Genomic DNA, 56899 nt, shown 5'->3' on the forward strand with positions numbered 1-56899 from the left:
CGACATCTTCGGAACCCAGTTCGTGGGCGCCATCCACGGACGGCTGCTGACCGCCTGGTCGGTGGCGGGCATCGTCGGCCCCATCCTGGTCGGCTACATCCGCGAGGCAGAGCTGGCGCTGAAGGTGCCGAAGGATCACGTCTACGACGTCACCTTCTACGTCCTGGCCGTGTTCCTGATCATCGGCCTGTTGTGCAACCTGGCCATCAAGCAACTGGCGTCCCGGTGGTTCATGAGCGACGCCCAGGTCGCGGCCCTGCAGGCCAAGACGGCGACCGCCAACGCCGCCGGTGGTTCGTTCGGCATCGGCCGGGGCGGCCTGAACGGCCCGGCCATGCTGGCTTGGCTGGCGGTGGGCCTGCCCATCCTGTGGGGCGTGTGGACCACCCTGCAGAAGGCGGCGCCGCTGTTCAACTGATGCGCTGAAAAGTGAAGGGGCGGCACCGTTAGGCACCGCCCCTTTTCTTTACCCGCCCTTTTTGTCCCTAGCCCGCGACTGCGGGCGCCGGAGCTTTCCGGGGAGCGGAGCGGACTGGAAAGCGAGGATGGCAAGGGCCCGGATGGGCCCGCCCGCAGGGCATCCCAAAAATTACTGCGCCGTCCAGCCGCCATCCATGGGCAGGGGCACGCCGGTCATCTGGGCGGCGGCGTCGGTGCAGAGGAAGGCGGCCAGCTCGCCCAGCTCTTCCGGCGTGGTGAACTTCTTGGACGGCTGCTTTTCCGACAGCAGCTTCAGCTCGGCATCCTTCTCGCTGATGCCGTCCTTGGCCGCCATGTCCTTGATCTGCTTTTCCACCAGCGGCGTCAGCACCCAGCCGGGGCAGATGGCGTTGGCGGTGATGTCGATCTCGGCCGTTTCCAGGGCCGCCACTTTGGTCAGGCCGACGACGCCGTGCTTGGCCGCGACATAGGCCGCCTTGTGCGGGCTGGCCACCAGGCCGTGGGCGGAGGCGATGTTGATCAGCCGGCCCCAGCCCTGCTTCTTCATGTAGGGCAGGGCGTAGTGCATGCCCCAGAACACGCCGGACAGGTTGATGGCGATGATGGCGTTCCACTTGTCCTCGGGGAAATCCTCGATGGCCGCCGTGTACTGGATGCCGGCGTTGCTGACCAGCACGTCGATGGACCCGAAGGTTTCCACCGTGGTGTCGATCATCTCCTTGATGGAGGACGGCTTGGAGATGTCGGCGGCGTTGTAGGCGGCGCGCACGCCGAACTCGCTTTCCAGGCCGCTGCGGATCTTCTCGATCTCCGCCGCGTCGCCGAAGCCGTTCAGCATGATGTTGGCGCCCTTGGAGGCCAGGACGCGGGCGATGCCCAGGCCGATCCCGCTGGTGGAACCGGTGACGACGGCGGATTTACCCTTCAGCATGACTACCCCTATAAGTTGAGGATGTTCGGTGAATCTCGATTCCGTTGGCATCGCGCGGCCGACCATGGCGGCCGCACCATGTGCCTGGTATGCCGCCTTGATATAAGGCCATGTGTGCGCCGCCGAAAGCCCCGCCCACGGCCTAAGCCGTTGTCATAGGCCGATTGCCGCCGGAATCTACAAATCAGGGCATCCGGTTCTGGTGCACCGGCGTCCTGGCATGCGGCGCCCGCGCATCACCGGTTGCCGGGTCATCACATAACTGTCACCGTCTAGGGATATTACTGAAGAACACACTCTTTATTGCGGCCTGAAGGTCCGATCCCTCCTTGATCTTGATGCCTGAAGAGCGAGAGACCGGCATCCCCCGGCAGGGAACCCAGGGGCGCCCGACCGCCGGATCCTCAGCGCCGCCCCCTGCCGCCCTGCCGGCGGAGGGGGGCGCCATCGCCTTGCCGGCCCGCTGGCGCGACGTTGTGGCGCACCTGCATCCTGTCTTCCAACCCATCGTGCAGATGCGCACGGCCCGCGTGCATGGGCATGAGGCCCTGCTGCGCGGGTGGGAGGCCGCCGGCTTCGCCAGTCTGGCGGCCCTGTTCCAGGCGGCCGTTGACGAGGGCGCGCTGCCGGCCTTGGAAGCCTACATCCAGGCTGCCGCCGTGGCCGCCTTCCTGGCGGCGGGCGGCACGGCCGAGGTGCGCCTGTTCCTGAACATCCATCCCCTGGCCCAGGGTCAGGTGCCGCCCCCGCCGCAGGGCGAGCAGGTGCACCTGGTCTATGAGACCACGGGCACGGGGCCCATTCCCACCCGTGCCGGCCGTGACGGTGGCGACCGGCGGGGCCGTGTCGACATCGCCTTCGATCGCTTCGGCGTGGGCGTGGCGGATTTCCAGCGCCTGCTGGCCAGCCCGCCCAGCTATGTGAAGATCGACCGCGCCTTCATCAGCGGCGTGGACGGCGACCAGGCCAAGCGCGCCCTGCTGGGCCAGCTGATCGGCAGCGCACACGCCCTGGGCCTGGCCACCATCGCCGTGGGCGTGGAGACCTCGCGCGAATTCTATGTCTGCCGGGATCTGGGCTGCGATCATGCCCAGGGCTTCCTGTTGGGCCGCCCCGGCGGCGGCCTGCTGGCCGAGGCCAGCGAGATCGCCGAGTCCCTGACCCGCAGCGACCGCCGCCGCCCGTCCGACGCCCGCCAGCGCCTGTTCGAGCTGATCGAACGCATCGCGCCCCTGCCGCTGGAGGCGCCCAAGGCCAAGCTGCTGGAGTATTTCGGCAACCTTGCCGCCCCGCCGGTGGTGCCGGTGGTGGATCGGGCGGGGGTGCCGCGCGGCCTGATTCGCGAACGCCACCTGAAGCCTTTCGTCTATTCGCGGTACGGCACGGAAATCCTGCGCAACCGCGCCTTCGGCAACACGCTGAAGGATTTCGTCATCCCCTGCCCGGTCTGCGACATCGGGACGCCCCTGGAACGCGTGATCGAGCTGTTCGCCGAGGCGGCGGACAGCGACGGCGTCATCATCGTCGAGGGCGGCGAGTATGTCGGCTTCCTCAGCAGCCAGTCGCTGGTGCGCCTGCTGCACGAACACCGCCTGGCCACGGCGGTGGACCAGAACCCACTGACCCGCCTGCCCGGCAACAACGCCATCACCGCCCAGGTGGAGGCGCTGGTGACGGATGGCGAGCGGGACCATGTGCTGGTCTACCTGGACTTTGACAACTTCAAGCCGTTCAACGACTATTTCGGCTTCCGCCAGGGCGATCGCGCCATCCTGATGTTCAGTGAGCAGTTGAAGGTCCAGGCCTCCGCCCTCGGCGGGTTCGCCGGCCACATCGGCGGTGATGACTTCTTCCTCTCGTGCAGCGGCCTGACCGCCGACCGGATGCGCGAACGGCTGGTGGCCTTCCTGGGCCGCTTCCGCTCCGACGCCGAAAGCCTTTACGACGTGGAAACACGCGAACGCGGGTGGTTCGAGGCCAAGGACCGCGAGGGGCGCGTGCGGCGCTATCCCTTGCTGCGGGTTAGCGCCGTCATGGTGCAGCTTGTGGCCGGCGCACCCCGTCCGGGGCTGGAAACACTTGTGGAACTGATCGCCGTCCATAAAACTGCGGCGAAGGCGGCGCCCGACAACCTGTTCCTGGTGGCAGGATGACGGATGCGGTCGTCAGCCGGCCGGCCCCGGATGTCTTGGGGCACCGGCCGGAACATAAGACATTTGGGGCGCTACTCTCGTTGGTCAGGTACTCTTTCCACCACTCGGCGGGTGATCCGGCCGGTCCCGGCGCGGCTGCGGCGGGCATGGGCGGCGCTCCGACGGACGGCGCCGACACCCCTGACGATTCGCTGGCGGGTGTTTTCCCCGGCCGCGCGCCGGGCGGTGGCGACGACGATCCCCGCGTGACCGGCTCCCGCTTCCATTGGTCGTTCTGGTCCTCCCTGTCGTTCAAGGAAGGCGTGCGCGGCGCCCTGGCCGCCCTGCTGATCGGCTTCGCCTTTTCCGCGGTGGAGATCGGCTGGGCCGCCAGCCGTGAGCGCGAAAAGGTCCTGACCATCATCGATGACATCGCCGCCCAGGTCGAGGGCAGCGCCGCCATCGCCGCGTGGAACCTGGATGCCCAGCTGGCCAACCAGGTCATCATGGACAATTTGAAGCTCCATGCCGTCTCCGGCGTGGAAATCCTGCTGAAGGATAACGAGCGGCTGGCCGGCGTGCGGCGCAAGCCGGCGCAGGACGGCTGGCTGACGGGGCCGCTGTCGCGCCTGGTGTTCGGCGACCTGTCCACCATCCGCCGCCCCTTGCGCCAACCCAACAGCCCCAATGGCGAGGTCATCGGCGAACTACGCCTGGACCTGGACCCGGTGGTGTTGGCCCGCGACCTGCTGATCCTGGCGGGCACCGGCCTGGTCAGCGGCGTGCTGCGCAACCTGCTGCTGGGCCTGGCCCTGGTGGCGGTGCTGCACCGCTACGTGACCCGGCCGCTGTTCAGCCTGGGCCGGTCCATTTCCCGCATCAATCCCGACCGTCCCATGGAAACGGCCCTGCCGTTGCCTTCGGGGCATGAGCGGGATGAGCTGGGCTACATCGCCGCGCGCACCAACGAACTGTTGGCCCGCCTGGCCGCCAGCCAGGAGGCGCAGCGCCGCATGGCCACGCGCGACCTGCTGACCGGGCTGCCCAACCGCGTGCTGCTGACGGAGGAGCTGGGCCGCTCCCTGCCCAAGGCGGAGCGCGCGGGCTATCACGTTGCCGTGTTCCACCTGGATCTGGATCGGTTCAAGACCGTCAACGAAAGCTATGGCCTGGATGTGGGCGACCGCGTGCTGCGCGAGGTGGGGGCCCGCCTGACCAGCGTGCTGCGCGCCGGCGACAGCGTGGCCCGCCTGGGCGCCGACGAATTCGCCGTGGTGGCCGAAGACATCGCCCAGCCGGAGATGGCGGCCCGCCTGGCGGAACGCATCCTGGACACCCTGGCCGCCCCCTATGCCATCGACGGCCATTCCGTGGCGCTGACCGCCAGCGTGGGCATGGCGCTGTTCCCCGGCGATGGGCGCGACCCCGAGCCGCTGCTGCGCGGCGCCGATGTCGCCATGTGCACGGCCAAGGCGGCCGGCGGGGGGCGCTACCGCTTCTTCGCGCGGGAGATGATGGACCGGGCCGTGGCCCGCCTGCACAACGAGACGGCGCTGCGCCGCGCCATTGAGGAAAACCAGTTCGTCCTCTACTACCAGCCCAAGCTGGAGACGCTGACCCGCAAGCTCAGCGGGGTGGAGGCGCTGCTGCGCTGGCAGAAGCCGGACCGGCTGGTCATGCCGGGCGACTTCATTCCGCTTGCGGAAGAAACCGGGTTGATCGTGCCCATCGGCGCCTGGGTGCTGCGCACGGCCTGCGAACAGGCGGCGCGCTGGCTGGCGGCGGGGCACGCCGTGCCCGTCTCCGTCAACGTCTCCGCCCGCCAGTTGCAGGAGGCGGGACTGGTCGACCTGGTGGCGGACTGCCTGGCCAAGTCCTATCTGCCGCCCGAGTTGCTGAACATCGAGATCACCGAGACCAGCATGATGCGCGACCTGGACCACAGCGAGGCGCTGCTGGCGCGCCTGCGCGACCTGGGCGTGGGCATCAGCGTCGACGATTTCGGCACGGGTTATTCGTCGCTGGCCTACCTGCGCCGCCTGCCGGTGACGGCGCTGAAGCTGGATCGCTCCTTCGTGAACGACATCCCCGCCGAAACCGCCATCGCCACGGCGGTGCTGGACCTGTCACGCAGCTTCGGCCTCAAGACCGTGGCCGAGGGCGTGGAGACGGAGGAGCAATGGCACTGGCTGGCCCAGCAGGGCTGCGCCGAGGTTCAGGGCTTCCTGTTCGCCCGGCCCATGCCGGTGGATCTGGTGGAGCGCGACTTCCTGCAGGGCTGAGCCTCGCGCCGAAGAAATGTTAAGCGGCCATACAACCATAGGACAATACGCCGGCTTCCGCCGCGGGCGTACCTTGGCGCATCCCATAGCCTGAACCAAAGCCAGGACGACGCCATGATCAAAGTCAGCGTGCTGTACGCCAACGAACCCGGCGCCCGCTTCGACCACGATTACTACAGGGACCGCCATATGCCGCTGGTCCAGGAAAAGCTGGGCGCCGCCTGCCTGTTCTATACGGTGGACAAGGGCCTGACCGGTGCCCCGCCCAGCGAAGCGCCGGCCTATGTCGCCATGTGTCACATCTTCGCCGAGTCCGCCGACAGCTTCTGGGCCGCCTTCGGGCCCGTGGCCGAGGAGATCGTGGCCGACATCGCCAACTACACCACCCTGTCGCCGACCATCCAGGTGAGCGAGGTGGTGGTCGGCGCCGGTCGCGGCTGACATCCGGTCCGCGTCGGCTTCATCCCCGGGGCAGCGGGGCGTTCGCCAGTTCCACCACCAGGCAGCAGCCGTCCAGGCGGGTGTGGTCGTAATAGGCGCGTCCGTCGTGCAGTTCCGCGATGCGCCGCACCAGATAGAGGCCGACGCCGATGCCGGGCACGCGCTCGGCCGATGACAGGCGCACGAACTTGCCGAAGATGCGCTCCCGGTCGGCAGGCGGCACGCCGGCGCCGGCGTCGATCACCCGCACGGTGCTACGCGTGGCCGTCTGGGCCAATTCCACCCGGATGGGTTGGCCGGGCGGGCCGTACTTGGCGGCATTTTCCAACAGGTTGAGGATGGATGTCTTGAGGAGGGCCGGGTCGCCCTGAATCTCGTTCGGCACCACGCCTTCCAACCGCACCGCCTGCTCGGGGTGCGATGCGCGCAGGGACCGGACGGCTTCGGCCACCACCTCTTCCAGGATCAGCGACTGGGTTTCCAGGTGCAAGCCGGGCGAGCGGTCGGTCTCGCGACGCAGGCCGACCTCGATGATCTCCACCAGGCGGTCCACGGCCCGGCCCATGCGCTTCAGCAGGTCATGGCCCTTGGCGCCCTCCGCCAAGGCGGCGGAGCCCTTGATCTGCAGGATGTCGATGCCGGTGCGGATGATGGACACCGGCGTGCGGTATTCGTGCGACACCATGTCGATGAACTGGATCTGCTCGCGCACCGCCTGGCGCTCGGCGGCCAGGGCCTCCTCAAGGCTTTCCTTGGCGGCCGACAGCTCGCGGGTGCGCAGCGCCACCATGTCCAGGGCCCGCTGCTCGGCATGGACGGAGGCCGACAGGGCGGCGGCCTGCGCCTCCTTCCGCTCCTTTTCCGACCGGCGCACGCGCGACGCGATGGCGATGTTCATCAGGATCATGTGCACCAGAGACGCCGCCTGTGACGCCGCCTCGGTCAGGCTGATCTCGGGGATCACGCCCAGGGTGCGCATGAAGCCCATCAGGGCCGCCATGCAGGCGGCGCCGAAGGCCAGGCTGTACATCAAGGCGCCGGGGTGTCCCCGCCGCGCCAGCCGGATGGCGCTGCCGATATAGATGAACATATAGGCTGACGTGACCGTGGCCAGCGTGGCGCCGGCCATCGTGTAATAGCCGGCGACGGTGGCGACGATGCCCAGGGCGCCCAGGATGATGGGGATGCGGTTCAGCAGGCTGATCAGCGGCAGGGTGCGCCGCAGGTTCAGGAATTCCTCCGTCAGCAGGGCGCCGGCCAGGATGCCGCCGCAGACGCTGGTGCCGGTGATAAGGTTGGCCAGCTTGGGCGCGGGCCCGGGGAGGATCTGCGCCAGCGCGCCGAAAGATCCGAACGCCAGTCCGATCAGGCTGATCAGATATAGGGCGTAGTAGAAGTAAACCCGCTCCTGCAGCCAATAACTATGGATGAGGTTGGAGATCAGCACCGCCACAGCCATGCCCAGCACGAAGCCCAACCAGATGGACTGCACGCTGACATGGTTCATCAGCGGGATCAGGCGGTAGATTTGGCCGCTGAGGATGGTGGCGCTGGTGGTGTGGACATGGACATAGATCCAGGCCTGGCCGGCGCCATGGAACACCAGCGGCTGGGTGAAGCTGCGAAAGCGCAGCATGCGGTTGGCCGTGGGCTCGCTGTCGCCCTGCACCGTCCTGGCATAGGCTTCGGCCGGTGGCGGTGGCGCGTCGGCCGCCGTGTAGGCGACGTCGGTTTCCACCGTGTCGAGGAAGCTGGGCAGAAGCTCCAGGTACCAGGTGTCGTCGCTGTCCGGGGGCCGCGCGATGCGCATCCTGACCCAGGTATCGGTCAGGGTGAAGCCGCGGTTGAGGTTGCCGGCCAGGGGTTGGAAGCGGCGGCTGGCCTCACCGGCCGTCACGTCGGCCAGGGTCAGCGACCCATCAGGGTCGACCAGGAATTCGAGGTGGCCGGCAATGGGCAGCGTCCGTGTTTCGGTTCCCAGGCGTAGCGGCGGCGCCGTCCAGCCGTCGGGGCCCGCTCCCGCCCGCGCGGGCGGGGCGCACAGCAGCGCCAAGGCGACAATAATGCACAGCCATAGCCACCCGCCCCGTGGCCACCCGCCCCGAGACCATCCGCTGGGTCGTCGCCAAGCGGGCGCTGCGGGGGACGGGGCGGTGGCGGTCATGGTGCGGTGGGGGACTACAGCTGCTTGATGGGGGCGGAGAACAGGTAACCCTTGGCATGGACGGTCTGGATAGGGAAGGCCTCACCCACCGCGGCCTCGATTTTCCGCCGCAGACGGCTGACCAGGGCATCCAGGCCCCGGCTGCCTTGCACCGTGTTGGCGTAGTCCAGCATTTCCAGCAGGGCGGTGCGGTCCACCGCCCGGCCCGGGTCCTGGGTCAGGGCCACCACCAGGTCGAATTCCTTGGCGGTCAGGCGCACGGGCAGGCCGCGCGGCGACAGCACGGACCAGCGCGCATTGTCCAGGACCCAGGGTTCGCTGGAGGACGAGGCCTGCAGGCTGGGAAGATCGTTGACGTCCGGCCCGGCGGCCAGGCGGCGCGCCAGGTTGGTGGCGGCGATGGCCAGCTCCCGGCAATCCACCGGCTTCACGAAGTACAGATCGGCGCCGCTGGTGAAGCCTTTCAGCCTATCGTCCACCCGCGACCGGGCCGTCAGGATGATCAGGCCCATGTTCGTGTTGGCGCGCAGGAAGCTGGCGATGGCGTAGCCATCCTGGTCGGGCAGGCCGATATCCAGGATGACGATGTCCGCCGGCTCCTTGGCGATCTGCTGGTACAACTCCAGGCCCGAGCCCGCCGTGGTGACCGCCAGACCTTGGCTGCTCAGGCAGTGGGCCAGTAATTCCCGAAGGTCAACATCGTCTTCCACCAAAACCACGCGCGGGGCGACGACTCCAACGCTCGCATCCAGGTCTGCCATAGAAAATCTTTTCTATTAAAAGGTTTTAGCGATGGTTCGGTTACAAATTTTTTGGGCCATGTCCCTAGATCGGCCCTGCCGCTGGAACTATTCTCAGGCGCATTCTAATTTTTCATTAATTTTATAGCAATACGATGCGTGCCGCCTCGATTCCTGGCGGGTATGTGCGCCATCATGGATGGATTTCAGCTCCCGGTGGCATGAAGGGCGTTGCCGCAGACGGCCCGGTTGTTTACGCTCACCTCTTCACGAAAAAGGTCGCCGGCCTGGACGGGACGGCGCCAAAAGAACCAGTCCGCCGGCCACGCCGGTGCCAAGGCTGGGGCATCGGGGTGCCATCAATGGGTCAGGCGAAGCAATGGACGCTGCTGCGCGCCGCCGAGCAATGCTATCGCGTTGCCGCCAGCGTGCCCTCGGGTCCTGAGCGGGACCTGTGGATCCGCCGGGGCGGCATGCTGGAGGCGGACAGCGTGGCCGCCCTGCTGACCGGTCCTTGGCCCGAGCGCTGGCCGGCCCGGCCCGTGCCGGACGATCTGCCTTATGATGAGGCCACCGAGTCTCCATCGGTTTCGTCTGTGTCGGCTGACACCGCCAAGCGCAGTCTGGTCGAATAATTTCCCGGAACCATCGCCGGCGTGTTCATTCCTGACCAACCTCTTGTTACGTGCGACGCAACGGCGCCCTGCGGTCGCCAGTAATTGACACTGGCGGATGGCTGGCAGAGTGTGCCCAGCTTATACGACGCGTCATCATCTTCGAGGTTTCTTCAAGTGACCGGCCTAGTTTCTTCCGCCGCACCCTCTTCCTCGGGCCGTTACCCCTCGGGTCGTGAATTGCTGGAGGCCATGGGCCTCGCATCGCGCCAGACCGAGCAGCGCATGGAAGCGCTGCTGCCCACCCCCGCCCGCTACATCGGCCGGGTGCAGGAAGCCGCCCGCTACGCCGTATTCGCCGGCGGTAAGCGTCTGCGCCCCTTTCTGGTGAAGTCGTCGTCCGCCCTGTTCGGCGTGTCCGAGGACAATTGGCTGCAGGCCGCCGCGGCGGTGGAGATGGTGCACACCTACAGCCTGGTGCATGATGACCTGCCCTGCATGGATGACGACACCCTGCGCCGGGGCAAGCCCACCACCCATGTCCAGTTCGACGAGGCGACGGCCCTGCTGGCCGGTGACGCCCTGCTGACCCTGGCGTTCGAGGTGCTGTCCCAGCCGGCGGCCCACGCCGACGCGGGCATCCGCTGCGCCCTGATCGCCAAGCTGGCCCAGGCCGGCGGTACGCTGGGCATGATCGGCGGCCAGATGATGGACATGGAAGCGCCGAATTCCGACTTCGGCTACGACGAAATCCTGACCCTGCAAAAGCTGAAGACGGGCGCGCTGTTCGAATTCTGCTGTGAGGCCGGCCCCATCCTGGGTGGCGCCAGCGAAGCGGAACGCGCCCTGCTGCGCGACTACGCCGCGGATTTCGGCCTTGTCTTCCAGATCTCCGACGATCTTATTGACGCCACCGGCGACGCCGGCAAGGCGGGCAAGACCGTCGGCAAGGATGAGGCCCAGGGCAAGGCGACCCTGATCTCCCTGCTGGGCCTGGACGCCGCCCGTGCCAAGGTGGTGGAACTGGCCGAGCAAGCGGCGGCCCGTCTGGATGGTTTCGGTCCGGCGGCGGATTCGTTGCGCGGCCTGCCCTTTATGCTTATCGACCGAGAGTCGTGATTTATCACGATCTATGCAAAAGTGTTTGTCTGTCACCGGCCCGTAAGAGGTCGGTTAGAATTATTTGGGAGCCGATGAATGGCGACGAAGACCCCGTTGTTGGACCAGTGTCCGACGCCTGAGCGCTTGCGCGCGCTGCGCCCTGAGCAGCTGCGTCAGGTTGCGGACGAGCTGCGGTCCGAGACCATCGACGCGGTGTCGGTGACGGGCGGGCACCTGGGTGCGGGCCTGGGTGTGGTGGAACTGACGGTGGCGCTGCACTACGTGTTCGACACGCCGGCGGACCGCATCATCTGGGACGTTGGGCACCAGGCCTACCCGCACAAGATCCTGACGGGCCGGCGCGACCGCATCCGCACGCTGCGCCAGGGCGGGGGTCTGTCGGGCTTCACCCGCCGGTCGGAGAGCGCGTACGACCCGTTTGGTGCCGCGCACAGCTCCACCTCCATCTCGGCCGGGCTGGGCATGGCGGTGGCGCGCGACTTGGCGGGCGGGAACAACCACGTCATCGCCGTGATCGGCGACGGGTCGATCTCGGCCGGCATGGCGTACGAGGCCATGAACAACGCCGGGGCCCTGGGCTCGCGCCTGGTGGTGATCCTGAACGACAACGACATGTCGATCGCCCCGCCGGTGGGTGCGGTGTCGGGCTACCTGGCCAAGTTGGTCAGCAGCAGCCAGTACCGCAACCTGCGGGACATCGGCCGCCAAGTGGCGGAGCACCTGCCCCGGCCGCTGCAGAACGCGGCGCGGCGGGTTGAGGAATACGCCCGGGGCATGGTCATGGGCGGGACGCTGTTCGAGGAGCTGGGCTTCTACTACGTCGGCCCCATCGACGGGCACGACCTGGACCAGCTGGTGCCCATCCTGGAGAACATCCGGGACGAGCCGAACGGCCGGCCGGTGCTGATCCACGCGGTGACGCAGAAGGGCAAGGGCTACGCCCCGGCCGAGGCCTCGGCCGACAAGCTGCACGCGGTGGGCCGGTTCGACGTGGTGACGGGCGCCCAGGCGAAGGCCAAGGCGAACGCGCCTACCTACACCCGTGTCTTCGCCGACGCCCTGATGAAGGAGGCCAAGGCCGACGACAAGGTGGTGGCGATCACGGCGGCGATGCCGTCGGGCACGGGACTGGACCTGTTCGGCCAGGCCTTCCCCACGCGCACCTTCGACGTGGGCATCGCGGAGCAGCACGCGGTGACGTTCGCGGCCGGCATGGCGACGGAGGGGTACAAGCCCTTCGTGGCCATCTACTCGACCTTCCTGCAGCGCGGGTACGACCAGCTGGTGCACGACGTGTCGATCCAGAACCTGCCGGTGCGCTTCGCCATGGACCGGGCGGGCCTGGTGGGGGCGGACGGGGCGACGCACGCCGGCGCGTTCGACCTGGCCTATCTGTGCTGCCTGCCCAACATGGTGGTGATGGCGGCGGCGGATGAGGCGGAGCTGGTGCACATGGTGGCGACCAGCGTGGCCTATGACGCCGGCCCCATCGCGCTGCGCTATCCGCGCGGCGAGGGCGTGGGCGTGGAGATGCCGGAGAAGGGCGAGGTTCTGCCCATCGGCAAGGGCCGCATTGTCCGTGAGGGCAACACCGTGGCCATCCTGAGCCTGGGCACGCGCCTGGGCGAGGCGTGCAAGGCCGCCGAGGACTTGGCGGCGCGGGGCCTGTCGACGACGGTGGCGGACGCGCGCTTCGCCAAGCCGATCGACCGGGAACTGGTGCGCCGGCTGGCGGTTGGGCACGAGGTGCTGGTGACCATCGAGGAAGGCTCGGTGGGAGGCTTCGGCGCGCAGGTCATGCAGTTCCTGGCGGAGGAGGGGCTGTTCGACAGCGGCCTGAAGTTCCGCCCCATGGTGCTGCCCGACCGCTACCAGGAACACGACAACCCGGCCAAACAGTATGACGAGGCCGGCCTCAACGCCAACGGCATCGTCGACACCGTGCTCAAGGCGCTGGGGGCCAACGCTCAGGTGAGGACCGCATGACGACCAAGGTCACCGCGTTCAAGGGTAAAGCCATCGCCGCGGCCTTCGTGGCCCTGACCATGACCGGCACAGCGCTGCCGGCCCTGGCCCAGCAGGCCCCCGCGACGGCGGAAGCCGCCGATCCGGCGGTGGCCAAGGTCAAGGGCTTCTACGATACGCTGCTGAGTTGCATGAAGCAGGCGAAGCAGCTGGGCGTGAAGGGCCGCGCGGAAAAGCTGGACCCGGTGATCAAGTCGACGTTCGACTTGGCGACGATGACCCGCCTGGCCGTCGGCCCGGCGTGGGAGAAGTTCACGCCGGACCAGCAGAAGGGCGCCATCGACGCCTTCACCAAGGTGACGGTGGCGACCTACGCCAACCAGTTCGACGGCTTTAATGGCGAGGTCTTCGACGTCGATCCCACGCCCAAGGCGCGCGGGGCCGACCAGATCGTCGAGACCAAGCTGACCCCTGGCGGTCAGCCGCCGGTGCCCCTGAACTACCTGATGCGTGGCCAGGGCGACCAGACGCGCATCGTCGACGTCTATCTCAATGGCACCATCAGCCAGTTGGCCACGCGGCGTTCGGAGTTCTCGGCCGCCATTCAGCAGGGTGGCGCCGACGCCCTGATCCAGGGCCTGCAGCAGCAGGCGGAAAAACTGCTGGCGGGCGCCTAAGCCGCTCACGCTGCCGTTCGGAATCAGGCCTGGTCTTTCCGCGGGGAAGGGCCGGGCCTCTTTCTTATGTATTCGCCAGATTTAATCTGCCGGGCACCTGATACCGGCGGTATGCGCAGGGCTCCTGCCGCCGCGGCGCGACCGCGTCCGTCGGATGCCGAGCACCGCGGGGCGCGAACCGGGGAAGCAAGGGCGCGGATGCGCCCGCCTGCCATCTGAGGGCAGATTTAAGGAATCTCAGGCATGTTGTTGGTGGTCACGCCGATGGCCTCATCCAGCGCGGCCTGGCGGTTCTGCAGCCACACGCTGCGCAGCAGGGCGTAGAAGTCGATGGTGCCCTTGCGCAACTCATTCAGGGTTTCCAGGTTGCGGGCCTTGTCAAGGCCACCCACCACGCCGATGGCGTAGTTGGCGTCGCCGCCGTCGGCGTGGTCGAACACGCGGCCGGTGGGGTCCGCCCACAACTCCACGCCCAGGCCCACGCCATCACGCACGGTGGACGGCCCGAACAGAGGCAGCACGAAATAAGGACTCTGCCGCACGCCCCAGGCATAGAGGGTCTGGCCGACATCGCCCGTCTGGCGCGTCAGCCCCATGTCCGTCGCCACGTCATACATGCCCGCCAGGCCAATGGTGCTGTTGAAGACGAATCGCCAGAAGGTGGTGAAGGCGGCCTTGATGCGCGCCTGGGCCAGATCGTTGCCGAAGATCAACGGCTCGCCCAGGTTCTCGATTCCGTGACGCAGGCGCAGCTGCACATAGTCCGGCACCGCCCAGCGATAGGCCTGGGCCGCCGGGCCGATGGCGTTGTCGTTCAGCCACATATTGGCGTCGAAGGTGACTCGGTTCACATTCTCCAGCGGATCCCAGGGTTCCACCACGCCCAGCTCGTCACGGCCGCCGTTGGGCGGCGCGGCGCAGCCGGCGAGCATGAAGCCCATCAGGAGGCAGGCGGCCAGGGCCGCACGGGACTGTCTGATCATGCTGGCCATACTTTCCTGCGGAATGCGGAACCGGGGACCGCGCCGCCTGCCCGGTGGGGCCACGACGCCAGGGTGCGACACTTTGGATAACAAATGATGGTGTCGACCACCATGATTGGAAATGCACTCCCGAAGTGTAATATCGGAGCGTGCAGCGCAATATGCCGGTCGACAGATGACCGGCAAAGGCAATAACGCGTGTGACGGGAGGGGCTATGTCCGCCGTCACAGGATGCGCATTCGCGTTCGGTGTATCGCAATGCAGCGGTGATCCATGCTGCGGTGACGTCCGCTGGCGTGTGCGCCGCGCTTACGTTAAGACCACGGGCGCAGAGACATCATCGGACCGGGTCGCCGGGCCGCTTCTATTTGAGAGTTCCGCACGGCATGCCGTTTTCGTCCGCCGACGCCCTGGGCACCCTGTTGACCGACGCCCTGGGCTGGGGCTTCGGGGCGATGTCCGCGGTCGGCACGCTCTATACCCTGGCAGCGGCGGACATCGCCCGGCGTTTCTTCGCGACACGCGGGGATGGGCGGGGGGATGGGAAAGGCGAGGGCGGGGAAAGACCAGGCGGGCCCGCGCCGGCGGTGACGGTGCTGCGGCCCCTGCACGGGGCGGAGCCGGGGCTGGCGGCCCGCCTTCGGGCGCTGACCATCCAGGAATATGCGGGACCGGTGCAGGTGGTGTGTGGCGTCCAGGCCCACGACGATCCCGCCATCGCCATCGTGAAAGACCTGATCGCCGAGCTTGAGGCGGCGGGCAGCCCGGTGCGCCTGGATCTGGTGGTCGACACCACCCGCCATGGCGCCAATGCCAAGATTTCCAACGTCATCAACCTGATGGCGGTCGCCCGGCATGAGGTGCTGGTGCTGGCCGACAGCGACATCGCCGTGGGTTCCGATTACCTGGCGCGGGTGGTGGGCGCCTTGTCGCGCCCGGGCGTGGGCCTGGTCACCTGCCTCTACCGGGGTGATCCGGTGGATGCCGGCTCCTTCTGGCAAGACCAGGCGGCCCGCGCCGTGGACCATCATTTCCTGCCCAATGTGCTGGTGGGGCTGCGCCTCGGGCTGGCCAAGCCTTGTTTCGGCTCCACCATCGCCCTGACGGATGAGACGCTGGAGCGCATCGGCGGTTTCGCAGCGTTCCGCGACATCCTGGCGGACGACCATGCCATGGGCATGGCGGTGCGCGCGATGGGCCTGGCCGTGGCGGTGCCGCCCTTCGTGGTGGGGCACCTGGCGCCCGAGTCCAGTCTGGGCGCCGTGCTGGCTCATGAGTTGCGCTGGGCCCGCACCATCCGGGGCCTGGACCCCGGGGGCTACGCCGGCTCCATCGTCACCCATCCGGTGCCCCTGGCGCTCATCGGCGCAATTTTCGCGGGCTGGCATGCGTGGTCCCTGCTGCTGCTGGGGCTTGCGGTCGCCGCCCGTCTCGTGCTTCAGGTGACGATTGATGCACGGATCACACGGTCCCGGCCGCGATGGCCTGGATTGATTAGAGACGTCTTGTCATTTTTGGTGTTCGTTGCCAGCTTTGGCATTCGACGTGTGAGTTGGCGCGGACAGCGCTTTTCGGTCAAATCCGACGGCACAATGGTGCCGGTCGGCGAAAATGGTGGGTCATGATGCGGACGCTATTTCTTCAGGCGCCTTCTTTCGACGGTTTTGATGGCGGCGCCGGCTCGCGCTACCAGGCGCGCCGCGAGATCAAGTCTTTCTGGTATCCGACGTGGCTGGCCCAGCCGGCGGCGCTGATCGAGAACAGCAAGCTGATCGACGCCCCGCCGCACAAGACCAAGCTGTCCGAAATCACCTCGCAGATCAAAGACTTCGACATGGTGGTGCTGCACACCTCCACCCCGTCGTTCAAGTCGGACGTGGCGACGATCGAGGCGCTGAAGGCCGTCAACCCCAACCTGAAGGCCGGCCTGATCGGCGCCAAGGTGGCGGTCGAGGCGGACAAGAGCCTGGCCCAGGCCCCCATCGTCGACTTCGTCGCCCGCAACGAATTCGACTTCACCATCAAGGACGTGGCCGACGGCAAGAAGTGGTCGGACATCAAGGGCCTGTCCTTCCGCAATTCCGAGGGCGTGATCGTCCATAACGAGGACCGCGAGATCCTCGAAAACATGGACAGCCTGCCCTGGGTGACCCCGGTCTATAAGCGCGACCTGGAAATCGAGAAGTACTTCATCGGTTACCTGAAGGCGCCTTACCTCAGCATCTACACCGGCCGCGGCTGCAAGTCGCGCTGCACCTTCTGCCTGTGGCCGCAGACCGTGGGCGGTCACCGCTACCGCACCCGCAGTGTCGGCCATGTGGTGGAGGAGATGGCGTGGGCGCAGAAGAACTTCCCCCAGGTGAAGGAATTCTTCTTCGACGACGATACCTTCACGGACAACCTGCCGCGCGCCGAGGCCATCGCCAAGGAACTGGGCAAGCTGGGCATCACCTGGTCGTGCAACGCCAAGGCCAACGTGCCGCGCGAGACGCTGAAGATCCTGCGCGACAACGGCCTGCGCCTGCTGCTGGTCGGCTACGAGTCCGGCAACCAGCAGATTCTGCACAACATCAAGAAGGGCATGCGCGTCGAGGTGGCTGAGAAGTTCACCAAGGACTGCCATGAGCTGGGGATCCAGATCCACGGCACCTTCATCCTGGGCCTGCCCGGCGAGACGAAGGAAACCATCCAGGAAACCATCAAGTGGGCGGCGAAGATCAACCCGCACACCATCCAGGTTTCGCTGGCCGCCCCGTACCCCGGCACCTTCCTGTACCAGCAGGCTATCGAGAATGGCTGGCTGGACGACGCGAACGCCGAGCTGGTGGATGAGCACGGCGTGCAGATCGCCCCGCTGCATTATGACCATCTGAGCCACTCCGAGATCTTCGGCTCGGTCGAGACCTTCTACAAGAAGTTCTACTTCCGCAGCGGCAAGATCGCCTCCATCGTCGGCGAGATGGTTCGTGACAAGGATATGATGAAGCGCCGCCTGCGCGAGGGCGTGGAGTTCTGGCAGTTCCTGCGTGAACGCCGCAACGCCGCCTAACGCCGGCCCTTAAGCGCCGGGCACCGGCATCGACCCCGCCGACCATTGCCGGGGATCGATGCGGCGCCCACTACCTCGGGTTCAGGACACACCTTCTCATGTCCGTATCCACGCCGGGCGCCGCCGCGACCCCCAGCAATGGGGGATCGGGGCGGCGCCTGATCGTTACGGCGGATGACTTCGGCCTGTCGGCCGCCGTCAACGCCGCGGTCATCGACGCCCACCTCAATGGCATCCTGACCGCCGCCAGCCTGATGGTGGCGGGGGCCGCCGCCGACGCGGCGGTGGCGCTGGCCCATGCCCAGCCCAGCCTGGCGGTGGGCCTGCATGTCGTGCTGGTGGACGGCAAGCCCTTCCTGCCGCCTGAACGGATCCCCGACCTGGTGGGGCCCGGCGGCCTGTTCCGCAACGATCTGGCCAAGGTCGGGGCGTCCATCTTCTTTCGCCCCAAGGTCGCCGCCCAGGTCGCGGCCGAGGTGGAGGCGCAGTTCCAGGCCTTCCGCGCCACCGGACTGAAGCTGGACCACGTCAACGCCCATAAGCACTATCATCTGCACCCCACCGTGGGCCGCATCCTGCTGGATGCCGCGCGACGCCACGGGGCCCGTGCCATGCGCGTGCCGGTGGAACCGGCCGATGTCATCCGTGCCGTGACGCCCCAGGCCGACCTGGGCCTGCACCGCGTCACCGGCCCCTGGGCCAAGCTGCTGCGGGCCAAAGTGCGCCGCGCCGGCCTGGCCGCCCCCGACCAGGTGCTGGGCCTGGCCTGGACCGGTGCCGTCACGGTGGAGAAGCTGCGCGGCGCCTTGGCCCGCCTGCCGCCTGGCATCACGGAAATCTACCTCCACCCCGCCGTCAGCGACGACGTGCCGGGCGGCGCGCCCGGTTATCGCTACCGCGATGAGCTGGCTGCCTTGCTGGATCCCGAGGTCAACGCCTTGGCCGCCGCCTTTCCCCGCGGCGGCTTCCGCGATCTGCCCATCACCCTGGAATAGGCCCCCACCCGATGGAAAAGGCAGCCCGCCTGTTCGCCCTGCTGGGGCTGGTCCTGGCCGTGGTGCTGGTCGCCCGCGAGGACACCAGCGCCCTGTGGGCCCTGCTGAAGACCGCCGGCGCGGGCTTGGTGGCGGCGGGCCTGTTCCATGCCGTGCCCATGGTGGCCAACGCCCGGGCCTGGCAGGTGCTGCTGCCCGGGGCCACGCGCCCCTCGCTGGGCGCCATGGCCCGCAACGTCTGGATCCGCGAGTCGGTCAACGGCCTGCTGCCCGTGGCGCGCATCGGGGGAGAGATCGTGTCCTTCCGCATCCTGCGCCTGGATGGGGTGCGCGTCGCGCCCGCCGCCGCCAGCCTGGTGGTGGACATGGCCATTTCCATCCTCAGCCAACTGGGCTTCTCCCTGCTGGCGGTGGGCCTGCTGGTGGCGCTGAAGGGCCCCGTGGGCATCGCCGGCCAGGTGACCCTGGGGCTTTTGGCCATGGTGCCGCTGGTGGCGCTGTTCATCCTGGTGCAGCGCGCCGGCCTGTTCGCCAAGGTCACCGGCCTGTTGGACAAGGCGGCGTCCGGGCGGCTGGCCGGCATCATGGCGCACAGTGCCCGCATCGATCGCGCGTCCAAGGCCATGTACCGCCGCACCGGCGCCGTCACCGGCTGCTTCCTGTGGCAGCTGCTGGGCTGGGCCCTGGGGGCGGGTGAGATCTGGCTGGCGCTGTGGGCGCTGGGCCATCCCATGGGCCTGGTCGAGGCGCTGGTGATCGAGGGCCTGATCCAGGCCGTCAGCAGCGCCGCCTTCGTCGTGCCCGGCGCCCTGGGGGTGCAGGAGGGCGCCTTCCTGCTGCTGGGCGGCGCGCTGGGCCTGGACGCGCCCGCCGCGCTGGCCCTGGCGGCCGCCCGCCGCCTGCGCGACCTGGTGGTCTTCCTGCCGGGCCTGGTCGCCTGGACCACCATCCGCAAAGTCAAGGCGACGTGATGATCATGATCAAGGCCACGCGCGCCGCCTTGCGCCATCTTCCGGCGCCGTTGTGCGCTGCCAACGGCTAACGCACCGGAGCCTGAATCCATGGCGCACCTTGAGGTCCTTCAGCCGTCACTGGACGAATCCCCCCTGACGCCCCTGCCTGCCGTATCTGGCGGGGTGGCGGCACGGCTGGGGACGGTGGCGCTGCTGGCGGTGCTGGCCCTGGGTTTGGGCTATGTGGCGGTCAATGTGGCGGCCGACCTGCGCGGGACGGGCACGGCGTCCGCCCTGCCTTTCGTGCTGCTGGGCGTGGCGCTGCTGATCGCCTTGGGCTTCGAATTCGTGAATGGTTTTCACGATACCGCCAATGCCGTGGCCACGGTGATCTACACCCACTCCCTGCCGGCCCATGCCGCCGTGGTGCTGTCGGGCCTGTGCAACTTCGCCGGCGTGCTGCTGTCCACCGGGGCCGTGGCCTATGGCATCGTATCCCTGCTGCCGGTGGAACTGATCCTGCGGGTGGGCAGCGAGGCCGGCTTCGCCATGGTCTTCGCCCTGCTGATTTCCGCCGTGCTGTGGAACCTGGGCACCTGGGCCCTTGGCTTGCCGTCCTCCAGCTCCCACACCCTGATCGGGTCCATCATCGGCGTCGGCCTCATGAACCAGCTGATGGCCGCCCCCGGTGCCGCGGCCAGCGGCGTGGACTGGGGGCAGGCCCTGAAGATCATTCAGACGCTGCTGATCTCCCCCATCGTGGGCTTCGTCTGCGCCGCGGCGCTGCTGATGCTGATGCGGGGCCTGATCAAGGACAAGGCGCTGTTCCAGGCGCCCAAGGGCCGGAAGCCGCCGCCCGCCTGGATACGCGCCCTGCTGGTTCTCACCTGCTCCGGCGTCAGTTTCGCGCATGGTTCCAATGACGGGCAGAAGGGCATGGGCCTGATCATGCTGATTCTGATCGGCACCATGCCGGCCGCCTATGGCCTGAACCGGGGCATCACCGCCGCGGACACGCCCGCCTATGTCGCCACCTTCGACCGGGCCGGCGATGTGCTGGGCCGTCATGCCCAACGCATGCCGGCCGACCCCCGCGCGGTGGTGGAGGATTACGTCCGCAGCGGCACCTTGACCAGCGCCACCCTGGGCGGGCTGCATGAGTTGACGGCCAGCATCGCCGACCAGCTGCGCTTCTCCGGCGCCCTGTCCGGCGTGGCGCAGGGCCAGATGCGCAACGACATGTACCTGTCGGCCGAAGCGCTGCGTCGCCTGCAGAAGCAGGGCTTCCCCCTGCTTGACGATGACGACCGCGCGGTGATGAAGGAATTGCTGGGCCGTTACGATCACGCCACCCGCTACATCCCCACCTGGGTGAAGGTGGGCGTCGCCATCGCCCTGGGCCTGGGCACCATGGTCGGCTGGAAACGCACCGTGGTGACCGTGGGTGAGAAGATCGGCAAGGAGCATCTGACCTACGGCCAGGGCGCTTCCGCCCAGCTGGTGGCCATGGGGACCATCGGCGCCGCCGACGTCTTCGGCTTGCCGGTCAGCACCACCCACGTGCTGTCGTCCGGTGTGGCCGGCACCATGGCGGCCAATGGCTCCGGCCTGCAATGGTCCACGGTGCGCAACATGGCCACGGCCTGGGTGCTGACCCTGCCGGCCTCCATAGTCCTGGCCGGCGGCCTGTTCTGGCTGTTCCGCCACCTGTTCTGACCCGGTTCGCCGCCGCGTCGGCGGGGGAGCGTCGCCGTATGATCCGGACCATCATCTTCGACCTGGACAACTGCCTGGCCCCGGCCGATGGCATAGGCGTGGCGCTTATGCGGCCGGTGTTCGACGCCATCACGGCGGCCAACGGCGGCACCCTGGCCCCGGACGCCCTGGATGTCGCCTTCGCCGACATCTGGCGCCATCCCCTGGATTGGGTCAGCCGGACGCACGGCTTCAGCCCCGTCATGCACCAGGCCGCCTGGGCGGCGACGGCAGGGCTGGAGGTGACGGGCGCCATGGCCGACTACGGCGACCTGCCCTTGTTGGCCGAGTTGGGCCTGCCGCTTTATCTCGTCACGTCCGGCTTCCGCCGTTTGCAGGAAAGCAAGGTGCGGGCGCTGGGCCTTGCCCGTCATATGAAGGGCATCCACATCGATGCTATCGATGAGGCGGGGCACCCGGGCAAGGCCGCGCTGTTCCGGATGCTGCTGGACCAGTCCGGCGTGCCGGCGGCCCAGGCCCTGGTGGTCGGCGACAATCCGGAGTCGGAAATCGCCGCCGGCAACAGCCTGGGCATGCCCACGGTCCAGAGTCTCCGTTCCGGCGTCGTTTGGGATGGCCGGGCGCGCTTTCATATTCGTGATTTGCGGGATCTCCGCCGCCTTTTGGACGCGCAAAGCGATTAAAGGATTTTTATGGCGTGGCTTGCTAAGGCCTTGGCTCAGAAGCTGTTTGGCGTGTCCTGCCAGCAAACCCACATCTTTATGGTTAAGGCAAATCGGCCATTTATTAACCAAATGGTGGGGCCTACGACATAAAGTTGTCATGACTCGCGCCTTAGGGTGCCGGACCTGCTTTTTCAAGAAGGACTGGCGCCATGGCGCATACGGAAGCCGTGCATTCCCCCGTCGCAACCTCCGGCGGCCCGGCCGCGCGCTATGGAACCCTGCTGTTCCTGGCCCTGATGGCCGTGGGCCTGGGCTACATGGCGGTCAACCTGATCGGTGACCTCAGCGGGGTTGACACCCGCTCCGTCCTGCCCTTCGTGCTGCTGGGCGTGGCGCTGCTGATCGCCTTGGGCTTCGAATTCGTGAACGGCTTCCACGACACGGCCAACGCCGTGGCCACGGTGATCTACACCCACTCCCTGCCCGCCAACGTGGCGGTGGTGTGGTCCGGCCTGTGCAACTTCGCCGGCGTGCTGTTCTCCACCGGTGCCGTCGCCTTCGGCATCGTCTCGCTGCTGCCGGTCGAACTGATCCTGCAGGTGGGCAGCGACGCCGGCTTCGCCATGGTGTTCTCGCTGCTGATCGCGGCCATCATCTGGAACCTGGGCACCTGGTACCTGGGCCTGCCGTCCTCCAGCTCCCACACCCTGATCGGGTCCATCATCGGCGTCGGCCTGATGAACCAGCTGATGGCCACCTCCGGCACTGTCACCAGCGGCGTCGACTGGGGCCAAGCCACCAAGATCGGCTGGTCGCTGATCCTGTCGCCGCTGGTGGGCTTCCTCTGCTCCGCTGCCCTGCTGGTCATCATGCGCACGCTGATCAAGGACAAGAAGCTGTTCACGGCGCCCGAGGGCAACAAGGCCCCGCCGTCCTGGATCCGTGGCCTGCTGGTGCTCACTTGCTCCGGCGTCAGCTTCGCCCACGGTTCCAACGACGGGCAGAAGGGCATGGGCCTGATCATGCTGATCCTGATCGGCACGGTGCCCACCGCCTACGCCCTGAACCGGGCCGTCACCATCCACGACACGCCGGCCTACATCGCCACCTTCGACCGCGCCAGCGACGTGCTGAGCCACTATGTCAAGGAAACCCCGGCCGATCCCCGCGCCGCGGTTGAGGATTTCGTCCGCACCCGCCAGGTGACCGACGGCACCATGGGCGGCATCCACGACCTGACGGCCAGCGTCGCCGACCAGATCCGCGCCTATGGCTCGGTCGACCAGGTGCCGCAGGAGAAGGTGCGCAACGTCCGCAATGACATCTACCTGTCGGCCGAGGCCCTGCGCATCATCCAGAAGTCGGGCGCGCCGGCCATCGATGCCGCCGACCAGCCGGTGCTGAAGGAGCTATTGGGCCGCTATGATCACGCCACCCGCTTCATTCCCACCTGGGTCAAGGTGGGCGTGGCCATCGCGCTCGGCCTGGGCACCATGGTGGGCTGGAAGCGCATCGTGGTGACGGTGGGCGAGAAGATCGGCAAGGAACACCTGACCTACGGCCAGGGAGCTTCGGCCGAGCTGGTGGCCATGGCCACCATCGGCGCCGCCGACGCCTTCGGCCTGCCGGTCAGCACCACCCACGTCCTGTCGTCCGGCGTGGCCGGCACCATGGCGGCCAACGGCTCCGGCCTGCAATGGTCCACCGTGCGCAACATGGCCATGGCCTGGGTGCTGACGCTGCCGGCCTCCATCGTCCTGGCCGGCGGCCTGTTCTGGCTGTTCCGCCACTTGTTCTGAGGGAGCACGCATCCGCGTCCTCGTCCTCGATTTCCAGTTCGCCTTTGGCTTCCCGGAAATCTCCGGCGCCCGCGGTCGCGGGCTACAGCGGCACGAAACGCACTTTCGTGCCGCTGGTATAGAGACGACCCAGCCGCCAGGCGCCGGGGCGGTCCACCAGGGCCGCCCCTTTGCTTTTGGCTCAGCCCTCGACCGCCCGGCGCAGGGCGCCGATGTCCAGCTTGATCATCTGTTGCATGGAGGCCATGGCGCGGGCCGCCGTCACAGGGTCGGGGCTGGTGACCAGCTCGATGAACCCGGACGGCACGACTTGCCAGGTGACGCCGAACTTGTCCGTCAACCAGCCGCAGGCGTGGGTTTTGCCGCCGTCGGCGGTCAGCGCCCCCCAATAGCGGTCGACCTCCGCCTGATCGGCGCAGTCGATGACGAAAGAGATGGCTTCGTTGATCTTCCAGTGGGGGCCGCCGTTCAGGGCGATGAAGGGCTTGCCGTCCAGCTCGAACGCCACGGTCATGACCAGGCCGGCGGGGCGGGGCCCCGCCTCGCCATAATGGCTGATGGTGGTGATGCGCGAATTGGGGAAGACGCTGACGTAGAAGCGGGCGGCGTCTTCCGCCTGGGTGTCGAACCACAGGAAGGGGTTGATGTTGGGCATGTCCTCGTCCTTTTTCTGGGGAAAGGCGCGAACCGACTATGCGCCTCCCCCCAAGGACGGCCAAGCGGGGTGGTGCCCGACACTACCCGACACCGCCGCTTAAATTATTCCGCCGGCGTCTTGGGCGGGCCCAGCAGGGCCGGCAGGAACAGCAGCGCCGTGGCCAGGATGCTGGCCAGCGAGAACACCAGCAGCTCGCCCATGCTGGCGGTGCCGGGGTGGTGGCTGGTCCACAGGCTGCCGAAGGCGGTGCCCGTGGTCAGGGCCGACAGGATGGTGGCGCGCGTCAGGCTGGAGGTCAGAGGGTTGGTCTGACCCTGGCGCCAGGCCATGACGTAATAGATGTTGAAGGCGGTGCCGATGCCGAACAGCAGGGGCAGGGCAATGATGTTGGCGAAATTGATGGGCTTGCCCGCCAGGATGGCGGCGGCCAGGGTCAGCAGCGACGCCAGGGCCAGGGGCGCCAGGGTCTTCAGCACGTCGCCCACGTTGCGCAGGGTGACGGCCAGCAGGATGGTCACCAGGATCACCGCCAGTATGCCCGCCTGAAGGAAGGCGTGGATGATGGTGGCGCTGCTTTCCTGGATGCTGATGGGCGTGCCGGTGGCGTCGGGGGCGATGGTCCGCACCGCCTTCACGAAGCGCTTCAGCACCCGGTTGTCGTTGCTGTCGCCCTTGGGAAAGACGGAGATGCGGGCGTGCCCGTCCGCCGCCACCCAGTCGCGCTTCAGATCCTCCGGCAGGTCCTTGAAGGTCACCGGCGTGGCCTGCAGGCTGTCGTTCACCTGGGCCAGCATGGTCTGAAGCCCGGGCTCCACCGCCTTCTGGAACAGGGGCACCACCCTTTCCGCCGGGGCGGCCAGGGCCCCCTCCAGCGCCTTCTTGAACCGCTGGGCGGAGACGCCGGCCGGGCTGGCGGCGTCGGGGTTCAGCTTGTCCAGGGCGGCAACGATGCCGGTCATGGACTGGCGTACATCCTCGATGCTGGGGGCCGGGCGCACGTCGGTGGGCGTCAGGCTGGGGCCGATCAGCGACGCGGCGTCGGAGATGGCCGCCATCTTGGCGTCCTGGTCGGTGGGGATGTAGTCGTCCAGGGTGATGGCCTGCGCCACCTCCGGCAGCTTGGACAGCTTGTCGGCCAGGGCCCGCGCCTCATCCTCCGACTTGGCCAGCACGTCGATGGTGTTGGGGGTGAACAGCGGGTCCTTCATCAGCTCCAGCACCACCGACACCGCCTCCGTCTTGGGGCTGCGCAGGTTCAGCGGGTTGAAGTCGAAGGACAGGCGCGGCAGCAGGGCGGCGCAGGCCACGGCCAGCACGGCGCCGGCGCCCAGCACCCAGCGGCGGCGGGTCAGCACCAGGCGGTCCAGGGGGGCCAACGCCTTATACCCCACTTCCACCTGCTCGCCCTTGGGCCGCAGCAGCATCAGCAGGGTCGGCAGGAAGGTGACGGACAGCAGGAAGGCCACACCCATGCCCACGCCGGCGATGATGCCCAGCTGCGACACGCCGCGGTAATCGGTGGGCAGGAAGGCCAGGAAGCCGGCGGCGGTGGCCGCCGCCGCGATGGTCAGGCCCCGGCCGACGCCGCGCCCCGCTGCGGTCAGGGCCTCGGCCAGGTCGTCATGGGCCAGCCGGTCGGCGCGATAGCGGACGGAGAACTGGATGCCGAAGTCCACGCCCAGGCCCACGAACAGCACGGTGAAGGCGATGGACAGCAGGTTGAAGGGGCCGGTGGCGATCAGGCCGAAGGCGGCGGTGGCGGCCAGGCCGATGACCACGGTCAGCAGAATGGCGCCCACCATGCGGAAGGACTTCACCGCCAGCCACAGCAGCACCAGCACGGCAATGCCCGTCAGGCTGCCGTTGAAGGCTGCCCCTTCGCCCAGGGTGCCGAACTCCTCGTCCGCCATAGGCACCTCGCCCGTCAGGCGGACGCGGATGCCGTTCTCCGGCGTCAGGCCCAAATCCTTGGCGGTGGCGCGGATGGCGTCGGACGCCATGGCGCCCGGCTGCAGGTCGTTGAAGTCCAGGACCGGCTGCACCAGGATGAAACGGCGCAGTTCCATAGGGTTGGGCGGCTGCCCGGACACCAGGCCGCGCCAGTTCAGGGGCACCATCTTGCCCTGGGTTGCCGCCTCCAGCGTGCCGGACAGCGCGTCGAAGGGGCGCTGAAGATCCTCCAGCTTGGCCTGGCCGTAGCTGACGCCCTGCAGGTAGGTGCCCAGCGTGTCCAGCAGGCCGCGCGCCGACGGATCGGCAGCCAGCGGCCCCAGCAGCGGCTGCGCCTGGATCAGCGACTGCATGGTGGACTGCACCTCTTCCGTGGGCAGCAGCATCAGGCCTTCGCGGTCGAAATAGGGGCCGCCATCGGGGCGGAAGACGTTGCGCACCACGTCGGTGCGCTTGCGCAGGGCGTCGGCCAGCATGCGGGTGGCGCGCTCCGCCAGTTCCGGCGTCACCCCGTCCACGACGATGGCGGTCTGCTGCACCTTCTGGGGATACAGCTTGTCGAAGGCGATCTCACGCTGGCGCCAGGTCAGCTGCGGCGACAGCAGCTTCACGGCGTCGGTGTCGATGGCGAAGTGGGTGGCGACATGGAAGGCGGCCGCCGCCCCCAGCACCAGGCCGGCCAGTAAGGTCAGCTGCCAGCGCCGGCAGCAGGCGGCCACCAGGGCGGCCACCCGGTCGTTAAGGCCCATCTTTCCGTCGGCGCGCGCCATGTTCGCTTCCTTGCTTCCTATGTGAAAACGGGCGCCGGTCTCCCGGCGCCCGTTCCCAGATCATCAACGCCAAGGCCTTGATATCAGGCCTCGCGGTAGGCCAGCAACAACAGGCCGACCAGGACGAAGCAGGTGGGCCAGATCCAGCCGGCCCAGCGGGCGTCGCGGCCGCTGCCCCGGATCTGCATCCAGCGGGCCGCACCCGCCGCCACGCCCAGTACCGCCAGGAACAGGTGACTGAGCTCGATCAGCAGCTGTTCCTTGATGTTGCTGATGGCGTGGTTGTGGGTCAGCAGCAGGTCGCCGCCCACGGTGGTCAGCACAGGGAAGACCAGGGCCAGGGCCTGATTCTTCCACCGCCCGGTGCGCACGCCCCATTCGAAGACGGTGAAGGCGATGATCAGCACGACGAAGGTGCGGTGCTGCACCACCTCCGGATCGCGGAAGCTGTCCCAGAAGCCGACGTTGCCCATGGGCCAGGTTTCGGGATCCGACCGCAGGAACAGGAAGCCCGCCAGGATGAGGAACAACAGCGGCCAGTGTTTGGCCCAGCGCACGCCCGCCCGCTCCAGCAGGGCGAACAGACCCACCAGCAGCACCACCAGGCCTGCCCAATGGTGGTTGTATTCCGACCAGGCGATGTCGTCGGCGTTACGGGGCGGTAGCTCGCCGGCGCCGGGCACGAAGGCCTGCGGCCGGTTGCTGGCCTGCTGGTCGCGCCATTCCTTGTCCAGCTTCTCCTGCAGGGCCGGAATGGCCAGGCTGTCGTGGCTGGGGCTTTCCAGGCGCGGCGGGATGACGGGGGTCATGCGCTCCACCACCTCGGCCCAGGTGGCGCGGTCGTCCGTCAGGTCGATGGCCGGCGGCTGCGAGGTGATGGAGCCGGCCGCCAGCAGAATGGCGATGGCGAAGGCGATCTCCACTTCCACGAAGCGGCGCACGCGGGTCAGGCTTTCGCCCTGGCCGGCGGCGAAGCGGCGGATGGTGCGGAAGTTGCCCAGGCCCAGCAGCAGCAGGATGCCCAGCATGACGCCCTTGGTCGCCGCCATGGCGCCGTAGGCCGTGCCGTAGAAGCCCTGCAGGCCGCCGATGAAGCCGATGCTGATGCCAATGGCGCCCAGCACGATCAGGATGACGCCGGTGATGGACATCAGGCTGTAGCGCTGGCCGATGGCGGCACCCTCATCGCGCGACTGGGCCTGGCCCAGCGACGACAGGAAGGCCGGCAGGCCGCCCAGCCACAGGCCGGCGCCCAGGATGTGCGAGAAGGTGGCCAGCAGCATCCACAGGCGCTCACCCGGGCGGGCGGCGGCATGGCTGGTGGCCAACGAGGCGACCAGCATCACCAGGGCCAGGGCCGTCAGCACGGCGACGCGCGGGCGGGTCATGTGGCCGCGCGCCACCACCACGATGGCGATGGCTGCCAGAACCTGGACGATGCCCGCCTCGATGAAGAAGGCGCCCGCCACCTGCAGCACCGGCATTTCCAGTGTGCCGGACAGCACCAGGGCGTTCAGCGTCAGCGATGACAGGGTGGCGATGGCCGTGGCGATGCCGCCCCAGCGGGCGTAACGCGCGCCGGCGTCGGCCACCGCATCCGCGGACAGCTTCAGCTGGGCCGCCAGCGGCAGGGCCAGGCAGGTCAGGAACAGCACGCTGCCGAAGGCCATGGTCATGGCCACCAGGTTGATGCCGTTCAGGACGACGGTCAGGTAACCGAAAATATCGACAAGGGTATCCACGTGCGGCAGGCCCCGATTACGGCTGGGTCACGGTGAACGGGATGTCGCCGCGGGTGGTATGCCCGTCCACGGCCAACACCTGCCAGCGCAGCTTGTAGCTGCCGGCGAAGGGCAGGGTGACCTGGCCCGCCAGCGTCTCGTCATCCGGGCTTTCGGACATGGTCACCGGCACCTCGGTCTTGTCGGCGGCGATGACGGTCAGCTTGGACCGTGCGCGGTCGATTCGGCTGTTGAAATGCACCTTCAGGATGTTGCCGCCCACGCCCAGCGTGTCGTTCACCTTGGGATTGCTGTCGATGACGATGGCGTGGGCCTGGGCTGCCGCTGGGACCAGCAGGGGCGCCAGCGCGGCGCCCGCCAGGGCCACCAGGCCCAGGACCAGGAAGGGGCGGCGGGTGGGGCGGGAAACGGGGGGCCGTACGGTCGACACGGGGGGTGTTCTCCTCTGGGAACCACGAAAACAGGGGCGTGCCCGGCGGTCGCCCGCGTTCGAAGGGGCGGGGCCGTCGGGCCGGGGCGGATGGGCCGCTGCCGGGGCCGATCCGCGTGCGTCAGGCGACGTTCTACGGCGTCGGTGTCGAGCGCGACAGGGTCTATGTCAATTCTTTCCGTCATCGTTCCGGCTGCGGCGACGGAGATCAAGCATCATGCATAGCGCATCTGGGTCGCATTTGGGGCTGTGGAGGTTGCGCTGCGCGTGGCGTTTTGTTGCATATGCGTTGTCGGCCCATACGCTATCACTGGGGAAAGGGCTTCATCACCCCGTATAGCTTTCCTGCCGGAAGATGTTTGCGTTTTCTGTCCACTAAAGATGCCGTTAGCTAAGGTCTAGGCCCCCCGTTGCCGCGATGTCACACGTGAAGCGCAGATCGCTCAAGCAATCGCCGCGCATTGGCACGCGTTAAATTTTGTGCAAGTCTGGCCTGACCATAGGGCGGTGGCGGATTCGATTGGCACGGGTATCTATCGCCGGTGTTCGATCGAGGCGGGGGGTCGGTTTTACCATCCGTAGCCAATATGGACCTGGCGGACCCTGTCCGGCGGGGGACAGTTGGTATCGCTAACATGTTCAAAGTGGGATGCCCCGGCGGGTCCGTTGCGGACGATGGACTTGGGGTGTCCTTCCAGGGGTTTTCCGCAATGCAGGTAGTTCTCGCCCAGCCGCGGGGCTTCTGCGCCGGAGTGATCCGCGCCATCGACATCGTCGAACGCGCGCTGGAATGCCACGGCGCACCCGTCTATGTGCGGCATGAGATCGTCCATAACCAGCACGTGGTCGAAAGGTTGCGGGCCAAGGGGGCCCGGTTCGTCGAGGATTTGTCGGAAGTGCCGGCCGGCGCCCTGACCATATTCAGCGCCCACGGCGTGTCGCGCGCCGTGGAGGCGGAGGCCGAGGCGCGTGAACTGCGCGTCATCGACGCCACCTGCCCGCTGGTGTCCAAGGTGCATGCGGAGGGCAAGCGCTACGTAGCGCTGGGCCGGACCGTCATCCTCATCGGCCACGCCGGTCACGCCGAGGTGGAAGGCACCCTTGGCCAGATACCGGGCCGGACACATCTGGTGTCCAGTGTCGATGACGTGGAGGCCTTGCCCCTGGCGGCGGAGACGCCCGTCGCCTACGTGACGCAGACGACACTCAGCGTGGATGACACGCGGTCGGTGATCGCGGCGCTGAAGCACCGATTCGTGGATATTCTGGGCCCTGAGACCAAGGATATCTGCTACGCCACGCAGAATCGGCAGGCCGCGGTGCGGGAACTGGCCAAGGTGGCGGATCTTATCCTGGTGGTTGGGTCGGCAAACAGTTCGAATTCCAATCGCCTGCGGGAAATTGGTGAGGAACTGGGCGTGCCCAGTTACCTTGTCCCTGACGAGCGCGCCATCGACCCCGCCTGGCTGGCGGGATGCGGTGTGGTGGGCGTCACAGCCGGCGCCTCGGCGCCGGAAGTACTGGTGGACGGTGTGATCGCGGCGCTGCGGCGCCTGGGTCCCATCGAATTGTCGACATTGCCGGGCATCGTGGAAGACGTTCAATTCCGCCTGCCGGAAACGCTGGCCTGACGCGCACGCCGGTTGGTGGTCTTTTGCCCGCCAATTCGGTAGACAAAATGTTTCAACCCGCGCCGCCGCGGTTAATGGCGCAGGGGTTCAAGGAGATTGAAGGCATGGGTATTCCGCTGCATCAGGTCGTCCGTATCGGCTCGTATCTTCTCAAGAAGCGGCTGACGGGCGTGAAGCGCTATCCCTTGGTCCTCATGCTGGAACCGCTGTTCCGGTGCAACCTGGCCTGTGCCGGCTGCGGCAAGATCGACTACCCGGATGAGATCCTGAACCAGCGCCTGCCGCTGGAGGATTGCCTGTCGGCGGTGGACGAGTGTGGCGCGCCCGTGGTGGTGATCGCCGGCGGTGAGCCGCTGCTGCACAAAGAAATCGACCAGATGGTCGAAGGCATCATCGCGAAGAAGAAGTACGCCATCCTCTGCACCAACGCGCTGCTGATGGAAAAGAAGCTGGACCTGTTCAAGCCCAGCCCGTACTTCACCTGGTCGGTGCATCTGGACGGTGACCGCGAGGCGCACGACAAGTCGGTCTGCCAGAAGGGCACCTACGACCGCGCCGTCGCGGCCATCAAGGCGGCGAAGGATCGCGGCTTCCGCGTCAGCATCAACTGCACCTTCTTCAACGACGCCGATCCGGAGCGCGTGGCGCGCTTCTTCGACAGCGTCATGGAGATGGGGGTGGAGGGCATCACCGTCTCGCCGGGCTACGCCTATGAGCGCGCCCCCGACCAGCAGCACTTCCTGAACCGCACGGCCACCAAGAACCTGTTCCGCGAGGTCTTCAAGCGCGGCAACGGTGGCAAGAACTGGCGGTTCAACCAGTCGACCATGTTCCTGGACTTCCTGGCCGGTAACCAGGAATACCACTGCACCCCGTGGGGCAACCCTTGCCGCACCTACTTCGGCTGGCAGCGTCCCTGCTACCTCCTGGGCGAAGGCTATGCCAAGACCTTCAAGGAGCTGATGGAGGAGACGGAGTGGGACAAATACGGCACCGGCAACTACGAGAAGTGCGCCGACTGCATGGTCCATTGCGGGTATGAGGCGACCGCCGTCACCGACACCCTGGCCAACCCGCTGAAGGCTGCCTGGGTCGGCCTGCGCGGCGTGAAGACCAGTGGCGACATGGCGCCGGAAATCAGCCTGGCCAACCAGCGCCCGGCCGAGTTCGTCTTCTCACGCCATGTCGAGAAGGCGCTGGCTGACATCCGCGCGCGCGACGCCAGCAAAGCCGCCGAGTAAGGCCTTAAACGCCGCCTCGGAATCCCGGGCCAGCCGCAGCAGTTGCGGAATCTGGCCCGGCTGACGCCACAGGGACGCCAGGATCCGCAACGGGTCCGGCGTCCCGTTGTGTTTCAGGGGAGCCGTGGCCGCTGGCGGCAGGGTCATGTGGGCCGGGTCGCACACGGCGCGCAGCACCGCCACCGGCACGCCGAAGCGGGCGCCCACCCGGGCCGCGATCTGGGATTCGGTGTCGACCACCGCCGCCCCCGTGGCTGCGTACAGGGCCTGCTTGCCCGCCACCGTGTTGATGATGCGCTCCTGCCCCGCCACCGGCGCCACCATGGCCCGGGGCAGCGCGTCGGCCAGTCCCGCCGTCCAGTCGGGATCGGGCAGGAAGTCGCCGCCGTCGGTGACGATGCGGTTGGCGACGACCAGAGTACCGGGTTCCAGCCCGGGCTGCAGGCCGCCGGCCAGGCCGAAGCTGAGGAAGCCGCAGGCGCCGGGGGCATGCGCCGTCAGTTCCCGCTCCGTCCGCTCAAGGTCGCCCGCGCTCACCAGCGGCAGCCAGCCGCGACCCTGGGCGACGGCCGCCTCCCGCTTCAGACCGGTGACGACGATGATGGGGCGCGCCATGACGCGCCGCTGAACCTGGACCATGACCATTTTCCAAACACCAAAAACAAAACGCCTGGAAGGCTGACCTTCCAGGCGTCTTTATTACCCGCAGTCGCGGCGATTTACAGTTTTAAAAAGGGCCTTTTACAGGCGTCCTTTTCGTCACAGGCCAACGCTGACCAGCTTGCTGTTGCTGTTGGACAGGTTGCGGTAGCGCGCCATGGCCCATAGCGGGAAATACTTCGAATAGCCGTGGTAGCGCAGGTAGAAGATGCGGGGGAAGCCGCCGCCGCTGTAGTACTCTTCCTTCCACAGGCCATCCTCGCCCTGGTTCCGCGTCAGCCAGTCGATGCCGCGCGCCACGGCCGGATGCTCCACGGCACCGGCCGCCATCAGGCCCAGCAGGGCCCACGCGGTCTGCGAGGCGGTGGAGGGGAAGGGCTGGTAGCCGCTGTAATCCAGGGCGTAGCTCTCGCAATCCTCGCCCCAGCCGCCATCGGGGTTCTGGATCTGCACCAGCCAGTCCACCGCCCGCTTCATGGCGGGGTGGTCGGGCGACAGGCCGGCGGCGTTCAGGCCGTTCAGAGCGGACCAGGTGCCATAGATGTAATTGACGCCCCAGCGGCCGAACCAGCTGCCGTCCTTCTCCTGCTCCTTCAGCAGGTAATCGACGCCTTCCCGCATGGCCTTGCCGTCCTTGTCGGCACCCAGCTGGGCCATCATGCCCAGGCAGCGGCCGGTAACGTCGGAGGTGGGCGGATCCAGCAGGGCGCCATGGTCGGAGAAGGGGATGTAGTTCAGGTAGTAATGGGTGTTGTCGGCGTCGAACGCCCCCCAGCCGCCATTGCGGCTCTGCAGGCCTTCCACCCATTCGGCGCCGCGCGCCACCGTCATGTCGTAGTCGGCGGGCAGGCCGGCCGCGGCCAGCTGCGGCTGGGCACGGTTGAAGGCCATAACCACCACGGCGGTGTCGTCCAGGTCGGGATAATGGTCGTTGCCGTACTGGAAGGCCCAGCCACCGGGGCGGACGTTGGGGCGCTGGTCGGCCCAGTCGCCCTTCACGTCCAGCACCTGCTCACCCTTCAGCCATTCCAGGGCCTGGCCGGTGCGGGCCAGCGCCTCTTCCGTGCCGACTTCCAGCATGGCATGGCACAGCAGGCTGGTGTCCCAGACGGGGCTGACGCAGGGCTGGCAGAAGGCCTCGTCCCGCGCCTCGTCGACCACCAGCAGCTTCTCGATGGCATAACGGGCGGTCGCGACCTCGGGATGCTTGGGCGACCAGCCCAGCAGGTCGAACATCATGACGGTGTTGGCCATGGCGGGGTAGATGGCGCCCAGGCCATCCTCGCCATTCAGGCGCTCCCGCACGAAGGCCACCGCCTTCTCGACGGCCTTGTCCCGGCTCTTCTTGGGGAAGTAGGGCTGGGCCAGGCGCAGCACGCGATCGATGACGCCGAAGATTTCGCCCCACGGCTTCTTTACGTGCGGCGCCTTGGGCCAGGACTTCACCTGATCGGCCGGAACCAGGAACAGCTCATCGATGCGCAGGTTGCACGGGTTCTTGGCCTTGGATTTCAGCGCCATCAGGACCAGCAGCGGCACGATGACCGTGCGCGCCCAATAGCTGATCTTGGTCAGGTGGAAGGGGAACCACCTGGGCAGCAGCATGATTTCCACCGGCATCACTGGCACGGCGGTCCACGGCACGGCGCCGAACTGCGCCAGCATGATGCGGGTGAAGACGTTGCTGGCGGCCGCCCCGCCGTTGTCGCGGATGGCCTGGCGGGCGCGGGCCATGTGCGGCGCGTCGATGTCGTCGCCGATGGCCTTCAGCGCGAAGTAGGCCTTTACGCTGGCGCTGATGTTGAACGCGCCGTTGTGGAACAGGGGCCAGCCGCCATGGCTGCCCTGGATGCGGCGCAGGTAGTTGCCGATGCGGCGCGCGATCTCCGGATCCGGCTCCTCACCCAGGTGGTGCTTCAGCAGGATGTATTCGGCGGGAATGGTGGCGTCCGCCTCAAGGTCGAACACCCAGTGGCCGTCGGCGGCCTGGCGGTCCATCAGGACGCGGGCCGCGCGGTCGATCGACTGCTGCAGCACCCCTTCGTTGACGCGGGCCGAAGCGGCGCCGGTGCCGACGAAATCGGCTTCCATACGAACATCCATGACCAAGCGACCTCTAGAAACGCGACTTAACCTGAAGCGGGATGATTCAACAAACGCCAAGCCGGGCTGTGCGCCAGCGCACACCTCAAGCTCATGCCTGAAATGCTCAGGCGACTCACCGTGCGGTCAGGATCGCATCCGCAGCAGTGAATCCTGAACGTATGGCGCCTTCGATGGTGGATGGCAATCCGGTAGCGGTCCAATCCCCTGCCAATGCAAGGTTTTTTCCGGCGGCCGTTGCATTCGGGCGACGCTTTGCCTGTTCTGGCAGTGCGGCAAAGGTGGCCCGTTTCTCCTTCACCACCTGCCACGGGGGCAGGGGCGCGGCGGGATCGAGGTTGGCCAGCGCCGCGATCTCCGCCCAAATGGTGCGCGAGGTCTCTTCCCGGTCCGACTCCATCAGGCGGTCGGCGCCGCTGACGGTGACGGACACATGGTCGTCATAGGCGAAGGCCCATTCGCCCACGGTGTTGATCATGCCCGTCATGCGGGGCATGCCCGCCGGCCGGTCCAGGCGGAAATGAACGTTCAGGATGGAGCGGTGTTCCGTCGGCGTCGTCAGGCCGGGCAACAGATCGGCCGCCACCCAGGCCGGCACCGCCAGCACCACCCGGTCCTCCGGCTTCAGCTCAATCGTTTCGGTACCGAAATCAAGAGCCGTGACCAGCTGGTCCACACGGGTGAGGGCGCGCAGGCGGCGGCGCCACACGATCTCCGCCCCCTGCGCCACCAGCCACTCCAATGCCGGGTCGACGAAGACGGGCGACAGGCCGCCGCTGGCCAGCAAGGGCTGATAGGCCGCACCGCCCTGGGCCAGGGTCTCACGGATGATGGCGCCAGCCAGGCCCGCGGCCGACTGCTCCGGCTCGGTATTGAGCGCCGCCAGCAGAACCGGGCGGAAGAAGGTGTCCCAGGCGGGGCCGGAACAGGCCAGCACCTCGCCGATGGGGGCCAGCGGGTTGGCCCGCATCAGCTTCCACCCGGCCAGGTAGTCGCTGGCCTTGGTGCCCGGCACGCGGCGCGAGGGCACCAAGGCCCACCAAGGCAGCTTGCCGTCGTTGGGCCGCACCTGCCAGCGCCGGCCGGTGGCGCCGTCCCAGAACCGGTACTCCACCTTCTCCAGCGCCGGTTCCCGGCCGGGGCCATGCGTGGCGCGCAAATAGGTCATGGCGGCATGATTGCCGCTGACCATCAGGTGGCTGCCATTGTCGATGCGGATGCCCAGGTTGGGCTCATCGTACGAGCGGCAGCGGCCGCCGGCTTGGGCCGCGGCCTCATACAGGCGCACGCGCCGCCCGGCCTGGGTCAGGCGCACGGCGGCAGCCAGGCCGGCCAGGCCGGCGCCGACGATGTGCACGGTGGGCCCGGGGAAGGAAGCCCCGGGGGAAGGAAGGGGGGTAGTCATCAGAACAGGAAGGCCTTCAGCACGATCCACAGCAGGTGGGGCTTGGCGATGCGGACCTTGGGGCGGGGCCCGGCCCAGCCGCGCACCAGCAGGCGGTCCAAATAGACCTTATAGACGTCCCGCATCAGGCGCGGGGCCCGGGCGGCGCGGCGGGGGGCGGCCGCCAGCAGGCGGTCGGCCTCGCGAAAATGCTCGGCGGCCCGCACCGCCAGGTCGCGCGCCACGCCGTCGATGCGCGGATCGGCCACCACGGTGTTGGGGTCGGTGGCGGTGATGCCGTGCTTGCGCAGCAGCTCGGCCGGCAGGTACAGCCGGTTGATCGCCGCATCCTCATCCACGTCGCGCAGCACGTTGGTCAGCTGCAGGGCGCGGCCCAGATGGTGGGACAGGGCGATGCCGCTGTCCTCCGGCATGCCGAAGACGCGGACGGACAGGCGGCCCACGGCGCTGGCCACCCGGTCGCAGTACAGATCCAGGGTCGCCATGTCCGGCGCCTGGATGTCGGCGTCCAGGTCCATCTGCATGCCGTCGATGACGGCGATGAAATCGTCATGGCGCAGGCCGAAGCGCAGGGTGGCGGCCTGCAGGCCGGCCAGGCTGGTGGGCCCCTTGCCCTCGCACATGGCGGCGATGTCCCGTCGCCACGTGTCCAGCGCCTCGTGCCGCGCCGCCTTGGTGGCGGCGATGGTCGGGTCGTCGCCGTCGGCGATGTCGTCCACCGCCCGGCAGAAGGCGTAGATGTGGAACATGGCGTCGCGTTCCGCCGGGGGCAGGACGCGCATGGCGGTGTAGAACGAGCTGCCGCTGGCCGACTTGGCCGCGGTCTCGTTCTGGCCCGGGATATTGGGATTGGTCTCGGTCATATCGGCGGCCAGGCTCATGGCTTTTTCCCCGCCGGCACGGCGCGGGTGCCGCCGCCGGTCATGCGCTGCCACAGAGTCGACAGGGCGGCGCCGGCGGCGGTGCACAGCGTTTCGATCTTGGTCAGGTGCACCCGGTCGGACAGCGGGTCGCGGATCAGCAACAGGCGCACCAGGCGGCGGGCCAGGCGCTGGATGATGGCGACCTCGATGGCCAGCCGCAGATCCTTCACCTGGGCGGCCAGCGGCTCCGCCTGGTCCAGCAGGGCGTCAGTGCGCTTGGCCAGATGATGGATGATGTCCAGCAAGGCCGGCGGCGCCGCCGGCTCCAGCAGCACGTCGGGGATCAGGTCACCCGCGATCAACAGGGGCAGGGGGATGTAGACGCGGTCCAGCGCCCGCTTGTCCTTGCCGCAGTCCTGCAGGTGGTTGATGACCTGCAGGGCGGCGCACAAGGCGTCCGACGCCGGCCAGGTGTCGCGGCTCTCCCCATGCACGTCCAAGACGTAGCGGCCCACCGGCATGGCGGAGTACCGGCAATAGTCCATCAGGTCGTCCCAGTCGGTGTAGCGCAGCTGGGTGACGTCGCGGCGGAAGGCGGTCAGCAGGTCGTGGGCGTGCTGGTCAGACAGGCCGCGTTCCCGCAGGACTTCCCGCAGGGCCACGGCCTCCGGCTCGTTCTCGCGCTCGCCGCGCAGGCTGGCGCCCATGGCATCCAGCAGCTTCAGCTTCATGTCCGGCGCCAGGATTGGGCTGTCCGACACGTCGTCGGCCACGCGGGCGAAGGCGTAATAGGCCATCACCGGCGCCCGGGCGTCCCGGCGGATGATCAGCGAGGCGACGGGGAAGTTCTCGTCCTTATGGCCTTTGCCGGTGCGGTGGTTGGCTGCCGTCATGGGGTAGGGGTTCCGTTCTGGCCCGGCTGCTGACCCGTCACCGCTTGGCCTTGGCTGACCTGGACAGGATGCACATGCTGGGCTTGGGCGCGCCCTTTCCACATGCCGCCACGGCCCATCCAATGCTGGATCGCGCTGTCCACGGTCCACACGGTATAGACGATGCCGATCAGCGGCAAGGTGACGGCCCGCATAGGCGACAGGCGATAGAACACCTGGATGGGGGCGAAGCTGGCCAGCATGAGGCCGACGGCGAGCGCGCCGAAGATGCCCGCCGCCTCCCGGTTGAACAGGGCCAGCAGCACGGGCGCCACATAGGTCAGCAGCATGCCCAGCACGGTGCCCGCCAGCAATGCCGGGGAATAGTTCAGCTGCGCGTAGGCGCTGCGGATGACCATGCGGCGGATGTCGTCCACCTTGTCATAGGCGCGCAGGCTGACGGCGCGGTCGCTGAGGCCCAGCCAGATGGACCCTTGCGTCTTCAGGCGGCGCCCCAGGGCGCAGTCGTCGATCAGGGCGTCGCGGATGCTGTCGATGCCGCCGGCGCGCGCCAGCGCCTGGCGGTCCACCAGCATGCAGCCGCCGGCCGCCGCCGCCACGGTGGATCCGCTGTCGTTCACTCGGCCGAAGGGGTACAGCATCTGGAAGAAATAGATGAAGGCCGGGATGAAGGCCCGCTCCGCCCAGCTCTGGCAGCGCAGCTTGGCCATCAGGCTGACCAGCACGCGCTTCTCCGTCTGGGCGCGGGTCACCAAGCGGGTCAGCGTGTCGGGGGCGTAGGCAATGTCGGCGTCGGTCAGCCACAGGTAGTCGGGCGGAAAGTCGCCCTCCTGCGCGTGCGCGATGCCCTGGCGCACGGCCCACAGCTTGCCCGTCCAGCCCGGCGCCAGTTCCGCCCCCGTCAGCACCGTCAGCGCGGCGGTGGAGCCTGAGGACTCGGCGGCGTGGCGGGCCAGGTCGGCCGTGCCGTCGTCGCTGCCGTCGTCGACCAGCACGATGTTCAGGGCGCCGGGGTAATCCTGCGCGCCCAGGGACGCGATCACCTGGGCGATGCCGTCAGCCTCGTTGCGGGCGGGGATGATGGCGGTGACGGAAGGCCAGCCACCCTCCAGCCCGCCATGGCCATGAGCTGGGCCGCTGGGCAGGTCCCCCGGCCTGTTGGCCGGCACCACCGCCATGTCGTCCCGTTCCAGCCCCAGCCAGAACAGGCTGCGGGCGAAGACCAGGACCACCCAGACCGCCAGGCTGATGAGGCCAATGAGGAAGATCAGGCTCATGCAAGGTACCTCGCGGTCTTGAACCAGGTGAGGGCGTCGGCCAGGGCCTGGCCGTAGGGCCGGGCGGTATAGCCCAGCTCGGCCTCGGCCTTGGCCGAGGAAAAGAACATGCGGTATTTGGACATGCGCAGGCCGTCCACGGTCACGAACGGCTCGCGCTTCGTCACCTTGGCCACCGCTTCCGCCACCACGGCGATGGGCAGGATCAGGCCGCGCGGCACCGCCACCGTGGGCGGCTTGCGGCCCACCAGCCGGGCGATGTCGGCCAGCATCTGCTGCAAGGAGACATCCTGGCCGCCCAGGATGTAGCGTTCGCCCACCCGGCCTTTCTCGAAGGCCAGCAGATGGCCCTCGGCCACGTCGTCCACATGCACCAGGTTCAGGCCGGTATCGACGAACGCCGGCATCTTGCCGGTCGCAGCCTCGACGATGATGCGGCCGGTGGGGGTGGGGCGCAGGTCGCGGGGGCCGATGGGGGTGGACGGATTGACGATGACGGCCGGCAGGCCATCCCTGGCCACCATATCCAGCACCGCCTGTTCCGCCAGGATCTTGCTGCGCTTGTAGGCGCCGATGGCGGCGTCCGGGGCCATCACCGCGCGCTCGTCAACCGCGACACCATCGGTGCGGGGTGCCAGCACGGCCACGCTGCTGGTGTAGACCACGCGCTTCAGGCGGTGGCGCACCGCCAGTTCCATGATGGCGCGGGTGCCGCGCAGGTTGTTCTGGACGATCTCTTCCGGGTTGGGCGCCCACAGGCGGTAGTCGGCCGCCACATGCAGCAGGGCGTCCGCCCCGTCCATGCCGCGCGCCAGGCTGTCCGGGTCGTTCAGGTCGCCTTCCACCACCCGCACGTCCAGGCCGGCCAGGTTGGTCGGTGGCGTCGCCGCGCGCTTCAGCACGGTGACGTCGTGGCCCCGCGCCAAGGCCACACGGGCCACGGCCGCGCCGACGAATCCCGTCGCCCCGGTGATGAACAGTCGCTGCTTATCGGCCATCGGCCTTACGGTCCCCATCAATACTTTGGTCGGCACCCATCGGTCGGCGCGGACCATATCACTTCCCTGGTGCGGAGGGGAAAGGGTTGGGCACCGGCGCCCGGCGGATGGCTGGCCTGCTGCGGCGCCGATGCCACAGGTGCACCGTCGCTGCCAGGGTCGCCGTACGCTGGCGGACAGCCAAGTATTTAACGGTATGTTAACTACTGTCGGGCACGCTGATGATGCAGGGTTTCCTGTAAATGTTGCAGCGCAAACGGGCGTCTTCCCCTACTCGCGATCCTGCGTCATCTACAAAATCATCTGACCATTCGGTTATGTGCGGCCAATACTGATTGACCAGCCGGTCAGGATGCATTGTGCTCATGGTTGTAGGAGGGGCTGGTGGAATCAAGGTGATGCCATCAGTCGGATTTCCAGCAAGCGAGGTGGGTTGTCCCGAGGCGTCGCGCCTGCGGGACCTTGAAACGATCCGGGGGATTTGAGAGATGCGCGTGAAGGTCCAGTTTTTGTTGCCTGTCATTGGTGTTGCCGCCTTGGGCGGCGTGCTGGTGGCCGCTGGCCAGGTGGGCCAGGACCGGGCGGCGCGGGTTGCCCAGTCGCTGGACCAGGCGCGGACCACGCTGGTGCAGGCCACGGATGTGCGGGCCATCAGCCGCGCCGTGCAGCGCGACGCGCTGAACACCCTGCTGGAACCGGCCGCCGATCGCGGCACCTTTGTCGAGCGCGCGTCCATGCGGCTGACGGAGATGGGGCTGCTGGTCGCCGGCCTGCGCGACCGGGCCACCGACGCGGCCTTCCTGGCGCCGCAGGCCCAGGCCCTGACGGAAATGACGGCCATGGTGACGGCCGTGCGCGGCGGTGACGAGGCCGGCGCCCTGACCCGCCTGCGCACCACCGTCGGCCCGCTGGACGCCCAGGCCGCCGGCCTGGCCCAGGCCTTCATCGACACCCAGGGCCAGGTCCTGGACAGCTTGGCGGCCGACGCCGGCCGCCTGCAGGCGCGCACCAGCCGCCTGACGGCCTGGGGTGGCGTGCTGGGCACGGCCGCGGCCATGATGATGAGCGCCCTGTTCCTGCTGGCGCTGCTGCGCCGCCCCTTGGCCCGCTGGGTTGGGGCCGGCAACGACGATCTGCGCGCGGTCATGGCCGCCGCTGCCCGGGGGGATGAACTGGGCGACTGGGCCCGCGCCCTGATGGCTTTGCGCGACCAGGCGAAGCAACGGGGCCGCCGCCCGGTCCCTGTCATGCGGAGCAAGCCCACGGTGCTGGCCGCCTGAGGCCGGCCAGGTTCCAAAGACCCAAGTTCCGACAGATATGGATAAGGCCCGGGAGTCCCCCGACTCCCGGGCCCTTTTCCTATTTGGCCGCCTGGCCGCATAGCGGCCGGGGCAGAGCACCTTCCAGCAGCTGATTGATGTGGCGGTCCATCCAGCCTGGCTCGTCCAGCGGGCTGAAACGGATCAGCAGGCGGGTGTAGAGGGCGCCGTACATCGCCTCCACCAGGGTTTCCACGTGCAGGTCGGGGCGGAACTCGCCATTGCGCTTGCCCCGCTCGATGATGTCGCGCAGGCGCTGGCGCCGCGGTTCCACCACCTTCTCATGATAGACCTTCAGCGTGGGCGGGTCGTTCTGTCCCGCCAGCACGATGCTGGCCACCACCCGGCCGGTGGCGCCGGCGAAGCTGCGGGCGATGCCGTCCAGCACGGTGCGCAGGTCGGACACGGCCGACGCCGTGTAGGGAATCGGCACCGTCAGTTCCGCATGCGCCAGCAGCGCTTCCATGGCCAGGGCCCCCTTGCCCGGCCACCAGCGGTAAATGGTTGTCTTCGCCGTGCCCGAACGGGCGGCCACTCCCTCGATGGTGAAGCGTTCCAGGCCGTTCTCCTCCAGCAACTGGAATGCGGCGTCCAGGATGGCGTCCCGGGCCTGGTCTGATCGGGGCCGTCCAGGCCCCCGCATGGCTTTATCCGTCACCCTCTCTCCTCGCTCAAAATGAAGCCCCGGTTATTAAGCCGGCCCCTGGTTGACCGGGGCCGGTCTGTGATGCGCGTCGCATGGCCATGGATATGAAACGCTACACAGCGTTTCGTTTGTCGCAGTGCTCCTCACATCGGTTTCACACTACCTTACCGTTACGAAACGGACCATAGCGAAATGGTCCTTCCCGCCGACCTCCGGTTCCATTCCCGGCCCATCCTTCCTTGGGCCGGAACGCCCCCGGTCGTCCCTGCGGGCATCAGATGCAAGGAGAGTAGCGGTGAGCGGGGTTGTAAAGAAGTCTTCCGTTAAAGTATTGGCCGGCGCCGTCGCGGCCATAGCGCTTTTGGGTGGCGCTGCGGTTGGCGGGAATTACTATTGGAAGACGGGGCGCTTCCTCGAATCGACCGACGACGCCTACGTCCAGGCCGATTACACGACGGTGGCGCCGAAGGTGTCGGGCTATATCGCGGAAGTGCTGGTGGAGGACAACCAGCCGGTGAAGGCCGGCCAGGTGTTGGCCCGCATCGACGACCGTGACTTCCGCACGGCGCTGGACCAGGCCAAGGCCGATGTGGCCACGGCCGAGGCCGATATCCGCAACATCCAGGCCCAGCGCAGCCAGCAGCAGGCGGTGGTGGCCCAGGCCCAGGCGGCGCTGGCCGCCGACCAGGCCAACCTGACCTTCGCCCGCCAGGACCGCGACCGCTATCGCGACCTCATGAAGACCGGATTCGGCACGGTGCAGCGCGCCCAGCAGACCGAGGCGGCGGTGACGGACAAGGCGTCGACCCTGCAGCGCGACCAGGCGGCCCTGGTGGCGGCGCAGAAGCAGGTGGACGTGCTGGCCACGGCCGAGGCCAAGGCCGCGACCGTGCTGGATCGCGCCCAGGCCATCGCCCGCCAGGCGGCGCTGAACCTGTCCTACACGACTATCGCCGCGCCCATCGACGGCACGGTGGGTGCCCGCACCCTGCGCGTGGGCCAGCTGGTCCAGGCCGGCACGCAGCTGATGGCCGTGGTGCCCCTGTCCCAGGTCTACGTGCTGGCCAATTTCAAGGAGACCCAGCTGACCGAGGTGCGTCCCGGCCAGCCGGTGCAGGTGACGGTGGACAGCTTCCCCGGCACCACGCTGAAGGGCCGGGTGGACAGCCTGTCGCCCGCCAGCGGCACCAGTTTCGCCCTGCTGCCGCCGGACAACGCCACCGGCAACTTCACCAAGATCGTGCAGCGCATCCCCATCAAGATCGTGCTGGACGAAGGCCAGCCCCTGGCGGGCCTGTTGCGCCCCGGCATGTCGGCCGAGCCGGTGATCGATACCCGGGTGCAGCCCGCCCACGCGGCCCAGGCGCCGCAGCTGGCGACGTCCACCTCAGGCCTCTACCCCATGGCCCGCTGAGGGCCGCACCGGATCGCTGAAGGCCTCAAGCCATGGCTCCCCTCGACAGCAGCACCATCCTGACCGCCGGCGGCACCCTCCCCCGCACCCTGCCGCCGGCCAGCGGCCCGGCCCCCCACGACGGGGGCCGGGCCGCGCCCTCCATCCCCGCCGCCGACCATGTGCCGTTCAAGACCTGGCTGGCCGTGCTGGGGTCGGTGCTGGGCGCGTTCATGGCGGTGCTGAACATTCAGATCGTCAACGCCTCCCTGGCCGACATCCAGGGCGGTATCGGCGCTGGCGTGGACGATGGCGGCTGGATCGCCACCGCCTACCTGATCGGCGAGATCATCGTCATCCCGCTGTCCGGCTTCATGAGCCAGGTGTTCAGCGTGCGCCGTTACCTGATCACCAACACGGTGCTGTTCCTGGTCTTTTCCGTGGCCTGCGCCTTCGCCCAGAACCTGCAGCAGATGATCGTGCTGCGTGCCATCCAGGGTTTCTGCGGCGGCGTGCTGATCCCCATGGCCTTCACCCTCATCATCACCCTGCTGCCCAAGTCGCGGCATCCGCTGGGCCTGGCCCTGTTCGCCCTGACCGCCACCTTCGCGCCGGCCATCGGTCCCACCATCGGTGGCTACCTGACCGAGACCTACGGCTGGAAATATATCTTCTACATCAACCTGGTGCCGGGCGTGTTCATGGTCGCAGCGCTGTGGGCCTCGCTGGAGCGGGCGCCCGTGCGCCTGAGCCTGCTGCGCCAGGGCGACTGGTGGGGCATCGCCACCATGGCGGTGGGCCTGGCCTGCCTGCAGACGGTGCTGGAGGAAGGCAACAAGGACGACTGGTTCGGTTCCGCCTACATCGTGCGGCTGGCGGTCATCGCCGCCGTGGCGCTGGCGGCCTTTCTGATCATTGAGCTGAAGGTGGCCAAGCCGCTGCTGAACCTGCGTCTGCTGGCGCGGCGCAATTTCGGCCTGGGCATCGTCGCCAACGTGCTGCTGGGGGTGGTGCTTTACGCCTCTTCCTACCTGCTGCCGCGCTATCTGGGTCAAATCCAGGGCTACAACGCGCAGCAGATCGGGTCCGTCATGGCCTGGGTGGGTCTGCCGCAGCTGGTGCTGATCCCGCTGGTACCCCTGCTGATGAAGCGCTTCGACGCCCGTTGGCTGGCCCTGGTGGGGGCGGCGGTCTTCGCCGGCAGCAACTTCATGAACATCCATCTGTGGCTGGGCAGCGCGTCGGACCAGCTGTTCTGGCCCAACATCGTGCGCGCCTTCGGCCAGGCCCTGGTCATGACGCCCCTGTCGGTGCTGGCCACCGGCGGCATCGAGAAGGAGAGCGCGGGCTCCGCCTCCGGCCTGTTCAACATGATGCGCAACCTGGGCGGCGCCGTCGGTATCGCGCTGACCCAGACATGGCTGACCAAGCGCGAACAGTTCCACTCCAACGTCATGACGGGCCAGGTCAGCCTGTTCGGCGAAAGCACCCGGCAGCACCTGGCCATGCTGCAGCGGAAGTTCATGGAACACGGTGTGCCCGACGCCCTCACTGCCTGGCGCCAGGCGGTGGCGGAGGTGGATTCCGGGGTCCGCACCCAGGCCTGGCTGATGGCCTACAGCGACGCCTTCTTCTTCCTGGGCAGCGCCATGGCCCTGTCGGCCATCGCCATCCTGTTCCTGAAGAAAGCCGCCTCCGGGGCGGACGCCGGCGGTGCGCACTGACCCGGCGGCGCGCACTGACAAGGTGCGGCAATTCGACAGCGCCGCCGCCGACAGGACGGCAGCTGGGACGCAGTGATAGGTCCTGACAAGGTTCCCTATCTAAAGGCTAAGTCGGCCATGTCGAAAGGCATATCAGTCAGGGATCGCGCGCCAGCGGTCCCCCCTTCCCTGAACGCCGGCACGCCGCCAGACGCGACGCTGATCACAGCCCAGGGGCCGGGCCTGCTGCCCTGGCTGATGGAGGCTTGGCGCACCCGGCGCATCGCCCTGATGCTGGCGCGGCGCAGCCTTAAGGCCCGGTACCGCCAGACCTGGCTGGGGGCGGGCTGGGCCATCCTGCAGCCCTTGCTGCTTATGCTGGTCTATTGGGGAATTTTCGGCCATCTGCTGGGTGTGCCCACGGGCGGCGACACCCCCTATCCCGTGTTCGCCTTCACCGGCCTGGTGCTGTGGCAGTTCTTCTCGCGCGCGCTGATGGACGCCAGCGCCAGCATCCTGCACCAGGCCCACTTCGTCACCAAGGTCTACTTCCCCCGCCTGCACATGCCGCTGGCCTCGCTGATGGTGGCGGCGGTGGACATGGCGGCGGGCCTGGTGTGCCTGGCGCTGCTGCTGGCCGCCTTCCGCATCTGGCCGGAGGCGCGCTGGTTGCTGCTGCTGGGGCCGCTGGCCCTGCTGCTCGTCACCGGTGCGGGTGCGGCGTTGGTGCTGTCCGCCCTGGTGCTGCGCTTCCGCGACGTGGGCCATCTGCTGCCCTTGACGACCCAGGTGCTGATGGTGGCGGCCCCGGTGATTTATCCCGCCCATCTGGTTCACGGGGTGATGGGTACGCTCTACCGCCTGAACCCCATGGTGACGGTGATCGAGGGCGCGCGGGCCGCCCTGCTGGACACCCCCGCGCCTGAACCGGTGCCGGCCCTGCTGTCGGTGGCGCTCGCCGCCGGGCTGCTGCTGCTGGGCCTGCGCATCGTTCGGCGCACGGAACCGGCCATGGCCGATCTGATTTGAAGGGCTCCCCTCATGACCTTGTGCACGTTCGATGGGGCGGTCGGCGCCAACATCCGCGAATCCCACCACCTGGCCAATGCCCTGCCACCCCCGGCGGTGGAGGTGCGGCACCTGTCCAAGCGCTATGGCGGGGCTGGGCGGGGCGGCATGATCTACGACCTGCTGGCCGGGTGCCGCGGGCGGGCGGAGCCCGCCGGCCTATGGGCGCTGGACGACCTCAGCTTCACCGTGCCCCAGGGCGGCGTGTTAGGCATCATCGGCCGCAACGGCTCGGGCAAGACCACGCTGATGCGCATCCTGTCGCGCATCACCGCGCCCACGAAGGGAGAGGCCCTGGTGCGCGGCCGGGTCGGCGCCCTGCTGGAGATCGGGTCCGGCTTCCACCCCGAACTGACGGGGCGGGAGAACATCGATTTCAGCGGCGCCATCCTGGGCATGACCCAGGCCGAGGCGCGCGAGGCGGTGGACGCCATCATCGACTTCGCGGAGATCGCCGACTTCCTGAACACCCCGGTGAAGCACTACTCCATCGGCATGTACATGCGCCTGGCCTTCGCCGTCTCATCCCACATCCGGAACGAGGTGCTGCTGCTGGATGAGATCCTGGCGGTGGGCGACGAGCGGTTCCAGGACAAGTGCCGCCGCCGCATCAAGCAGCTGTGCGGCGAGGGCCGCACCGTGCTGATCATCAGCCACACCAGCGCCCTGCTGGAAGAATCGTGCGACAGCCTGCTGGTGCTGGACAAGGGTCGTAAGGTCTTTCTGGGCGACCCCTACGCCGGCATCGACTTCTACCACCGCGACATTCTGCGCCTGGCGCCTGGCGCCCGCCTGGGCGCCGACGGCCGCCCCTACCGCGCCGCCATCAATGTCGGCCGCATCCGGGGCTGGCGGCGGGGGTGAGGCGCCGGCCCCGGTACTGACCCGCGCGCCGGGCATGCCGGGGGATCGCCCAGGCCAACGCCGGAAAGGTTGCCTCTGCGGCCAGATAGTTTTAGAAATTGGCCCCAGTCAGGTAACAATCTTTCAGGATCTGGTTCCGTGCCCCAGCTTCGTTCCCGCACCACCACCCATGGCCGCAACATGGCCGGCGCCCGCGGCCTGTGGCGCGCCACCGGTATGACGGATGCCGATTTCGGCAAGCCCATCGTGGCCATCGCCAATTCCTTCACCCAGTTCGTGCCTGGCCACGTGCACCTGAAGGATTTGGGCCAGCTGGTGGCGGGCGAGGTGGTGGCGGCCGGCGGCGTGGCCAAGGAATTCAACACCATCGCGGTGGATGACGGCATCGCCATGGGCCACGCCGGCATGCTGTACAGCCTGCCTTCGCGTGAGGTCATCGCCGACGCCGTGGAATACATGGTCAACGCGCACTGCGCCGACGCCCTGGTCTGCATTTCCAACTGCGACAAGATCACGCCCGGCATGCTGATGGCCGCCCTGCGCCTCAACATCCCCACCGTGTTCGTCTCCGGTGGCCCCATGGAGGCCGGCAAGGCTCCTGTACATGGCGAGATCCGCTCGGTCGACCTGATCGACGCCATGGTGGCGGCGGCGGACGACAACGTCAGCGATGCCGAGGTGCAGGCGCTGGAACAGAACGCCTGCCCCACTTGCGGCTCCTGCTCCGGCATGTTTACCGCCAATTCCATGAACTGCCTGGTGGAGGCGCTGGGCCTGGGCCTGCCCGGCAACGGCACCGTGCTGGCCACCCACGCCGACCGTAAGGCCCTGTTCCTGCGGGCCGGTCGCACGGCGGTGGAAATCGCCAAGCGCTGGTATGAGCAGGACGACGCCAGCGTCCTGCCCCGCTCCATCGCCACGTTCGAGGGGTTCGAGAACGCCATCGCCCTGGACATCGCCATGGGCGGGTCCACCAACACGGTGCTGCATCTGCTGGCGGCGGCCTATGAGGGCGGGGTGGACTTCACCATGGCCGACATCGACCGCATGTCGCGCCGGGTGCCTCACCTGTGCAAGGTGGCGCCGTCCTCCGCCACGGTGCATATCGAGGATGTGCACCGCGCCGGCGGCATCATGGGCATCCTGGGTGAACTGGACCGCGCCGGCCTGCTGCACCGCGATGTGCCCACGGTGCACGCCCCCACCATCGGCGCCGCCGTGGACCGCTGGGACATCACCCGCGCCAACGACGCCGACATCAGCGAGTTCTACGCGGCCGCCCCCGGCGGCGTGCGCACCACCCAGGCCTTCAGCCAGGCGTCGCGCTACACCAGCCTGGACCGGGACCGGGTGAACGGCATCATCCGCAGCAAGGAAAACGCCTTCAGCCAGGACGGCGGCTTGGCTGTGCTGTATGGCAACCTGGCGGTCGATGGCTGCATCGTGAAGACGGCGGGCGTGGACCCGGCGGCCCTGACCTTCACCGGCAAGGCCCGCGTGTTCGAAAGCCAGGACGACGCCGTCTCCGCCATTCTGGGTAACCGGGTGCAGGCGGGCGACGTGGTGCTGATCCGTTATGAGGGGCCGCGCGGCGGCCCCGGCATGCAGGAGATGCTGTACCCCACCAGCTACTTGAAGTCCAAGGGCCTGGGCAAGGTCTGCGCCCTGGTGACGGACGGTCGCTTCTCTGGCGGCAGCTCCGGCCTGTCCATCGGCCACGTCTCGCCCGAGGCGGCCGAGGGCGGCACCATCGGCCTGGTGGAGGAAGGCGACCGCATCGTCATCGACATCCCCAACCGCAGCATCCGGCTGGAGGTGGAGGACAGTGAGCTGGAACGCCGCCGCGACGCCATGAAGGCCAAGGGGGTGAAAGCCTGGAAGCCCGCCACCCGTGACCGCCAGGTCTCCGGCGCGCTCAAGGCCTACGCCTACTTCGCCACCTCCGCCTCGCGCGGTGCCGTGCGGGATACGTCGGGGATTTGATCGGGCAGCGGCATGAGGTTCCACCTCATGCCGCTACAGGCGCACGACGCATCGGGCGCTTGAATGTCTTTACCCCTCTGCCTCGCCCCACACCAGGAACAGGCCGACGTCGCCGGGGAAGCCGTTGGGGAAGTCCAGGACGCGGGCGGTCAGGCTGAAGCCCGCCGGCTGCAGCTCATGGTGCCAGCGCTGGTAGATCTCGGCGGCCTCACCGCGCAGGGTGCGGGGCCAGTCCGGTTCCGGGGCGTTGATGGCGCGGGCGCCGTCGCTGCACAATTCCGCCGGGAAGCGCAGCAGTAGGAATTCCTTCTCACCCCGCGCGGCGGCGTCGTGCGCGCCCTCCAGCAGCTTGTGCCAGCCATGGTCGGCCACATGATGGTCGATCAATTCCTGCACCTTCTCCTGCCGGCGGACCAGCGCCTCCTTGCGCTGCTCGGCCAGCTGGCGGGCGTTCTCGTCGTGGAAATTGCCCACCAGGTGGCGGAAGTCGGCGGCGCGGAACAGGGGTTCATGCGCCGGCTCACGCACCGGTGCCTGCGCGGGCGGTGCTTTCCTCTCCCACCGCTGGAACAGGCCGGGGCGGTGCGCGGGCTCAGTCTTCTCGGCGGGCTCGGCCGCCAGCACCTTCAACAGGTCGGCGCGTGACACGATGCCCACCAGCGATCCGTCCAGCACCACGGGCACGCGCTTGATGCCATGGGTCATCAGCAGGCGCGCGATGTCGGCCGTATCGGTGTTGATGTCGACGGTGATGACCGGGGCGGCCATGACGTCGCGGGCGGTGCGCTCACGATTCTGGGCGTCGGCCCAATAGGCGGGCAACTGCTCACCTTCCGCCACCAGGGCCAGCCACCAGTCGCGCCGCGCCTCATGGTCGGCGCCCGCCTCTTCGCGGTTGATCAGGTCGCCCTCGCTGACCATGCCGATGACGCCGCCATGGCCGTCCACCACCGGGGCGGCGCTGACGCCCCGGTCCAGCAACAGGGCGGCGATGCGGCTGACCGGCGTGTCGGGCGCCAGGGTCAGGACATCCTCGGTCATTACGTCATGGGCGCGCATTGGGCGGCTTTCCTGTCACGATGGGTCCGTGCGGGAAAAGATAACCCAATGAAATGGCGCAGTCTTTGCGCTGCATCATTGGCAGTGGCGGCCTTCCCCCAATGCGTCGCCGGGGGCTACCCTTTGGTAATGGGCGGCGGTCAGGGCTGTGCCGTGGCCATGAGATCGACCACCACCGCCACGTTCAGGTCCACCGTCCGGCCCTTGCTGAACAGGCCGTGTCCGCCGACGTCATAATCGGTACGGACCAGGTCCAGCCGACCCACGGCGTGGGCCTTGCCATCGGTGACGTCCAGGGTGAAGGGCAGGACGACATCCTTCCTGATGCCGCGGATGGTCAGGGTGCCCACCGCGTCGTACTGGTTGCCGCCCTTGGCGCGGAAGGCCGTGGCCTCGAACACCGCGTCGGGGAAGGCCTGGACGTTGAACCAATCCTCGCCGGGCAAGGCCTGGTCCTTCTCCGCGTCGCCGATCACGGCGCTGCCCATGGCGATGGTCACCTTGGCATGGCCGGCGGCGGGGTCGGCGGGGTCGAAGTCGATGGCGGCATCCCAGCGGCCGAAGCGGCCGGTGAATTCCTTGCCGCTCTGCTTGCCGATGAAGCCCAGCACGCTTTCGCCCTTGTCTACCGTCCAGGTCGCGGCCCCGGCGGGGGCGGACAGCAGCAGGACGGCTAGGGCGGGGATCAGAAGGAACGGGCGTGGGGTCACGGGGAGCGGTCTCCAGGTCGATGCGGCGGTTCCCCACAATAATCGATAGGCTGGTACCGCGGTCTGCGACCTTGCGTAGCATACAGTGTAAGAAAAAAGCCCCAGGCGCTGTCGACGCCCAGGGCTTCCGTCTTGCGGTTTACTGCGTTACGCCTTACTTGGCCGTGGCGTTCAGGTCCACGGTGACGCTGACGGCCAGGGCCACCATCTTGCCATCGCCCCAGGCGCCCTGGCCCACGCCGTAATCAGTGCGCACCAGGTCCAGCTTGCCCACGGCATGGGCCTTGCCGCCGGCCACGTCCAGGGTGAAGGGCAGGGTCACGTCCTTCTTGATACCGCGGATGGTCAGGGTGCCCACCGCCTCATACTGGTTGCCGCCCTTGGCGCGGAAGGTCGTGGCCTCGAACACCGCCTTGGGAAAGGCCTTGGTGCTGAACCAATCGGCCTCGGGCAGGGACTGGTCCTTCTGCACGTCGCCGGTCTTGGCGCTGGCCATGTCGATGGTGACGGTGGCGTGGCCGGTGGCCGGGTTGGCCGGGTCGAAATCGATGGTGGCATCCCAGCGGGTGAACTGGCCGCTGAAGGCGGTGCCGCTCTGGCTGCCGGTGAAGCCCAGCTTGCTATGGGCGGTGTCCACGGTCCAGCCGGCGGCCGACGCCGGGCCGGCGAGCAGCAGGGCGCCCAGGGCGGTGGCGGCCCAGGTGGTGGCAACGCGCGGGGCGAGGAACTTCATGATGGGCATCCTCAGTCTTGGAAAGGGTGGCCGGGGACTTAGGCCCGGCGGCCGAAACGGGGAACCATACGCGTCAGCACATCATCCTTGACCAAGAAGTGGTGGCGCAGCGCCGCCAGGGCGTGGACCACCACCAGGGCCACCAGGATCCAGGCGGCCAGCTCGTGCGCCTCCGACACCACGTCGTTGATCGGCGCCTTGTTCTCCAGGTCGGTCAGGACGGGCATGTGGGGGAAGGGGATGAGGCCGTACAGCACGGTCGGGATGTTGAATTTCGAGGTGGAGACGACCGCCCACCCGGTCAGCGGCATGCCCAGCAGCAGGGCGTACAGGCCGGCATGGCCCAGGTGGGCGGCCCACTTCTCCCACGCCGGCATGTGGGCCGGCAGGGGTGGGGGCCGGTGGGCCAGGCGCCAGGCCGCCCGGAACAGGGTCAGGGCCAGCACGGTGATGCCCACCGACTTGTGCAACTGGAACAGCTTGAACTGGTCGGGGGAGCCGGGCGGCAGCGACGTCATTGTCCAACCCATGATCAACAGGGCCAGGATGGCGATGACGGTCAGCCAATGGACCAGGATGGCCACGCTGTTGTAACGCGCCGCGATGGTCATGGTCCGGCTCCCCCTTCAGTCCGATAACGCGATGGATAGTAATGCTATTACTGGGCGCGGTCGAATTCACCGCTGATCAGCAGCTCAACCTCGTCGCCGACATAGGGCACGTACTTGTCGACGCCGAATTCGGACCGCTTCACCTGCGCCTTGGCGTCGAAGCCGACGACATAGGCCTTGGTCATGGGGTTGCTGCCGCCGCCGTGGAAGCTGGCGTCCAGGGTCACGGGCTTGGTCACGCCATGCAGGGTCAGGTCGCCGGTGATCTTGCCGGTGGTGGCGCCGGTCACCTCGATCTTGGTGGTCTTGAAGGTGGCGGTCGGGAACTTGGCGGTGTCGAAGAAGTCCGGGCTGTTCAGGTGCTCATCCAGCTTCGGGTTGGCGGTGGCCAGGCCCTTCACGTTGATGGTCACGTCCAGCTTGCTCTTGGCCGGGGCCTTGGGGTCGAAGTCCAGCGTGCCTTCCAGGTCAGGGAAGGCGCCGTAATAGGTGGAGAAGCCGAAGTGGGTGATGGCGAACACCACCTTGGCGTGGCTCTTGTCCAGGGTGAAGTGGCCACCCTCGACCTTGCTCAGGTCGGTGGTCGCCTGGGCCAGGGCCGTGGCGGGGGCGGCGGCCAGCAGGCTCGCTGCCAGCAACAGGGCGGGAATGCGCTTCATGGGAATGTTCCTTGAGAAAGCCTTGGGGGAGAAAGCTGGCCGGACGGCCGGAGGGGAGGGAGCGCCGGCCGCCACCCGCGGGACGGGTGGTGAGCGGCGGTACGGGCCTAATCTAAGTCGCGCCGCCCTTGCCCACAATCAAGGTCACCTGGAATTCATTGTTCCATTCGTCGCACCAATCGTGCCCTCACCGCGTCGATTTCACACGGAAGGCAGGGGTTTTGTCGCGGCGCCAAAGGGCGTAGGGTCTGCGGGCTCGCCCCCACCGGGGCGGCCCCCGGGGGCGCGCGATGGCGCCCGTCTTTGCCGAAGGATGGCCTGATGACCGACCGAACCACCGCCCTGACCGCAGCCTTGGCCCTGGCCGGCGCCCTGACGGCGCTCAGCGCCGCGGCGCACGACGCCCCCGCGCCCCCGGGCCGGGAAAAGTGCTACGGCATCGCCAAGGCGGGGGAGAATTCCTGCGCGTCGGCCGCCGGCACCCACGATTGCGGCGCCATGTCCAAGGTGGATTACGACGGCCAGGAATTCCTCGACGTGGCCAAGGGTGAGTGCAAAACCCTGGGCGGCAAGCTGAAGCCGTTCAAGGGCGTGGGCAAGCCGCCCAAGGCGGCCGTGCCGAAGCCATCGCAAGACTGAACGGCCAGCCCCCCGTGGACAGAAGGGCGCCCATGGACACCGCCGCCCCGGCCCCTGGCACCACCCCCGCCGTTGCCTTGCCGCGCCGCGCCGGCATCGGCTTGCGCCACCCGCACGTTCCGGCTTTCCTAGGCGGGGAGCGGCCGGACGTGGCCTGGGTGGAGGTGCACAGCGAAACCTATCTGGTGGCGGGCGGGCCACGCCTGGCGGCGTTGGAGGCCATCCGCCGCGACTACGCCCTGTCCTGCCACGGGGTGGGGCTGTCCCTGGGCAGCGCCGCTGGGCTGGATGCCAAGCACCTGGCCAACCTGCGCCAGCTTTACGACCGGCTGCGGCCCGACCAGATCTCCGACCATCTGGCCTGGACCGGCACCGGCGGCGCCTACCTCAACGATTTGTTGCCCCTGCCGCTGACGGCGGAGACGCGGGACGTGGTGGCGGTCAACATCGCCCATGCCCAGGACGCCCTGGGCCGCCGCCTGCTGGTGGAAAACCCCTCCCTCTACATGCCGCTGACCCTGCCGCCGGGGGTCGAGGCCATTCCTGAGCCGCAGTTCCTGGCGGACCTGGTGGCCCGCACCGGCTGCGGCCTGCTGCTGGACGTGAACAACGTGGTGGTCTGCGCCCACAACCTGGGTTTCGATGTCGCCGCCTACCTGGCGGATTTCCCGTTGGAGGCGGTGGGCGAGATCCATGTGGCCGGCCATCGGCGCGAGGCTTTCGCCCCCTGGGTGGGACCGGACGCGGGGGCCGGCGGCGTGGTGCTGATCGACGACCATGGCAGCCGGGTGTCGGACACCGTCTGGGATTTGCTGGCCGGCGTGCTGGCCCGCACCGGGCCGCTGCCGGTGCTGGTGGAATGGGACATGGACGTGCCGCCGCTGGAGGTGCTGCTGGGGGAGGCGGCCCACGCCCAGTCGTTGCTGGATGGGGTGGCCCCGCATGCTTGAGGCCTTCCAGCAACAAATGCAGCGGGCCCTGCTGGCCGCCGGCGGCGGTGAGGGCGGGGTGGATCTGGCGCCCGGCGCGGTGGCCGGGGCGCGGCTGAAGATCTATCGCGCCAACGTCCAGCAATCACTGGCGGAGGCGCTGGCCGCCGCCTTCCCCGTCACCTTGCGGCTGATGGGCGTGCCAGCCTTCCGCGCGGCGGCCCTGGATTTCGTGCGCGCCCATCCGCCCGCGCGGCCGCAACTGGCGGCCTACGGCGGCGGCTTCCCCGTGGCGCTGGCGCCGCTCGACACCGGGGCTGCCGACATGGCGCGCCTGGAATGGGCGGTGATGGAGGCCTACTTCGCCGCCGACGCCCCCGTCCTGACGGTGGAGCAACTGGCGGCCTTCCCCCCCGGCGACTATGCCCGGCTGCGCTTCGTCGCCCATCCGGCCGCCCGCGTGCTGTGGCTGGGGCATGACGTGCTGCCCCTGTGGCGCCAGGCACAGGAGGATGAGACCTGGGTGCCGCCGGCGCCGGACGCCGTGGATGGCGAGGTGCTGGTGCTGCGCCCGGCCGACGGCATCGTCTGCGTCTCGCTGCCGCCCGGGGCCGCCGCCGCCATCCAGTCGCTGCTGAATGGCGACATGCTGACGCAAGCGGCCGAGGCCGGCCTGCTGGTGGAACCGGAGCTGGATTTGCAGGCCATGCTGCACACGCTGCTGGCCCAGGGGGCGCTGGCCGGCGCCCGCCTTTAGGCTTTCCGCCGGGCCACCACCAGCCACAAGCCGCCGCCCAGGGCCGAGATCAGCGACCCGCTGAACACGCCCAGCTTGGCCTCTCCCGCCAACGCCGCGTCGGGGAAGGCCAGGCCGGCGATAAACAGGCTCATGGTGAAGCCGATGCCGCACAGCATGGCGATGCCGTAGAGGGTACCCCATCCCACCTGCGCCGGCAGCTGGGCCAGGCCCAGGCGCACGGCGCCCAGCGTGAAGGCGAAGACGCCCAGTTGCTTGCCCAGGAACAGGCCCAGCGCGATGCCCAGCGGCACAGGGTCCAGCAGGCTGGACCAGTCCAGGCCCTGGAAGCTGACGCCGGCGTTGGCGAAACCGAACAGGGGCAGCACGCCGAAATAGACGACGGGGTGCAACGCCGACTCCAGCCGGTGCAGCGGGGACCGGCCGGCGGCCTCGTCCTCCTCACTGCCCAGGGGGATGGTCAGGGCCAGCAGCACGCCGGCCATGGTGGCGTGGATGCCGGAGCGCAGCACCGTCACCCACAGCGCCAGGCCCACCACCAGATACGGCGCCAGTCGGCGCACGCCCAGGCGGTTCATGCCGACCAGTACCGCCAGGGCCAGGGCGGCCAGGCCCAGGTCCGGCCAGGACAGGCCGCCGCTGTAGAACAGGGCGATGATCAGGATGGCCGCCAGGTCGTCGAAGATGGCCAGCGACGACAGGAACAGGAAGGCGGAGCGGGGCAGGCCGCGCCCGAAGGCCGACAACGCCGCCAGGGCGAAGGCGATGTCGGTGGCGGCCGGCGTGGCCCAGCCGGCCAGCGCGTCCGCGTGCCCCCGGTTCAGGGCGATGTAGATCAGCACCGGGAACAGCACGCCGCCCAGGGCGGCGATGCCGGGCAGGGCGATCTGCGACGGGCTGGACAGGTCGCCGCCCACCATCTCCCGCTTGATCTCCAGCCCCACCAGCAGGAAGAACAGCGCCATAGCCAAGTCATTGACCCATTGCTCCACCGACAGGGTGGCGGGGCCGACGCCCAGCGGCGCATGCAGCGCATGGAAATAGGTTGGCGCCAGGCTGGAGTTGGCCACGGCCAATCCCGCCAGCGACAAGGCCAACAGCAGGATCTCGCCCCAGTTATCCAGCGCCAGGAAGCGTTCCACCCGGTAATGGATGCGGCGGACCAGGGACTGGATCATGGGGGGCAGGCCTACGGCTTAAGGGCAGGTACCCGTCCCACTTTACGGACGGAGCCGCCAATTGCCACCCAAAGCTGCCATTCCGGACGATAAAGGTCAGTGGTGGCGCGCGCTCATCACGGCGAAGCGCCAGGATTTGAAGGCGCAGTCCACGTCGGCCAAGCCGGCCTCGGCCATCCACATCAGCTGTTCGCCCAGGGTGGCGCAATGGTCCTGGCGCAGGCGGTCGCGGGCGCGGGACAGTTCCACTGCCGGCACGCCCAGGTCGCTGGCTTCCGATTGCCACAGCCGATCGTACTGGCTTTCCACCTCGGCGGTGGGGCCCAGCACCTGCTCGGCGCTGATGAACAGGCCGCC

At 68.1% G+C, this 56899-nt stretch carries 49 protein-coding genes (2 of these 49 cut by a window edge); 26 read left to right on the forward strand and 23 right to left on the reverse strand.

The genetic code is table 11. The annotated features are described in order from the left end of the window. Window positions 1-418, forward strand: partial view of an OFA family MFS transporter gene (locus Y958_RS22535; RefSeq protein WP_244909650.1) — the final stretch only. 1097 nt of this gene lie to the left of the window's left edge; the window shows 418 of its 1515 coding nt (coding positions 1098-1515); the start codon falls outside the window, past its left edge; the stop codon is at window positions 416-418. Between the two features lie 171 nt (window positions 419-589). Here the strand turns inward: Y958_RS22535 and Y958_RS22540 are convergent, their stop codons facing one another. Beyond that, a complete protein-coding gene (locus Y958_RS22540; protein ID WP_004273105.1) occupies window positions 590-1372 on the reverse strand; it encodes a 3-hydroxybutyrate dehydrogenase in 783 nt (260 codons plus the stop codon). A gap of 338 nt (window positions 1373-1710) precedes the next feature. Between Y958_RS22540 and Y958_RS22545 the strand changes: the two genes are divergently transcribed. The 3 genes from Y958_RS22545 to Y958_RS22555 all read left to right on the forward strand — a co-directional run bounded on the left by Y958_RS22545 (window position 1711) and on the right by Y958_RS22555 (window position 6227). After that, window positions 1711-3525: a GGDEF domain-containing protein gene (locus Y958_RS22545; protein ID WP_244909651.1), complete on the forward strand. Its 1815-nt coding sequence runs from the start codon at window positions 1711-1713 to the stop codon at window positions 3523-3525. Window positions 3526-3671: 146 nt separating this feature from the next. Continuing rightward, the gene (locus Y958_RS22550) at window positions 3672-5786 is read left to right on the forward strand and encodes a putative bifunctional diguanylate cyclase/phosphodiesterase (protein ID WP_088874233.1); all 2115 of its coding nucleotides are present in this window, start codon (window positions 3672-3674) and stop codon (window positions 5784-5786) included. Window positions 5787-5900: 114 nt separating this feature from the next. Beyond that, a complete protein-coding gene (locus Y958_RS22555; protein ID WP_040847536.1) occupies window positions 5901-6227 on the forward strand; it encodes an EthD family reductase in 327 nt (108 codons plus the stop codon). Between the two features lie 19 nt (window positions 6228-6246). Here the strand turns inward: Y958_RS22555 and Y958_RS22560 are convergent, their stop codons facing one another. Together Y958_RS22560 and Y958_RS22565 are read right to left on the reverse strand one after the other, a co-directional pair. Further along, window positions 6247-8280: a sensor histidine kinase gene (locus tag Y958_RS22560; RefSeq protein WP_186291563.1), complete on the reverse strand. Its 2034-nt coding sequence runs from the start codon at window positions 8278-8280 to the stop codon at window positions 6247-6249. A 125-nt stretch (window positions 8281-8405) separates the two neighbouring features. Next, window positions 8406-9101: a response regulator transcription factor gene (locus Y958_RS22565; protein ID WP_157999517.1), complete on the reverse strand. Its 696-nt coding sequence runs from the start codon at window positions 9099-9101 to the stop codon at window positions 8406-8408. Window positions 9102-9493: 392 nt separating this feature from the next. Between Y958_RS22565 and Y958_RS22570 the strand changes: the two genes are divergently transcribed. The 4 genes from Y958_RS22570 to Y958_RS22585 all read left to right on the forward strand — a co-directional run bounded on the left by Y958_RS22570 (window position 9494) and on the right by Y958_RS22585 (window position 13509). After that, window positions 9494-9766, forward strand: coding sequence for a hypothetical protein (locus Y958_RS22570; RefSeq protein ID WP_088874236.1), 273 nt, complete (start codon window positions 9494-9496; stop codon window positions 9764-9766). Window positions 9767-9997: 231 nt separating this feature from the next. Further along, window positions 9998-10864: a polyprenyl synthetase family protein gene (locus tag Y958_RS22575; RefSeq protein WP_088874237.1), complete on the forward strand. Its 867-nt coding sequence runs from the start codon at window positions 9998-10000 to the stop codon at window positions 10862-10864. A gap of 78 nt (window positions 10865-10942) precedes the next feature. Then, window positions 10943-12853 carry a 1-deoxy-D-xylulose-5-phosphate synthase gene (gene dxs, locus Y958_RS22580; RefSeq protein ID WP_088874238.1) on the forward strand — a complete coding sequence of 637 codons (1911 nt, stop codon included), beginning with the start codon at window positions 10943-10945 and terminating at the stop codon, window positions 12851-12853. Further along, window positions 12850-13509: an ABC transporter substrate-binding protein gene (locus Y958_RS22585; RefSeq protein WP_050897946.1), complete on the forward strand. Its 660-nt coding sequence runs from the start codon at window positions 12850-12852 to the stop codon at window positions 13507-13509. The genes dxs and Y958_RS22585 overlap by 4 nt, the downstream gene beginning before the upstream one ends. A gap of 227 nt (window positions 13510-13736) precedes the next feature. Here Y958_RS22585 and Y958_RS22590 read toward each other — a convergent pair whose 3' ends face one another. Next, a complete protein-coding gene (locus tag Y958_RS22590; protein ID WP_186291564.1) occupies window positions 13737-14492 on the reverse strand; it encodes an MlaA family lipoprotein in 756 nt (251 codons plus the stop codon). 387 nt (window positions 14493-14879) lie between these two features. Between Y958_RS22590 and hpnI the strand changes: the two genes are divergently transcribed. The 7 genes from hpnI to Y958_RS22625 all read left to right on the forward strand — a co-directional run bounded on the left by hpnI (window position 14880) and on the right by Y958_RS22625 (window position 23670). Further along, a complete protein-coding gene (hpnI, locus tag Y958_RS22595) occupies window positions 14880-16118 on the forward strand; it encodes a bacteriohopanetetrol glucosamine biosynthesis glycosyltransferase HpnI (RefSeq protein ID WP_088874240.1) in 1239 nt (412 codons plus the stop codon). Further along, window positions 16115-17542: a hopanoid biosynthesis associated radical SAM protein HpnJ gene (hpnJ, locus tag Y958_RS22600; RefSeq protein ID WP_211098752.1), complete on the forward strand. Its 1428-nt coding sequence runs from the start codon at window positions 16115-16117 to the stop codon at window positions 17540-17542. The genes hpnI and hpnJ overlap by 4 nt, the downstream gene beginning before the upstream one ends. Before the next feature lie 98 nt (window positions 17543-17640). Next, on the forward strand, window positions 17641-18537 hold the full coding sequence (gene hpnK, locus Y958_RS22605; protein ID WP_088874242.1) for a hopanoid biosynthesis-associated protein HpnK: 897 nt from the start codon (window positions 17641-17643) through the stop codon (window positions 18535-18537). A gap of 11 nt (window positions 18538-18548) precedes the next feature. After that, the gene (locus Y958_RS22610; RefSeq protein WP_088874243.1) at window positions 18549-19508 is read left to right on the forward strand and encodes a lysylphosphatidylglycerol synthase domain-containing protein; all 960 of its coding nucleotides are present in this window, start codon (window positions 18549-18551) and stop codon (window positions 19506-19508) included. Window positions 19509-19598: 90 nt separating this feature from the next. Beyond that, window positions 19599-21206, forward strand: a complete 1608-nt coding sequence (locus tag Y958_RS22615) for an inorganic phosphate transporter (protein WP_088874244.1) — start codon at window positions 19599-19601, stop codon at window positions 21204-21206. Between the two features lie 38 nt (window positions 21207-21244). Beyond that, a complete protein-coding gene (locus tag Y958_RS22620; RefSeq protein ID WP_088874245.1) occupies window positions 21245-21889 on the forward strand; it encodes an HAD family hydrolase in 645 nt (214 codons plus the stop codon). 191 nt (window positions 21890-22080) lie between these two features. After that, window positions 22081-23670 carry an inorganic phosphate transporter gene (locus tag Y958_RS22625; protein WP_244909652.1) on the forward strand — a complete coding sequence of 530 codons (1590 nt, stop codon included), beginning with the start codon at window positions 22081-22083 and terminating at the stop codon, window positions 23668-23670. 181 nt (window positions 23671-23851) lie between these two features. Here the strand turns inward: Y958_RS22625 and Y958_RS22630 are convergent, their stop codons facing one another. The 4 genes from Y958_RS22630 to Y958_RS22645 form a co-directional block, all read right to left on the reverse strand. After that, window positions 23852-24325 carry a VOC family protein gene (locus tag Y958_RS22630; protein WP_088874246.1) on the reverse strand — a complete coding sequence of 158 codons (474 nt, stop codon included), beginning with the start codon at window positions 24323-24325 and terminating at the stop codon, window positions 23852-23854. Window positions 24326-24429: 104 nt separating this feature from the next. After that, window positions 24430-27048, reverse strand: a complete 2619-nt coding sequence (locus Y958_RS22635) for an MMPL family transporter (protein WP_211098753.1) — start codon at window positions 27046-27048, stop codon at window positions 24430-24432. Window positions 27049-27131: 83 nt separating this feature from the next. After that, window positions 27132-28790 carry a CopD family protein gene (locus Y958_RS22640; RefSeq protein WP_088874247.1) on the reverse strand — a complete coding sequence of 553 codons (1659 nt, stop codon included), beginning with the start codon at window positions 28788-28790 and terminating at the stop codon, window positions 27132-27134. A 16-nt stretch (window positions 28791-28806) separates the two neighbouring features. After that, window positions 28807-29220 carry a copper resistance CopC family protein gene (locus tag Y958_RS22645; RefSeq protein WP_211098754.1) on the reverse strand — a complete coding sequence of 138 codons (414 nt, stop codon included), beginning with the start codon at window positions 29218-29220 and terminating at the stop codon, window positions 28807-28809. Between the two features lie 710 nt (window positions 29221-29930). Between Y958_RS22645 and ispH the strand changes: the two genes are divergently transcribed. Beyond that, window positions 29931-30851, forward strand: coding sequence for a 4-hydroxy-3-methylbut-2-enyl diphosphate reductase (gene ispH / locus Y958_RS22650; protein ID WP_088874248.1), 921 nt, complete (start codon window positions 29931-29933; stop codon window positions 30849-30851). A gap of 104 nt (window positions 30852-30955) precedes the next feature. Beyond that, on the forward strand, window positions 30956-32092 hold the full coding sequence (gene hpnH, locus Y958_RS22655) for an adenosyl-hopene transferase HpnH (RefSeq protein ID WP_040850176.1): 1137 nt from the start codon (window positions 30956-30958) through the stop codon (window positions 32090-32092). Here hpnH and Y958_RS22660 read toward each other — a convergent pair. The 7 genes from Y958_RS22660 to hpnA all read right to left on the reverse strand — a co-directional run bounded on the left by Y958_RS22660 (window position 32027) and on the right by hpnA (window position 40291). Next, window positions 32027-32731, reverse strand: a complete 705-nt coding sequence (locus tag Y958_RS22660; protein WP_186291565.1) for a phosphorylase family protein — start codon at window positions 32729-32731, stop codon at window positions 32027-32029. The genes hpnH and Y958_RS22660 overlap by 66 nt on opposite strands. Window positions 32732-32851: 120 nt before the next feature. Then, window positions 32852-34843 carry a squalene--hopene cyclase gene (gene shc / locus Y958_RS22665; protein ID WP_088874250.1) on the reverse strand — a complete coding sequence of 664 codons (1992 nt, stop codon included), beginning with the start codon at window positions 34841-34843 and terminating at the stop codon, window positions 32852-32854. A 127-nt stretch (window positions 34844-34970) separates the two neighbouring features. Next, window positions 34971-36260, reverse strand: coding sequence for a hydroxysqualene dehydroxylase HpnE (gene hpnE / locus Y958_RS22670; RefSeq protein WP_088874251.1), 1290 nt, complete (start codon window positions 36258-36260; stop codon window positions 34971-34973). Next, entirely contained in the window at window positions 36260-37141 is an 882-nt protein-coding gene (hpnD, locus tag Y958_RS22675; RefSeq protein ID WP_244909653.1) for a presqualene diphosphate synthase HpnD, read from the reverse strand. The genes hpnE and hpnD overlap by 1 nt, the downstream gene beginning before the upstream one ends. After that, a complete protein-coding gene (hpnC, locus tag Y958_RS22680; protein ID WP_088874252.1) occupies window positions 37138-38016 on the reverse strand; it encodes a squalene synthase HpnC in 879 nt (292 codons plus the stop codon). The genes hpnD and hpnC overlap by 4 nt, the downstream gene beginning before the upstream one ends. Further along, entirely contained in the window at window positions 38013-39293 is a 1281-nt protein-coding gene (locus tag Y958_RS22685) for a glycosyltransferase (RefSeq protein ID WP_088874253.1), read from the reverse strand. The genes hpnC and Y958_RS22685 overlap by 4 nt, the downstream gene beginning before the upstream one ends. Continuing rightward, entirely contained in the window at window positions 39290-40291 is a 1002-nt protein-coding gene (gene hpnA, locus Y958_RS22690) for a hopanoid-associated sugar epimerase (protein ID WP_088874254.1), read from the reverse strand. Before hpnA ends, Y958_RS22685 begins: the two co-directional genes overlap by 4 nt. Window positions 40292-40779: 488 nt before the next feature. Between hpnA and Y958_RS22695 the strand changes: the two genes are divergently transcribed. Continuing rightward, window positions 40780-41571, forward strand: a complete 792-nt coding sequence (locus Y958_RS22695; protein ID WP_088874255.1) for a hypothetical protein — start codon at window positions 40780-40782, stop codon at window positions 41569-41571. A gap of 79 nt (window positions 41572-41650) precedes the next feature. Here Y958_RS22695 and Y958_RS22700 read toward each other — a convergent pair whose 3' ends face one another. Further along, complete coding sequence (locus Y958_RS22700; RefSeq protein ID WP_145727536.1) at window positions 41651-42268, reverse strand: TetR/AcrR family transcriptional regulator; 618 nt, start codon at window positions 42266-42268, stop codon at window positions 41651-41653. Between the two features lie 283 nt (window positions 42269-42551). Between Y958_RS22700 and Y958_RS22705 the strand changes: the two genes are divergently transcribed. The 5 genes from Y958_RS22705 (at window position 42552) to ilvD (ending at window position 49267) form a co-directional block, all read left to right on the forward strand. Next, window positions 42552-43670, forward strand: a complete 1119-nt coding sequence (locus tag Y958_RS22705) for an HlyD family secretion protein (protein WP_244909654.1) — start codon at window positions 42552-42554, stop codon at window positions 43668-43670. Window positions 43671-43702: 32 nt separating this feature from the next. Beyond that, window positions 43703-45373, forward strand: coding sequence for an MDR family MFS transporter (locus Y958_RS22710; RefSeq protein ID WP_244909655.1), 1671 nt, complete (start codon window positions 43703-43705; stop codon window positions 45371-45373). A 117-nt stretch (window positions 45374-45490) separates the two neighbouring features. Continuing rightward, the gene (locus Y958_RS22715) at window positions 45491-46381 is read left to right on the forward strand and encodes an ABC transporter permease (RefSeq protein ID WP_088874258.1); all 891 of its coding nucleotides are present in this window, start codon (window positions 45491-45493) and stop codon (window positions 46379-46381) included. A 12-nt stretch (window positions 46382-46393) separates the two neighbouring features. Continuing rightward, the gene (locus tag Y958_RS22720) at window positions 46394-47284 is read left to right on the forward strand and encodes an ABC transporter ATP-binding protein (protein WP_211098755.1); all 891 of its coding nucleotides are present in this window, start codon (window positions 46394-46396) and stop codon (window positions 47282-47284) included. Window positions 47285-47422: 138 nt separating this feature from the next. Continuing rightward, on the forward strand, window positions 47423-49267 hold the full coding sequence (ilvD, locus tag Y958_RS22725) for a dihydroxy-acid dehydratase (RefSeq protein ID WP_088874259.1): 1845 nt from the start codon (window positions 47423-47425) through the stop codon (window positions 49265-49267). 69 nt (window positions 49268-49336) lie between these two features. On the opposite strand, the gene Y958_RS22730 is transcribed toward ilvD, so the two are convergent. The 5 genes from Y958_RS22730 to Y958_RS22750 form a co-directional block, all read right to left on the reverse strand. Beyond that, window positions 49337-50326 (reverse strand): CBS domain-containing protein, encoded by a 990-nt coding sequence (locus tag Y958_RS22730; protein WP_088874260.1) that lies wholly within the window; start codon window positions 50324-50326, stop codon window positions 49337-49339. Window positions 50327-50466: 140 nt separating this feature from the next. Further along, complete coding sequence (locus Y958_RS22735) at window positions 50467-51036, reverse strand: YceI family protein (RefSeq protein ID WP_088874261.1); 570 nt, start codon at window positions 51034-51036, stop codon at window positions 50467-50469. A gap of 154 nt (window positions 51037-51190) precedes the next feature. Next, on the reverse strand, window positions 51191-51769 hold the full coding sequence (locus Y958_RS22740) for a YceI family protein (RefSeq protein ID WP_088875177.1): 579 nt from the start codon (window positions 51767-51769) through the stop codon (window positions 51191-51193). 38 nt (window positions 51770-51807) lie between these two features. Beyond that, window positions 51808-52380, reverse strand: a complete 573-nt coding sequence (locus Y958_RS22745; RefSeq protein ID WP_088874262.1) for a cytochrome b — start codon at window positions 52378-52380, stop codon at window positions 51808-51810. A gap of 47 nt (window positions 52381-52427) precedes the next feature. Further along, window positions 52428-53039: a YceI family protein gene (locus Y958_RS22750; RefSeq protein WP_088874263.1), complete on the reverse strand. Its 612-nt coding sequence runs from the start codon at window positions 53037-53039 to the stop codon at window positions 52428-52430. A gap of 321 nt (window positions 53040-53360) precedes the next feature. Between Y958_RS22750 and Y958_RS22755 the strand changes: the two genes are divergently transcribed. From Y958_RS22755 to Y958_RS22765, 3 genes are read left to right on the forward strand one after another with little or no spacing between them, the layout of a single operon-like run. Next, entirely contained in the window at window positions 53361-53678 is a 318-nt protein-coding gene (locus Y958_RS22755) for a BufA1 family periplasmic bufferin-type metallophore (RefSeq protein ID WP_088875178.1), read from the forward strand. A gap of 32 nt (window positions 53679-53710) precedes the next feature. Continuing rightward, entirely contained in the window at window positions 53711-54628 is a 918-nt protein-coding gene (bufB, locus tag Y958_RS22760) for an MNIO family bufferin maturase (protein ID WP_088874264.1), read from the forward strand. Then, window positions 54621-55364, forward strand: coding sequence for an HvfC/BufC N-terminal domain-containing protein (locus tag Y958_RS22765; RefSeq protein WP_186291566.1), 744 nt, complete (start codon window positions 54621-54623; stop codon window positions 55362-55364). Before bufB ends, Y958_RS22765 begins: the two co-directional genes overlap by 8 nt. On the opposite strand, the gene nhaA is transcribed toward Y958_RS22765, so the two are convergent. Beyond that, window positions 55361-56542 carry a Na+/H+ antiporter NhaA gene (gene nhaA, locus Y958_RS22770; protein ID WP_088874266.1) on the reverse strand — a complete coding sequence of 394 codons (1182 nt, stop codon included), beginning with the start codon at window positions 56540-56542 and terminating at the stop codon, window positions 55361-55363. The genes Y958_RS22765 and nhaA overlap by 4 nt on opposite strands. 96 nt (window positions 56543-56638) lie before the next feature. Continuing rightward, a protein-coding gene (locus Y958_RS22775) for a class I SAM-dependent methyltransferase (RefSeq protein WP_198924814.1) crosses the window boundary here: on the reverse strand, window positions 56639-56899 show its 3' portion. 414 nt of this gene lie beyond the right edge of the window; the window shows 261 of its 675 coding nt (coding positions 415-675); its start codon lies beyond the right edge, outside the window — the gene reads right to left on this strand; its stop codon occupies window positions 56639-56641.

The organism is Nitrospirillum viridazoti CBAmc (assembly GCF_000730165.1).
GTDB lineage: Bacteria > Pseudomonadota > Alphaproteobacteria > Azospirillales > Azospirillaceae > Nitrospirillum > Nitrospirillum viridazoti.

Excerpts from the sequence above, each read along its gene's own strand:
- Y958_RS22685 (WP_088874253.1), bottom strand. The coding sequence starts at position 39,293 with ATGAGCCTGATCTTCCTCATTGGCCTCATCAGCCTGGCGGTCTGGGTG.
- Y958_RS22660 (WP_186291565.1), bottom strand. The coding sequence starts at position 32,731 with ATGGTCCAGGTTCAGCGGCGCGTCATGGCGCGCCCCATCATCGTCGTC.
- Y958_RS22730 (WP_088874260.1), bottom strand. The coding sequence starts at position 50,326 with ATGCGCGCCCATGACGTAATGACCGAGGATGTCCTGACCCTGGCGCCC.
- Y958_RS22740 (WP_088875177.1), bottom strand. The coding sequence starts at position 51,769 with ATGAAGTTCCTCGCCCCGCGCGTTGCCACCACCTGGGCCGCCACCGCC.
- Y958_RS22765 (WP_186291566.1), top strand. The coding sequence starts at position 54,621 with ATGCTTGAGGCCTTCCAGCAACAAATGCAGCGGGCCCTGCTGGCCGCC.
- shc (WP_088874250.1), bottom strand. The coding sequence starts at position 34,843 with ATGGAAGCCGATTTCGTCGGCACCGGCGCCGCTTCGGCCCGCGTCAAC.
- Y958_RS22555 (WP_040847536.1), top strand. The coding sequence starts at position 5,901 with ATGATCAAAGTCAGCGTGCTGTACGCCAACGAACCCGGCGCCCGCTTC.
- hpnH (WP_040850176.1), top strand. The coding sequence starts at position 30,956 with ATGGGTATTCCGCTGCATCAGGTCGTCCGTATCGGCTCGTATCTTCTC.
- hpnC (WP_088874252.1), bottom strand. The coding sequence starts at position 38,016 with ATGACGGCAGCCAACCACCGCACCGGCAAAGGCCATAAGGACGAGAAC.
- Y958_RS22575 (WP_088874237.1), top strand. The coding sequence starts at position 9,998 with ATGGGCCTCGCATCGCGCCAGACCGAGCAGCGCATGGAAGCGCTGCTG.
- Y958_RS22710 (WP_244909655.1), top strand. The coding sequence starts at position 43,703 with ATGGCTCCCCTCGACAGCAGCACCATCCTGACCGCCGGCGGCACCCTC.
- Y958_RS22750 (WP_088874263.1), bottom strand. The coding sequence starts at position 53,039 with ATGAAGCGCATTCCCGCCCTGTTGCTGGCAGCGAGCCTGCTGGCCGCC.
- ispH (WP_088874248.1), top strand. The coding sequence starts at position 29,931 with ATGCAGGTAGTTCTCGCCCAGCCGCGGGGCTTCTGCGCCGGAGTGATC.
- Y958_RS22545 (WP_244909651.1), top strand. The coding sequence starts at position 1,711 with ATGCCTGAAGAGCGAGAGACCGGCATCCCCCGGCAGGGAACCCAGGGG.
- hpnA (WP_088874254.1), bottom strand. The coding sequence starts at position 40,291 with ATGGCCGATAAGCAGCGACTGTTCATCACCGGGGCGACGGGATTCGTC.
- hpnJ (WP_211098752.1), top strand. The coding sequence starts at position 16,115 with ATGATGCGGACGCTATTTCTTCAGGCGCCTTCTTTCGACGGTTTTGAT.
- Y958_RS22720 (WP_211098755.1), top strand. The coding sequence starts at position 46,394 with ATGACCTTGTGCACGTTCGATGGGGCGGTCGGCGCCAACATCCGCGAA.
- Y958_RS22620 (WP_088874245.1), top strand. The coding sequence starts at position 21,245 with ATGATCCGGACCATCATCTTCGACCTGGACAACTGCCTGGCCCCGGCC.
- Y958_RS22755 (WP_088875178.1), top strand. The coding sequence starts at position 53,361 with ATGACCGACCGAACCACCGCCCTGACCGCAGCCTTGGCCCTGGCCGGC.
- hpnD (WP_244909653.1), bottom strand. The coding sequence starts at position 37,141 with ATGAGCCTGGCCGCCGATATGACCGAGACCAATCCCAATATCCCGGGC.
- Y958_RS22590 (WP_186291564.1), bottom strand. The coding sequence starts at position 14,492 with ATGATCAGACAGTCCCGTGCGGCCCTGGCCGCCTGCCTCCTGATGGGC.
- hpnK (WP_088874242.1), top strand. The coding sequence starts at position 17,641 with ATGTCCGTATCCACGCCGGGCGCCGCCGCGACCCCCAGCAATGGGGGA.
- Y958_RS22550 (WP_088874233.1), top strand. The coding sequence starts at position 3,672 with ATGGGCGGCGCTCCGACGGACGGCGCCGACACCCCTGACGATTCGCTG.
- Y958_RS22570 (WP_088874236.1), top strand. The coding sequence starts at position 9,494 with ATGGGTCAGGCGAAGCAATGGACGCTGCTGCGCGCCGCCGAGCAATGC.
- bufB (WP_088874264.1), top strand. The coding sequence starts at position 53,711 with ATGGACACCGCCGCCCCGGCCCCTGGCACCACCCCCGCCGTTGCCTTG.
- Y958_RS22610 (WP_088874243.1), top strand. The coding sequence starts at position 18,549 with ATGGAAAAGGCAGCCCGCCTGTTCGCCCTGCTGGGGCTGGTCCTGGCC.
- Y958_RS22715 (WP_088874258.1), top strand. The coding sequence starts at position 45,491 with ATGTCGAAAGGCATATCAGTCAGGGATCGCGCGCCAGCGGTCCCCCCT.
- hpnE (WP_088874251.1), bottom strand. The coding sequence starts at position 36,260 with ATGACTACCCCCCTTCCTTCCCCCGGGGCTTCCTTCCCCGGGCCCACC.
- Y958_RS22635 (WP_211098753.1), bottom strand. The coding sequence starts at position 27,048 with ATGGCGCGCGCCGACGGAAAGATGGGCCTTAACGACCGGGTGGCCGCC.
- Y958_RS22630 (WP_088874246.1), bottom strand. The coding sequence starts at position 24,325 with ATGCCCAACATCAACCCCTTCCTGTGGTTCGACACCCAGGCGGAAGAC.
- dxs (WP_088874238.1), top strand. The coding sequence starts at position 10,943 with ATGGCGACGAAGACCCCGTTGTTGGACCAGTGTCCGACGCCTGAGCGC.
- Y958_RS22625 (WP_244909652.1), top strand. The coding sequence starts at position 22,081 with ATGGCGCATACGGAAGCCGTGCATTCCCCCGTCGCAACCTCCGGCGGC.
- Y958_RS22540 (WP_004273105.1), bottom strand. The coding sequence starts at position 1,372 with ATGCTGAAGGGTAAATCCGCCGTCGTCACCGGTTCCACCAGCGGGATC.
- Y958_RS22695 (WP_088874255.1), top strand. The coding sequence starts at position 40,780 with ATGCGCGTGAAGGTCCAGTTTTTGTTGCCTGTCATTGGTGTTGCCGCC.
- Y958_RS22585 (WP_050897946.1), top strand. The coding sequence starts at position 12,850 with ATGACGACCAAGGTCACCGCGTTCAAGGGTAAAGCCATCGCCGCGGCC.
- Y958_RS22745 (WP_088874262.1), bottom strand. The coding sequence starts at position 52,380 with ATGACCATCGCGGCGCGTTACAACAGCGTGGCCATCCTGGTCCATTGG.
- Y958_RS22615 (WP_088874244.1), top strand. The coding sequence starts at position 19,599 with ATGGCGCACCTTGAGGTCCTTCAGCCGTCACTGGACGAATCCCCCCTG.
- nhaA (WP_088874266.1), bottom strand. The coding sequence starts at position 56,542 with ATGATCCAGTCCCTGGTCCGCCGCATCCATTACCGGGTGGAACGCTTC.
- hpnI (WP_088874240.1), top strand. The coding sequence starts at position 14,880 with ATGCCGTTTTCGTCCGCCGACGCCCTGGGCACCCTGTTGACCGACGCC.